Origin of the sequence: Allobosea sp. AAP35, from assembly GCF_001295925.1 — a bacterium.
GTDB lineage: Bacteria > Pseudomonadota > Alphaproteobacteria > Rhizobiales > Beijerinckiaceae > Allobosea.
In genome coordinates this window covers 54,380-109,412 of record NZ_LJHQ01000003.1, presented here as the reverse complement: position 1 = coordinate 109,412, position 55,033 = coordinate 54,380, and the positions used below count along the sequence as shown (strand labels likewise).

56 protein-coding genes and 1 tRNA gene (2 of these 57 cut by a window edge) are annotated in these 55,033 nt (G+C 66.7%); 25 read left to right on the top strand and 32 right to left on the bottom strand.

Annotated elements, in window-relative coordinates; genetic code table 11:
• A protein-coding gene (locus IP69_RS01550; RefSeq protein ID WP_054141050.1) for a cytochrome P450 crosses the window boundary here: on the top strand, positions 1-435 show its 3' end. It extends 936 nt beyond the left edge of the window; the window shows 435 of its 1,371 coding nt (coding positions 937-1,371); the start codon falls outside the window, past its left edge; the stop codon is at positions 433-435.
• A gap of 6 nt (positions 436-441) precedes the next feature.
• Here IP69_RS01550 and IP69_RS01545 read toward each other — a convergent pair whose 3' ends face one another.
• Both IP69_RS01545 and IP69_RS01540 read right to left on the bottom strand, forming a co-directional pair.
• The gene (locus tag IP69_RS01545; protein WP_054141049.1) at positions 442-930 is read right to left on the bottom strand and encodes a hypothetical protein; all 489 of its coding nucleotides are present in this window, start codon (positions 928-930) and stop codon (positions 442-444) included.
• 184 nt (positions 931-1,114) lie between these two features.
• Entirely contained in the window at positions 1,115-3,028 is a 1,914-nt protein-coding gene (locus IP69_RS01540; RefSeq protein WP_054141048.1) for an ABC transporter ATP-binding protein/permease, read from the bottom strand.
• Positions 3,029-3,190: 162 nt separating this feature from the next.
• Between IP69_RS01540 and IP69_RS01535 the strand changes: the two genes are divergently transcribed.
• The gene (locus IP69_RS01535; protein WP_054141047.1) at positions 3,191-3,538 is read left to right on the top strand and encodes a hypothetical protein; all 348 of its coding nucleotides are present in this window, start codon (positions 3,191-3,193) and stop codon (positions 3,536-3,538) included.
• A 159-nt stretch (positions 3,539-3,697) separates the two neighbouring features.
• Here IP69_RS01535 and cimA read toward each other — a convergent pair whose 3' ends face one another.
• The 5 genes from cimA to cysS form a co-directional block, all read right to left on the bottom strand.
• Positions 3,698-5,296 carry a citramalate synthase gene (cimA, locus tag IP69_RS01530; protein ID WP_054141046.1) on the bottom strand — a complete coding sequence of 533 codons (1,599 nt, stop codon included), beginning with the start codon at positions 5,294-5,296 and terminating at the stop codon, positions 3,698-3,700.
• A 103-nt stretch (positions 5,297-5,399) separates the two neighbouring features.
• Positions 5,400-6,023 carry a hypothetical protein gene (locus IP69_RS01525; RefSeq protein WP_054141045.1) on the bottom strand — a complete coding sequence of 208 codons (624 nt, stop codon included), beginning with the start codon at positions 6,021-6,023 and terminating at the stop codon, positions 5,400-5,402.
• The gene (locus IP69_RS01520) at positions 6,020-6,415 is read right to left on the bottom strand and encodes a HEPN domain-containing protein (RefSeq protein WP_054141044.1); all 396 of its coding nucleotides are present in this window, start codon (positions 6,413-6,415) and stop codon (positions 6,020-6,022) included. Before IP69_RS01520 ends, IP69_RS01525 begins: the two co-directional genes overlap by 4 nt.
• Positions 6,412-6,795, bottom strand: a complete 384-nt coding sequence (locus tag IP69_RS01515) for a nucleotidyltransferase domain-containing protein (protein ID WP_054141043.1) — start codon at positions 6,793-6,795, stop codon at positions 6,412-6,414. Before IP69_RS01515 ends, IP69_RS01520 begins: the two co-directional genes overlap by 4 nt.
• Positions 6,792-8,342 (bottom strand): cysteine--tRNA ligase, encoded by a 1,551-nt coding sequence (gene cysS / locus IP69_RS01510; RefSeq protein ID WP_054141042.1) that lies wholly within the window; start codon positions 8,340-8,342, stop codon positions 6,792-6,794. Before cysS ends, IP69_RS01515 begins: the two co-directional genes overlap by 4 nt.
• Positions 8,343-8,661: 319 nt before the next feature.
• Here cysS and IP69_RS01505 point away from each other — a divergent pair, with 319 nt between their 5' ends.
• Entirely contained in the window at positions 8,662-8,997 is a 336-nt protein-coding gene (locus tag IP69_RS01505; protein WP_054141041.1) for a hypothetical protein, read from the top strand.
• Between the two features lie 36 nt (positions 8,998-9,033).
• Here IP69_RS01505 and IP69_RS01500 read toward each other — a convergent pair whose 3' ends face one another.
• From IP69_RS01500 to IP69_RS01490, 3 genes are all read right to left on the bottom strand, one after another.
• Positions 9,034-9,546, bottom strand: a complete 513-nt coding sequence (locus IP69_RS01500; protein WP_054141040.1) for a CreA family protein — start codon at positions 9,544-9,546, stop codon at positions 9,034-9,036.
• A 79-nt stretch (positions 9,547-9,625) separates the two neighbouring features.
• A complete protein-coding gene (locus tag IP69_RS01495) occupies positions 9,626-10,159 on the bottom strand; it encodes a hypothetical protein (RefSeq protein WP_054141039.1) in 534 nt (177 codons plus the stop codon).
• Between the two features lie 109 nt (positions 10,160-10,268).
• Positions 10,269-11,066, bottom strand: a complete 798-nt coding sequence (locus IP69_RS01490) for a fumarylacetoacetate hydrolase family protein (RefSeq protein WP_054141038.1) — start codon at positions 11,064-11,066, stop codon at positions 10,269-10,271.
• 64 nt (positions 11,067-11,130) lie between these two features.
• Here IP69_RS01490 and IP69_RS01485 point away from each other — a divergent pair, with 64 nt between their 5' ends.
• Positions 11,131-12,216: a TRAP transporter substrate-binding protein gene (locus IP69_RS01485; protein ID WP_054141037.1), complete on the top strand. Its 1,086-nt coding sequence runs from the start codon at positions 11,131-11,133 to the stop codon at positions 12,214-12,216.
• 34 nt (positions 12,217-12,250) lie between these two features.
• A complete protein-coding gene (locus IP69_RS01480) occupies positions 12,251-12,745 on the top strand; it encodes a MarR family winged helix-turn-helix transcriptional regulator (RefSeq protein ID WP_054141036.1) in 495 nt (164 codons plus the stop codon).
• Positions 12,746-12,948: 203 nt separating this feature from the next.
• Here IP69_RS01480 and IP69_RS01475 read toward each other — a convergent pair whose 3' ends face one another.
• Positions 12,949-13,899: a phosphoribosylaminoimidazolesuccinocarboxamide synthase gene (locus IP69_RS01475; RefSeq protein WP_054141035.1), complete on the bottom strand. Its 951-nt coding sequence runs from the start codon at positions 13,897-13,899 to the stop codon at positions 12,949-12,951.
• Positions 13,900-14,204: 305 nt separating this feature from the next.
• Here IP69_RS01475 and IP69_RS01470 point away from each other — a divergent pair, with 305 nt between their 5' ends.
• On the top strand, positions 14,205-15,398 hold the full coding sequence (locus IP69_RS01470) for a DUF2865 domain-containing protein (RefSeq protein ID WP_054141034.1): 1,194 nt from the start codon (positions 14,205-14,207) through the stop codon (positions 15,396-15,398).
• A gap of 70 nt (positions 15,399-15,468) precedes the next feature.
• Here IP69_RS01470 and gltX read toward each other — a convergent pair whose 3' ends face one another.
• Together gltX and IP69_RS01460 are read right to left on the bottom strand one after the other, a co-directional pair.
• Positions 15,469-16,809: a glutamate--tRNA ligase gene (gene gltX / locus IP69_RS01465; RefSeq protein WP_054141397.1), complete on the bottom strand. Its 1,341-nt coding sequence runs from the start codon at positions 16,807-16,809 to the stop codon at positions 15,469-15,471.
• A gap of 56 nt (positions 16,810-16,865) precedes the next feature.
• Positions 16,866-18,536, bottom strand: a complete 1,671-nt coding sequence (locus tag IP69_RS01460) for a nitrilase-related carbon-nitrogen hydrolase (RefSeq protein ID WP_054141033.1) — start codon at positions 18,534-18,536, stop codon at positions 16,866-16,868.
• A 114-nt stretch (positions 18,537-18,650) separates the two neighbouring features.
• Here IP69_RS01460 and IP69_RS01455 point away from each other — a divergent pair, with 114 nt between their 5' ends.
• Positions 18,651-19,541, top strand: a complete 891-nt coding sequence (locus tag IP69_RS01455; RefSeq protein WP_156323226.1) for an outer membrane beta-barrel protein — start codon at positions 18,651-18,653, stop codon at positions 19,539-19,541.
• 80 nt (positions 19,542-19,621) lie between these two features.
• Here the strand turns inward: IP69_RS01455 and IP69_RS01450 are convergent, their stop codons facing one another.
• From IP69_RS01450 to IP69_RS01430, 5 genes are all read right to left on the bottom strand, one after another.
• Positions 19,622-21,007 carry a 3-deoxy-7-phosphoheptulonate synthase class II gene (locus tag IP69_RS01450; RefSeq protein WP_054141031.1) on the bottom strand — a complete coding sequence of 462 codons (1,386 nt, stop codon included), beginning with the start codon at positions 21,005-21,007 and terminating at the stop codon, positions 19,622-19,624.
• 286 nt (positions 21,008-21,293) lie between these two features.
• The gene (locus IP69_RS01445; RefSeq protein ID WP_054141030.1) at positions 21,294-21,701 is read right to left on the bottom strand and encodes a type II toxin-antitoxin system VapC family toxin; all 408 of its coding nucleotides are present in this window, start codon (positions 21,699-21,701) and stop codon (positions 21,294-21,296) included.
• Positions 21,698-21,946, bottom strand: coding sequence for a type II toxin-antitoxin system VapB family antitoxin (locus IP69_RS01440; RefSeq protein WP_054141029.1), 249 nt, complete (start codon positions 21,944-21,946; stop codon positions 21,698-21,700). Before IP69_RS01440 ends, IP69_RS01445 begins: the two co-directional genes overlap by 4 nt.
• Positions 21,947-22,033: 87 nt before the next feature.
• A complete protein-coding gene (gene gor / locus IP69_RS01435) occupies positions 22,034-23,401 on the bottom strand; it encodes a glutathione-disulfide reductase (protein WP_054141028.1) in 1,368 nt (455 codons plus the stop codon).
• A gap of 9 nt (positions 23,402-23,410) precedes the next feature.
• A complete protein-coding gene (locus tag IP69_RS01430) occupies positions 23,411-24,700 on the bottom strand; it encodes an O-antigen ligase family protein (protein WP_082358775.1) in 1,290 nt (429 codons plus the stop codon).
• Between the two features lie 327 nt (positions 24,701-25,027).
• Here IP69_RS01430 and IP69_RS01425 point away from each other — a divergent pair, with 327 nt between their 5' ends.
• The 3 genes from IP69_RS01425 to IP69_RS01415 all read left to right on the top strand — a co-directional run bounded on the left by IP69_RS01425 (position 25,028) and on the right by IP69_RS01415 (position 27,993).
• Positions 25,028-25,897, top strand: coding sequence for a tripartite tricarboxylate transporter substrate binding protein (locus IP69_RS01425; RefSeq protein ID WP_248306687.1), 870 nt, complete (start codon positions 25,028-25,030; stop codon positions 25,895-25,897).
• A gap of 104 nt (positions 25,898-26,001) precedes the next feature.
• On the top strand, positions 26,002-26,481 hold the full coding sequence (locus tag IP69_RS01420) for a tripartite tricarboxylate transporter TctB family protein (protein WP_054141025.1): 480 nt from the start codon (positions 26,002-26,004) through the stop codon (positions 26,479-26,481).
• Between the two features lie 12 nt (positions 26,482-26,493).
• Complete coding sequence (locus IP69_RS01415) at positions 26,494-27,993, top strand: tripartite tricarboxylate transporter permease (protein ID WP_054141024.1); 1,500 nt, start codon at positions 26,494-26,496, stop codon at positions 27,991-27,993.
• A 66-nt stretch (positions 27,994-28,059) separates the two neighbouring features.
• On the opposite strand, the gene IP69_RS01410 is transcribed toward IP69_RS01415, so the two are convergent.
• Positions 28,060-29,103, bottom strand: coding sequence for an aldehyde reductase (locus IP69_RS01410; protein ID WP_054141023.1), 1,044 nt, complete (start codon positions 29,101-29,103; stop codon positions 28,060-28,062).
• Positions 29,104-29,275: 172 nt separating this feature from the next.
• Between IP69_RS01410 and IP69_RS01405 the strand changes: the two genes are divergently transcribed.
• A complete protein-coding gene (locus IP69_RS01405; RefSeq protein ID WP_054141022.1) occupies positions 29,276-30,703 on the top strand; it encodes an APC family permease in 1,428 nt (475 codons plus the stop codon).
• Positions 30,704-30,837: 134 nt separating this feature from the next.
• Here the strand turns inward: IP69_RS01405 and IP69_RS01400 are convergent, their stop codons facing one another.
• The 3 genes from IP69_RS01400 to IP69_RS01390 all read right to left on the bottom strand — a co-directional run bounded on the left by IP69_RS01400 (position 30,838) and on the right by IP69_RS01390 (position 32,768).
• Positions 30,838-31,365 carry a DUF2059 domain-containing protein gene (locus IP69_RS01400; RefSeq protein ID WP_197279611.1) on the bottom strand — a complete coding sequence of 176 codons (528 nt, stop codon included), beginning with the start codon at positions 31,363-31,365 and terminating at the stop codon, positions 30,838-30,840.
• 249 nt (positions 31,366-31,614) lie between these two features.
• Entirely contained in the window at positions 31,615-32,316 is a 702-nt protein-coding gene (gene rpiA, locus IP69_RS01395; RefSeq protein WP_054141020.1) for a ribose-5-phosphate isomerase RpiA, read from the bottom strand.
• Between the two features lie 101 nt (positions 32,317-32,417).
• Positions 32,418-32,768 carry a hypothetical protein gene (locus IP69_RS01390; RefSeq protein ID WP_082358877.1) on the bottom strand — a complete coding sequence of 117 codons (351 nt, stop codon included), beginning with the start codon at positions 32,766-32,768 and terminating at the stop codon, positions 32,418-32,420.
• A gap of 190 nt (positions 32,769-32,958) precedes the next feature.
• Here IP69_RS01390 and gph point away from each other — a divergent pair, with 190 nt between their 5' ends.
• The 8 genes from gph to IP69_RS01350 all read left to right on the top strand — a co-directional run bounded on the left by gph (position 32,959) and on the right by IP69_RS01350 (position 39,425).
• Positions 32,959-33,672 carry a phosphoglycolate phosphatase gene (gph, locus tag IP69_RS01385; RefSeq protein ID WP_054141018.1) on the top strand — a complete coding sequence of 238 codons (714 nt, stop codon included), beginning with the start codon at positions 32,959-32,961 and terminating at the stop codon, positions 33,670-33,672.
• A 37-nt stretch (positions 33,673-33,709) separates the two neighbouring features.
• Positions 33,710-33,784 (top strand) — tRNA-Val (locus tag IP69_RS01380).
• Positions 33,785-34,003: 219 nt separating this feature from the next.
• The gene (locus tag IP69_RS01375; protein ID WP_082358769.1) at positions 34,004-34,666 is read left to right on the top strand and encodes a DUF1684 domain-containing protein; all 663 of its coding nucleotides are present in this window, start codon (positions 34,004-34,006) and stop codon (positions 34,664-34,666) included.
• A gap of 104 nt (positions 34,667-34,770) precedes the next feature.
• Positions 34,771-35,655 carry a glycine betaine ABC transporter substrate-binding protein gene (locus IP69_RS01370; protein ID WP_054141017.1) on the top strand — a complete coding sequence of 295 codons (885 nt, stop codon included), beginning with the start codon at positions 34,771-34,773 and terminating at the stop codon, positions 35,653-35,655.
• Positions 35,652-37,217: an aromatic amino acid ammonia-lyase gene (locus IP69_RS01365; protein ID WP_082358766.1), complete on the top strand. Its 1,566-nt coding sequence runs from the start codon at positions 35,652-35,654 to the stop codon at positions 37,215-37,217. The genes IP69_RS01370 and IP69_RS01365 overlap by 4 nt, the downstream gene beginning before the upstream one ends.
• Positions 37,214-37,843: an ABC transporter permease gene (locus IP69_RS01360; protein WP_054141015.1), complete on the top strand. Its 630-nt coding sequence runs from the start codon at positions 37,214-37,216 to the stop codon at positions 37,841-37,843. The genes IP69_RS01365 and IP69_RS01360 overlap by 4 nt, the downstream gene beginning before the upstream one ends.
• Positions 37,843-38,478 (top strand): ABC transporter permease, encoded by a 636-nt coding sequence (locus tag IP69_RS01355; RefSeq protein ID WP_054141014.1) that lies wholly within the window; start codon positions 37,843-37,845, stop codon positions 38,476-38,478. The genes IP69_RS01360 and IP69_RS01355 overlap by 1 nt, the downstream gene beginning before the upstream one ends.
• Positions 38,475-39,425, top strand: coding sequence for an ABC transporter ATP-binding protein (locus IP69_RS01350; RefSeq protein WP_054141013.1), 951 nt, complete (start codon positions 38,475-38,477; stop codon positions 39,423-39,425). Before IP69_RS01355 ends, IP69_RS01350 begins: the two co-directional genes overlap by 4 nt.
• A gap of 94 nt (positions 39,426-39,519) precedes the next feature.
• Here the strand turns inward: IP69_RS01350 and IP69_RS01345 are convergent, their stop codons facing one another.
• Complete coding sequence (locus IP69_RS01345; RefSeq protein WP_156323225.1) at positions 39,520-40,323, bottom strand: PhnD/SsuA/transferrin family substrate-binding protein; 804 nt, start codon at positions 40,321-40,323, stop codon at positions 39,520-39,522.
• A complete protein-coding gene (locus IP69_RS01340) occupies positions 40,320-41,330 on the bottom strand; it encodes an ornithine cyclodeaminase family protein (RefSeq protein WP_054141011.1) in 1,011 nt (336 codons plus the stop codon). The genes IP69_RS01345 and IP69_RS01340 overlap by 4 nt, the downstream gene beginning before the upstream one ends.
• Positions 41,331-41,635: 305 nt before the next feature.
• Here IP69_RS01340 and IP69_RS01335 point away from each other — a divergent pair, with 305 nt between their 5' ends.
• The 3 genes from IP69_RS01335 (at position 41,636) to hpxZ (ending at position 44,007) form a co-directional block, all read left to right on the top strand.
• Positions 41,636-42,214 carry a L,D-transpeptidase gene (locus tag IP69_RS01335; protein ID WP_054141010.1) on the top strand — a complete coding sequence of 193 codons (579 nt, stop codon included), beginning with the start codon at positions 41,636-41,638 and terminating at the stop codon, positions 42,212-42,214.
• Positions 42,215-42,427: 213 nt separating this feature from the next.
• On the top strand, positions 42,428-43,606 hold the full coding sequence (locus IP69_RS01330) for an amidase (protein ID WP_054141009.1): 1,179 nt from the start codon (positions 42,428-42,430) through the stop codon (positions 43,604-43,606).
• Entirely contained in the window at positions 43,603-44,007 is a 405-nt protein-coding gene (gene hpxZ / locus IP69_RS01325; protein ID WP_054141008.1) for an oxalurate catabolism protein HpxZ, read from the top strand. The genes IP69_RS01330 and hpxZ overlap by 4 nt, the downstream gene beginning before the upstream one ends.
• 103 nt (positions 44,008-44,110) lie before the next feature.
• Here the strand turns inward: hpxZ and IP69_RS01320 are convergent, their stop codons facing one another.
• The 8 genes from IP69_RS01320 to IP69_RS01285 form a co-directional block, all read right to left on the bottom strand.
• Complete coding sequence (locus IP69_RS01320; RefSeq protein ID WP_054141007.1) at positions 44,111-45,163, bottom strand: ABC transporter ATP-binding protein; 1,053 nt, start codon at positions 45,161-45,163, stop codon at positions 44,111-44,113.
• Positions 45,160-47,283 (bottom strand): iron ABC transporter permease, encoded by a 2,124-nt coding sequence (locus IP69_RS01315; protein ID WP_054141006.1) that lies wholly within the window; start codon positions 47,281-47,283, stop codon positions 45,160-45,162. The genes IP69_RS01320 and IP69_RS01315 overlap by 4 nt, the downstream gene beginning before the upstream one ends.
• Positions 47,284-47,315: 32 nt before the next feature.
• Positions 47,316-48,350 carry an ABC transporter substrate-binding protein gene (locus tag IP69_RS01310; RefSeq protein ID WP_054141005.1) on the bottom strand — a complete coding sequence of 345 codons (1,035 nt, stop codon included), beginning with the start codon at positions 48,348-48,350 and terminating at the stop codon, positions 47,316-47,318.
• 64 nt (positions 48,351-48,414) lie between these two features.
• Positions 48,415-49,233 carry a phosphonate ABC transporter, permease protein PhnE gene (phnE, locus tag IP69_RS01305; RefSeq protein WP_054141004.1) on the bottom strand — a complete coding sequence of 273 codons (819 nt, stop codon included), beginning with the start codon at positions 49,231-49,233 and terminating at the stop codon, positions 48,415-48,417.
• Complete coding sequence (gene phnE / locus IP69_RS01300) at positions 49,233-50,030, bottom strand: phosphonate ABC transporter, permease protein PhnE (protein ID WP_054141003.1); 798 nt, start codon at positions 50,028-50,030, stop codon at positions 49,233-49,235. Before phnE (IP69_RS01300) ends, phnE (IP69_RS01305) begins: the two co-directional genes overlap by 1 nt.
• On the bottom strand, positions 50,027-50,866 hold the full coding sequence (gene phnC, locus IP69_RS01295; protein ID WP_054141002.1) for a phosphonate ABC transporter ATP-binding protein: 840 nt from the start codon (positions 50,864-50,866) through the stop codon (positions 50,027-50,029). Before phnC ends, phnE (IP69_RS01300) begins: the two co-directional genes overlap by 4 nt.
• 64 nt (positions 50,867-50,930) lie before the next feature.
• Positions 50,931-51,896, bottom strand: a complete 966-nt coding sequence (gene phnD / locus IP69_RS01290; protein ID WP_054141001.1) for a phosphate/phosphite/phosphonate ABC transporter substrate-binding protein — start codon at positions 51,894-51,896, stop codon at positions 50,931-50,933.
• 85 nt (positions 51,897-51,981) lie between these two features.
• Entirely contained in the window at positions 51,982-52,350 is a 369-nt protein-coding gene (locus IP69_RS01285) for a DUF971 domain-containing protein (RefSeq protein WP_054141000.1), read from the bottom strand.
• A gap of 133 nt (positions 52,351-52,483) precedes the next feature.
• Between IP69_RS01285 and moaA the strand changes: the two genes are divergently transcribed.
• The 3 genes from moaA to IP69_RS01270 all read left to right on the top strand — a co-directional run.
• Positions 52,484-53,512 (top strand): GTP 3',8-cyclase MoaA, encoded by a 1,029-nt coding sequence (gene moaA, locus IP69_RS01280; protein WP_248306662.1) that lies wholly within the window; start codon positions 52,484-52,486, stop codon positions 53,510-53,512.
• Positions 53,513-53,635: 123 nt separating this feature from the next.
• A complete protein-coding gene (locus tag IP69_RS01275; RefSeq protein ID WP_054140998.1) occupies positions 53,636-54,217 on the top strand; it encodes a hypothetical protein in 582 nt (193 codons plus the stop codon).
• Positions 54,207-55,033, top strand: the 5' portion of a protein-coding gene (locus IP69_RS01270) for a hypothetical protein (protein ID WP_054140997.1). The gene runs 634 nt beyond the window's last position; 827 of the gene's 1,461 nt are visible here — the first part of the coding sequence; it begins with the start codon at positions 54,207-54,209; the stop codon falls past the right edge of the window. Before IP69_RS01275 ends, IP69_RS01270 begins: the two co-directional genes overlap by 11 nt.

The window sequence follows — 55,033 nt, the reverse complement described above, 5'->3', positions numbered from 1 at the left end:
GCCCTGCCTCTGACGAAGGCCGTGTTTCAGGAGGCCATGCGGCTGTACCCGCCTGCCCCCGTGATCACGCGCCAGGTCGAGGCGCCGTTCACGCTGGGCGGCGTTTCGCTGAAGGAGGGCATGGTGCTCTATGTGCCGATCCAGGCGGTGCATCGGCATGAGCGGCTCTGGGACCGGCCGGACATGTTCGACCCCGCGCGGTTCCTGGGGGACGCCGGTCGCGGACGGCATCGCTATGCCTATCTGCCCTTTGGCGCAGGCCCGCGCATCTGCATCGGCAGCGCGTTCGCGACAATGGAGGCGGTTGCGATCCTCGCCGTGCTGCTGCCGGCGCTGCGACTCGACCCGGTCTCTGGAAAGGCGCCCGAGCCGACGCTCAAGATCACGCTGCGGCCGAAGCACCCGCTACGGATGACGGCGAAGGCGCGTGCGTAAGCGGCGTCAGGCCAGCGCGCGATAGGTCGTGAAGCGGCGCGCCGCGAGCCAGGTCAGTGCCACGAAGACCACGAGCAAGAGCCCTTCGGCGATCGCGAAGGGCGGCTCGGACCCGGTCGGCGCCATGGCGTGCAAGGCGGGGACCTTTTGGAAGAGCTGTGCCACCAGCACGAAGAGCAGCAGATAAAAGCTCAGCATCGCGGTGATGGCGTAGAGACGGCGCCAGGCGCCGTCGAGCCGGCGGGCATAGAGCGCGTAGCCGGCCACCGTGACGATGACGAGCGCAATCCCGCCGATGATATGGGACGGCAGCACGCCATTGAAGGGAAAGCCGAAACCGGTCGCGCTGGTGGCGAAAGCGGTCGAGAGGAAGACGCCGGTCCAGCCGGAGCGGATGTGACCGTTCAACAGCCCAGCCGCGACGGGAAACCCCGCTACGATGGCAACCAGGCTGAGCCAAGTGTGAAAGCCTACGAATGTGGTCGGATCGAACATGGAAAGCCCCCCGGCTCGCGAATGTGGAGCTGGCGGCTCCTGCCGTCAGGATGCAGAAACCGCGCCGCAGTTGCGAGCGGATTTAAAGTGGACGCCGGCTGCGCTCGCAATGACGGGAAGCACAGTGCGACCCCTCATCCGGCGCTGCGCGCCACCTTCTCCCGCAAGGGGAGAAGGAAGAGCCCTACGGCGCCAGCGTCACGCGCACGCTCGGCTCTTCTTCGGCACTGGCGCGCTGGAGCGTCGCCTTGGCCTCGTCGACCTGGCGCTGGCGGTTCCAGAGCGCGGCATAAATGCCGTCGGCAGCGAGGAGTTCGCCATGGTTGCCGCGCTCGGCGATCAGCCCCTTTTCGAGCACGATGATCTCGTCGGCATTGATCACGGTGGAGAGCCGATGGGCGATGACCAGCGTGGTGCGGCCGCGGCTGACCAGATCCAGCGCGTCCTGGATCTCCTTCTCGGTGAAGGAATCGAGCGCCGAGGTCGCCTCGTCCAGGACCAGCACGGGCGGGCCTTTCAGGATCGTGCGGGCGATGGCGACGCGCTGCTTCTCGCCGCCCGAGAGCTTCAGGCCGCGTTCGCCGACCGAGGTGGCGTAGCCGTCGGGCAGGGATTTGATGAAGCGGTCGATCTGGGCAAGCCGCGCGGCCTCCTCGATCTCGGCCTCCGTGGCGTCGGGGCGGCCATATTCGATGTTGTAGCGGATCGTGTCGTTGAACAGCACCGTGTCCTGCGGGACCATGCCGATCGCGGCGCGCAAGGACACCTGCTGGACATCGGCGATGGGCTGGCCGTCGATCAGGATGCGCCCCTTCTGCGGCTCGTAGAAGCGGAAGAGCAGGCGCGAGATCGTCGATTTTCCGGCGCCAGACGGGCCGACGATGGCGATCGTCTTGCCGGCCGGCACGGTGAAGGAGATGCCCTTCAGGATCGGCCGCTCGGGGATATAGGCGAAATGCACGTCCTCGAAGGTGACTTCGCCCGCTGGCACGACCAGGGGCTTCGCGCCCGGCTTGTCCTGGATCTCGGGATCCTTGCCGATCAGAGAGAACATCTGCTCGATGTCGAGCGTCGCCTGCTTGATCTCGCGATAGACGGTGCCCATGAAATTCAGCGGCTGATAGAGCTGGATCAGCATGGCGTTGATCAGCACGAAATCGCCGACCGTCAGCGTGCCCGCACGGAAGCCCTGCACCGCCATCACCATCGAGATCGTCAGGCCCGTGGCGAAGATCGCGGCCTGGCCGAAATTCAGCCAGGCGAGCGAGGTGTAGGCCTTGATCGAATTGCGCTCATAACGCGCCATCGAGATGTTGTATCGGGCGGTCTCGCGGGCCTCGGCGCCGAAATACTTCACCGTCTCGTAGTTCAGCAGCGAGTCGATCGCCTTCGAATTGGCGTCGGTGTCGGATTCGTTCATCTGGGTGCGGATAGCGATGCGCCACTCCGTCGCCTTGATGGTGTAGGCCATGTAGGTGGTGACCATCACCACCAGCACGACGACATAGACCCAGTTGAAGATCGTCAGCAGCACGGCGGTGATCAAAATCAGCTCGATCACCACCGGCACGAGCTGGTTCAGGCCGAGACGGACCATCTCCTCGATGCCGTTGCGGCCGCGCTCCAGCACGCGCGTCAGGCCGCCGGTCTTGCGCTCGAGATGGAAGCGCAGCGAGAGATGGTGCAGGTGCCCGAAGGTCTGCAGCGCCAGCGTGCGCACCGCATGCATGAAGACGGGCGCAAACAGCGCATCGCGCGCCTGAATGAAGGCTGCCGAGCCGACGCGGGCGAGACCGTAGAGCACAGTCAGGGCAAGCGGCGCCCCGACCAGCCAGGGCAGCCAGTTCTCCAGGCTCGACGGCGTGTTGGCGAGTGCGTCCGTCGCCCATTTGAAGGCGAAGGGCACGCCCATCAGCACGACACGGCCCAACACCAGCAGGATGAAGGCCAGCACGACGCGGCGGCGCAGATCGGCTCGATCGGCCGGCCAGAGATAGGGCCAGAGCGCGCGGAAGGTTTCCACGAAGCCCGAGCCCGGCTGGAGCACGGCGGAGCGCGCGAAGGTCTGCGCCGGTGGCGGCGCGGCAGGCGGTGACATCTTGGGACGATTCCAGGTTGGGAGGTCGATATAGGCGCATTCGCCGGGGAATGCATGAGGTGGAGAACAACATTCTCCCAGCCCCGCAGCCGCCTTGCTTCCGTCCCAAGCCGGGTGTCAGATCGCTTAGCGCTGCAAGCGCGTCATCGGGGACAAAAAGTCATGACGATCGACCGACTTGTTCTGGCGAGCCTGCTCGCTTTGCCCGCCGGCCTGCTGGCGGCGACCCTGCCCGCCACCGCCCAGAGCGCCAAGCCGCCGGCCCAGATCACCGTGACGAATATGCGTTCGGTGCCGCTGACGCTGTTCGAGATCGCCACCGGCGGCGACCAGCCCCGCCTCGTCGGCAAGATCGCCAAGCCGCTGGCACCGGGCAAAAGCATCGCGGTGAAGCTGAACAAGCCCGCCGGCTGCAGCTATTTCGTGCTGGCGCGGTTCGACGACGCTGTCGAGAGCGACGCCGAGGACATGAATCTCTGCAGGGACAAGGTCATTCGTTTGACGGAGTGAGGAGCGCTGCCACCACCCTCCCCGTCATCCCGGACAAGCGGTTGAAAGCCGCGCCGATCCGGGATCCATTCCGGAGCCTCTCCGGTTTAGGCTCCGGAATGGATCCCGGGTCTCCGCTTCGCTGCGCCCGGGATGACGGCGCGTATAGGATAGCCGGGTCTACCCCGTCGCGCCGGCCCGCATCAACTTGTAGGTGATCGAGTCGACAAGCGCCTGAAACGACGCGTCGATGATGTTGGCGCTCACCCCCACCGTGGTCCAGCGCTCGCCGGTCTCGTCCGCCGACTCGATCAGGACGCGGGTGACGGCGTCCGTGCCGCCCTGGAAGATGCGGACCTTGTAGTCGACGAGGCGAAGCCCTGAGATCAGCGACTGATAGCGGCCCAGATCCTTGCGCAGCGCGACGTCGAGCGCGTTGACCGGGCCGGCCGCGCCCTCGGCAGCCGAGATCAGGACATCGTCGCCGACCTTCACCTTCACGATCGCCTCGGAGAAGGTGACGAGATCGCCGATCGCGTTGTAACGGCGCTCGACATTGACCTTGAAACGCTCGACCTCGAAATAGGCCGGGACCTCGCCCATGATGCGCCGGGCGAGCAGATAAAACGAGGCGTCGGCGCCCTCGAAAGCGTAGCCCTGCGCCTCCTTCTCCTTGACCTCCTCCAGCACGCGGCCGAGCCGGGGGTCGTCGCGGCCGAGCGTGACGCCGATGCGCTCCAGTTCGGAAACGAGGTTGGACTTGCCGCCCTGGTCCGAGATCAGCACCTTGCGCCGGTTGCCGACGGCCTCCGGCGGGACATGCTCATAGGTGCGCGGGTCCTTCAGCACGGCCGAGGCATGGATGCCGGCCTTGGTGGCGAAGGCCGAGGCGCCCACAAAAGGGGCGTGGCGGTTGGGCGCGCGGTTGAGCATCTCGTCGAGCGCGCGCGAGACATGGGCGAGCTCGCCGAGCTGCTTCTCGTCGACGCCGATGGCGAAGCGCTCGCGATAGCGCGGCTTCAGCTTCAGCGTGCCGATCAGCGTCACCAGATTGGCGTTGCCGCAGCGCTCGCCCAGCCCGTTCAGCGTGCCCTGGATCTGGCGCGCGCCGGCCTCGATCGCGGCCAGCGAATTGGCGACGGCGCAGCCGCAATCGTCATGGGCGTGGATGCCGAGATGGTCGCCCGGAACGATTTTCGTCACCGCGGTGACGATGGCACCGATCTCGTCGGGCAGCGTGCCGCCATTGGTGTCGCAGAGCACGACCCATCGGGCGCCGGCCTCATAAGCTGTGCGGGCGCAGGCGAGCGCGTAATCGGCATTGGCCTTGTAGCCGTCGAAGAAATGCTCGCAATCGAGCATGACCTCGCGGCCGGCGGCCTTGGCGGCTTCCACGCTTTCGCGGATGCCGGCGAGGTTGTCTTCAAGCGAAATCTCGAGCGCGACATGGACATGGTAGTCCCAGGCCTTGGCGACGAAGACGATGGCATCCGCCTTTGCCTGCAGCAGCGCATTGAGCCCGGGGTCGTTGGCGGCCGAGCGCCCGGCCCGCTTGGTCATGCCGAAAGCGGCGAATTTGGCGTGTTTCGTCGGCTTTTCCGCGAAAAAGGCGGTGTCGAGCGGGTTGGCGCCGGGGTAACCGCCCTCGACATAGTCGATGCCGAGCCGGTCGAGCAGGCCCGCGACCGCGCGCTTGTCGTCGAGCGAGAAATCGACGCCGGTGGTCTGCGCGCCGTCGCGCAAAGTCGTGTCGAAGAGATGGATGCGCTGGCCGGTCACGGCTTGCGCCGCAGCTTGAAGCTGAGCACGCGCGGCACGACCATGGCGAGCATGACGAGCTTGATGGCGACGGAGAGCGAACCGGCGGGGCGGATTTTCGGGGTCATGGGTTTTCTTTTTCTTGCAGGGGGATGGGTAGCCGCCGCAAATCGACGGGCGTTTGCGGATCAATATCGCCGATCATGGCGGGTTTCAGATCGTAGAGTGCGGTGACCGCCTCCAGCGCGGCCGGCGCATCGAGATTGATCCCCCAGGACGCGACCGTTCGCACAAAGGCGCGCGTCGTCATCAGGGTGACGGGATAGTCGACCTCCAGGAAGAGGTTGGGCACCTTGCGGTCCTCATAGAGCACGACCGCCGAGGAGAGGCTGTCGGGCCGCCAGAGATCGACGAATTCGCGCAAGGCCAGTTCGCCGGAGTTGCGCAGGCCGGATTTGAGCCGCGCATCCTCGTCGGGCGTGCGGACGCGGGCCTTCAGCGCCGCGATGCCCTCGCCGATGATCGTCTGGACGCGCAGCAAAGCGTCGCCCTCGGCCGCGATCCAGGCCGCGATCTCGGCGGCGTAGGGCTTGCTCGCATCGCCGACGAGTTCGTCCTCGACGCGATCGACCAGCACGATGCGCCGGTTGAGGCGGGCCAGCATGGGCAACAGCCCCGCCGCCGCCAGCCGCAGGAGCGGGCCGGCATCGGCGATGACGATGGGCTCGCGGGAGGCGGGGGACATCATGGCGACATCCCTCCACCATCGCGTTCGATGAGATCAGCGCATGCCGTAACGAAATCGGTGGCCTGAACGACAGCCAACTCTGCCTCGGCGCGCTCCTGGACGCCGTCTCCATAGTCCGCGAACAGTCGCAGCTGCTCCTCGCGGCCGATCAATCGGCCAATGGCCAGCGGCATCAATCCCGGCTTCACGATCTTGAGATTGAACAGGCGAATGAGGCCGGCATGCGTCTTGACCTCGCGGGTATCCAGATGTGCGATCGTCTCCAGAACCGCCCGCGCTGCATCGTAGCAGGCATAGTAGGCACGATTCACCGCGCCATCGAAGTCTGCCGCCTGCAGGAGCAGGCCGGCCGACCGCAAGGACTGCCGCGCCTTTTCGAGATGCGGTCTCATAGCGCGCCTTCAAGCGGCTTGGCATCCCGCCGTGCCGCGGCAAGCAGGCCGGCAAAGCGGCCACGTGCCTCCTGCGCGCTCCACTCATCCTCAGTGAAAGGCCAAGGCTGGATCATCAGCCCTGCCTCAGTCAACGCGTCGAAGCCAAGATCGACCAGCCGCATCTTCTCGTCGAGCGCCGAGCCCTCGAAGCGGTGCAGGATCACGGCAACATCCGCGTCGCTGCCGGCATGGTGGTCGCCGCGAGCACGGCTGCCGAACAGATACAAGCCAACCAGGCGGTCCCCATAGGCTGCCGCTACGAGGCGCGCATAGGCGTTGAGAGCCTCGGCCACAGCCGCGAGGCTCGGAGGCGACAGCAGGTCGGCAACGACGCTCATCGCTTCACCTCCCAGGTCGTGGTCGGCTCGCCGGTGACGGGGTCCTTGCCGTCCTTGAGGGCGATGCCCATAGCGGCGAGTTCGTCGCGGATGCGGTCGGATTCGGCGAAGTTTTTTGCGCGGCGGGCTTCGAGGCGGGCGTTGATCAGGTCTTTGATCTCTTCATCGCTCACCTGTGTTTCAGACACACTGGCTTGCTCATTTGCCCACTCGTTCTCATTGAACTTCCAAAGATCAATGCCAACCAAATTCAGCATAGCAAGCAGCGAACGCTGCCCAACACCTTCTTTAATCGAAGCCTCAATGACGGCTAACGCCTTTGAGAAATTCAGGTCATCGGCAAGCGCTTCAACGAAGCCCGATGGCAGCGAAGGCCCAGTGTCTTCATCCGAAGCAAATTCTACGGAAGCAACCCAAGATCTCAGTTTATTTCGCGCCTCCTCCAGCGCCTTCACCGTCCAGTCGATCGGCTGGCGGTAATGCGTCTTCAGCATCGCCAGGCGCAGCACCTGACCCGGCCAACGCCGTTCGCCAAACGTCTCCGTCTCCAGCAGCTCATTGATCGTGACGAAGTTGCCGAGGCTCTTCGACATCTTCTCGCCTTCGACCTGCAGGAAGCCGTTATGCATCCAGTAGTTGGCCATGCGCGGCGCCCCCGCAGCACCGCCGAAGGCGCAGCAGCTTTGCGCGATCTCGTTTTCGTGGTGGGGAAAAACCAGGTCGATGCCGCCACCATGGATGTCGAAAACGTTCCTGGCGGGGTCGTCGCAGGCAAGCCCGCCGCCGAAGGGCTCGAGCAGCTTGGCCATCGACATGGCCGAGCATTCGATGTGCCAGCCCGGGCGGCCGGGACGGGTGATGCCCTCGGGCGCGCCGTCGGCCCAGAGCCAGCCGGGATCGACGCCGTCGCGGCTCGGCTTCCAGAGCACGAAATCCATCGGGTCGCGCTTGTAGGGGGCGACGTCGACCCGGGCGCCGGCGATCATCTCGTCGAGCGGGCGCCGCGCGAGTGCACCGTATTTGGGCGCGGTACGCAGATGCGCCACGGCGGGCACATGGAACAGCACATGCTCTTCCGCCACATAGGCGACGCCGCGCGCGATCAGGCGGTGAATGATCGCCTGCATCTGCCCGATATGGTCGGTGGCGCGGGGCTCCTCGTCGGGCGGCAGGCAGCCGAGCGCGGCGATGTCGGCGTGGAACTGCGCGGTCGTGGCTTGCGTGACCTTCGCGATCGCCTCGTTCAGCGGCAGGCCGGGAAAATCGCGGGCGGCGCGGGCATTGATCTTGTCGTCGACGTCGGTGAGGTTGCGGGCATAGGTCACCCGTGTCTCACCCTTCCCGCCATCCCACACGCCCTGCTTCGCGAGATGCTTGAGCAGCCGGTAGAGCACATCAAAGACGATGACCGGGCGGGCATTGCCGATATGAGCGTAGTCGTAGACCGTCGGGCCGCAGACATACATGCGGACATTTTCGGGATCGACGGGGACGAAGTCCTCCTTCGTCCGCGTCAGCGTGTTGTAGAGCCTCAGGGTCGGCGACATCGGAGCGGGGTATCCTGGTCAACGGTGAAAACGAACGAAGGCGGGCCTGGCCGCTGGCCGGGGCGCTGTTGCGTCTTTACCGTTTCAGGATGAGGACGTGAGCAGCCGGCCAGCGAAAGCTAGCGGCAAATCATGCAAATTGGGTTGAGGGCTCGCGTCATCGTGCGAACTTTGCCGGCGACCGGCGCTTACGTCAAGAGGCGCCGTTTTTCTGCCGCAGTGCAGCATCAAAAGGCCGCTGATTCATTCTAATTTAACCGATTGGAACCATTCTCTCGGATCGAGGGTTGTGCGCCCATCGAACACGAGGAAGCCACCAATGCGCCGCGCCGTTGCCCTGATCGGCCTGTTCGGGATCGTCGGAGCGGGCCTGTCCCTCTCGGTCCTGCCGACGACCCGCACGAACGCCGCTCCCAGCGACCAGCGTACCTTCCTGATCCCGGCCGGAGACGGCTACGGCGTTGCCGATTGCATCTCCAGCAAATCGGAATGCGGCAAGATCGTTGCCGATGCCTGGTGCGAGGCCCAGGGCTATGCCAAGGCGAGTTCTTTCGGCCTGGCCTCGCGCGAGGATTTCACCGGCTCGCTGTCGAAGGCGAAGGTCACGCCGTCTGCTGTCCCCGAGCAGCCGCTGGTCATCACCTGCGGGGGGTGAGGTCTGCTCAACTGAAGGTCGCTGAGGTCATCGACCTCACTTGATCCAGTCGGCGCACTTCGCCGGTTCGCCAACCCCGCCCCAGGGCATGATCGGCACGGTCGAGGTCGAGTTCTGCGGCGAACCCTCGATCAGCTTGTCGGAATACGCCATGTAGATCAGCACGTTGCGCTTGACGTCGCAGCCGCGCACGATCTGCATCTTCTTCCAGATCAGCGAGCGGCGCTCGCGGAACACGACATCGCCCTGGTCGGTCTTGTCCTTGAACCTGATCTGGCCGATCTGGCGGCAGGCGAGCGAAATCTCCGAGACCTCCTCGGCGACGCCGAACATGCCGGCGACGCCGCCCTTCTCGGGGACGGTGTAATGGCAGGCAACGCCCTCGACGACGGGATCATCGACACCGTAGACCGCGAGCTTGTGGTCCGGCGTCAGCATCTTCCAGACAGTCGATTTCTTGAAGATCAGATCTTCCTGCGCCGAAGCCGGGGCCGGAAAGGCCGCAAGGCCGAGCAGAACAGCTGAAACGGTGGCAGCAAGGGCTTTCATGGTCTCGTCTCTCCTGCGGCCGCGCGCCGCCGGACCGGATATGGTTGTCGCAGCCCCGTCCTGCCAGAGCAGCGAAGCTTCAAGCTGCCAGCGGCTTGAACACCAGATAGGCCGCCATGATCGCCCCGACCGTACCAGCCAGGAACAGCACCAGCTTGAGCTGCGTCACGCGGCTGGCGAAGGCGACATCGCGGGCCTCGACCTTGGGATAGTTGTCGAGCAGCCGGGCGACGGCCAGGTTCTCGGCGACATCGGCCAGGCCGCCCAGCAGCCAGCCGCCGCCGCACAAGGCCGCCAGCCACAGCGGCTGGCCGCGCATCGTCAGGCCAGCGATCAGGATCGCGCCGACGATGGCATAGGTGAAGGCGCAGGCGACGTCGGCCGGCAGCACCCGGTTGCGGTAGCGGGCACGATGTTTCTCGCCATACATGGCGAAGAGCTTCTCGACATCGGCGACGTTAAAGCCGTTCCAGTCATTCTCCAGCATGCGCGGCACGCCCTGCCGGCTCGACCAGATGCCGACAGCCCAAAATAGCACCATCACCAGAACCGGCCCCCAGACGAAGAAGGCGAGCGGCACGCTGGCGGTGTAGAACGGCACGGGATCGATCATGGCGGCGTTGAACTCTGGCGACAGGCTTCAGCGGTTTCAGCCACAGGGTAGCCGCCGCGTCGGCGGGCGCCAAGCACTTAGCGCCGCCAAGACCGAAGTCTTGCCCGGTTCAGCCGGCGGGCAGAAGCTCCTGCTCGATCGCGCCGAAGATGGAATGACCGGCCCGGTCCTTCATTTCGATCCGGATCGTGTCGCCAAAGCGCAGCGGCTGAGCCGGCGGCATCGGCACGCCCGCCATGACGATCGTTCCAGCGCCGAGCGTTTGCCCCCGCGCCGCTTTCGCGACCAGGCCGGCGAGATCGGCCGCGGCGCTCTCGCCATGCTGCGGCGGCTGCTGGTTGATCTGGCGCAGCAGCGGCAGGTCGATGCGGCCGTCCCGCCAGGCGGCATCGATCTCGTCTGGCGTCACCGCCACGGGCGAAAAGCTCAGGGCCTGCTCCGGGCCTCCCTGTTCCTGCTGCCGCACCGTGCAGGAAAGCATGACGAGGTGGATCCGGGCCAAGGCCTGCGCCGGGCTCGCACCGGCGGGCAGATCGCCCATGATGGCGGCCAGGCCGGCCTGCGCGACGAGGCCCGCGCTTTCGTCCAGAGCGCGGATGGGCTCGCGGGGACCCAGCGTGCCGTCCGAGCGCATCGGCACCGGCACGCTCGTATCCGACACGACCAGCCGGCTATAGGCGCGTGGCAGCGGCGCCGCGCAGTCATGCTCGTGAAAGCGGAAGGAGGGGACCGATCCGTGATCGAGACTGACCGCCAGATCGGCCAGGCGTGGCGCAAGACGATCCCAATCGTCGAGGGCGGCCTGCAGCGTCGGCACGATCGGAAAGGCGTCGGTGGCGCGGGTGAGATCCTGCGAGACGACGACGAGGCGGCCATCCCGGCCGTGCTGAAGCGAAGCGAGTTTCATGTCTTTTCATTCCTCGCGCGACGGGCCAATAAGGGCTCAACAAGAGCCCCGGGAGGAGCACCTTATGAAACGTCGCGACTTTTTGAAAACAGGCGCGCTTGCTGCCGCAGCGACGCCGGTGGCGATGCCCGCGCTCGCCCAGTCCCAGCCCGAGGTGAAGTGGCGGCTCACCTCGAGTTTTCCGAAGTCGCTCGACACGATCTTCGGCACGGCGCAGCACTTCGCCAAGCTCGTCAGCGACGCCACCGACGGCAAGTTCCAGATCCAGGTCTTCGCGCCCGGCGAGATCGTGCCCGGCCTGCAGGCGCTCGACGCGGTGTCCTCGGGCACGGTCGAATGCGCGCATTCGCCGACCTATTTCTACATCGGCAAGGACCCGACGCTGGGCCTGGGCACCGGCATTCCGTTTGGCCTGAACGCCCGTCAGCAGCATAGCTGGTGGTATTTTGGCGGTGGCGAGCAGATCGTCAACGGCGTGCTCGACCGCTTCAACGCCTATTCAATTCCCTGCGGCAATTCCGGCTGCCAGATGGGCGGCTTCTTCCGCAACGAACTCAAGAGCGTCGAGGATCTCAAGGGGCTGAAGTTCCGCATCGGCGGGATGGGCGGGGCGGTGCTGGCCAAGCTCGGCGTGGTGCCGACGCAGATCGCGCCTGGCGATGTCTATCCGGCCCTCGAGCGCGGCACGATCGACGCCGCCGAGTTCGTCGGCCCCTATGACGACGAGAAGCTCGGCTTCATCCGCGTCGCGAAATACTACTACTATCCCGGCTGGTGGGAGGGCGGCGCGATGCTGCACCTGATCATCGGGAAGGAGGCCTGGGCCAAACTGCCCAAGCACTACCAGGCGATCGTCCAACAGGCTTGCGAGGCGGCCAACAACTGGATGCTGGGCAAATACGACTTCGTGAACCCGGGCGGCCTGCGCCGGCTCGTGGGCCAGGGCGCGCAGCTGCGGCCCTTCCCGCTGCCGGTGATGGAAGCGGCGCTGAAGGCGGCGGAGGAGTATTACGCCGAGACCGCGGCGAAGAGCCCGGACTTCAAGAAGGGCTATGAGTCGATGGTCGCCTTCCGGGGCGAGAACCTGCTGTGGTGGCAAGTGGCAGAGTTGTCCTTCGATTCCTTCATGAACCGGCTGAAGGCGCGCTGAGCGACCCCGCGACGGCCGGAGGTGGCAGACCGAGATGACGACGAAACCGTCCGCCTCCCCGCCGGAGACCCCGCTGCGGCTGGAGCAGTTCCTGCCCTATCGCCTCAACGTCGTCGCCTTCCATTCGGCGCGCGCGCTGGGGCGGATCTATGACGCGCATTTCGGCATCGGAATCCCCGAGTGGCGGGTGGTGGCGCAGCTCGGCGAATTCGGCAAGCTGACCTCGCGTGACATCGGCGAGCTCGCGCAGATGCACAAGACCAAGGTCTCGCGCGCGGTCTCGGTGCTTCAAGAGCGCGGGCTGGTTTCGCGAGCCGAGAACCGGCAGGATCGGCGCGAATCCTTCGTGGCGCTGACTTCGGCCGGCGAGCGGATCTACGCCCAGATCGTGCCGCTGGCGCTGGCCTTCCAGGCCCGCTGGACGGAAGGGATCGCGGCGGAAGAGCTCAAGGTGTTCGAGCGGGTGCTCTCGACCCTGACCGAGCGCAGCCGCCATCTCGCGGGCGGCTATCGCGACGACGAGGGCTGAGGGCGCTCGTTCTTTACCCCTCTTACCCCTCACGCCGTCATTCCGGGCGCGGCGAAGCGGAGGCCCGGAATCCATCGTAAGGCCCGACAGTGCTCTATGATGGGTTTCGGATCAGCGCCGCTGACGCGGCTTTTCCGGAATGACGGTGAGAGAACCAGCGAAGGCAGGTGCAGGACGTCGCCCTGCTCAACGACGGCTCGCGATCAAAAGAACCGCGCCAGGTTGCTGCGGATACGGTCCAGCGGCGGCTGGCCGGCGGGCGGGGGCACGAAGCTGCGGCCGGTGATCATCTCATAGGCCTGGATATAGACTGCGGAGGTCTGCGCGATCAGCTCTTGCGGGATTTCCGGCAGTTCCTGCGTGTAGGGGTCGCAGCGCGCGACCACCCAGTTGCGGACGAAGTCCTTGTCGAAGGATTCGGGCTTCTCGCCCGCCGTGAAGCGCGCGCCATAGCTGTCGGCCATCCAGTAGCGGCTCGAATCGGGGGTGTGGATCTCGTCGGCCAGCACGATCGTGCCGTGATTGTCGGTGCCGAACTCGTATTTCGTATCGGCCAGGATCAGCCCGTGTTCTGCTGCCAACGCCTGGCCGCGCGCAAACAGCGCCAGCGCATAGCGGCTGACGGTGTCCCATTGCTCGCGGGTCAGAAGTCCGTCGGCGACGATATGGGCGGCCGAGAGCGGCGCGTCGTGGCCGCCGTCGAAGGCCTTGCTTGTCGGGGTGATGATCGGCTCGGGCAGCTTCTGGTTGTCGCGCAGCCCGTCTGGCAGGCGCACCCCATACATCTCGCGCAGGCCCTGCTTGTACATCGTCAGGATCGAGGTGCCGGTGGTGCCGGCGAGATAGCCGCGCACCACGATCTCGACGGGCAGGATGTCGAGCCGCGTGCCGATCACAACGTTGGGATCGGGGTATTCCAGAACATGGTTGGGGCAGATGTCGGCGGTCTCGTCAAACCAGTACCGGGCCGTCTGTGTCAGGACCTGGCCCTTGTAGGGAATCGCCGCGATCGCCCGGTCGAAGGCGCTGAGACGGTCGGTCGAGATCAGGATGCGGCGACCGTCGGGCAGGTCGTAATTCTCCCGGACCTTGCCGCGGTAGTGGTTCGGCAATTCGGGAATGAAGGCGTCTTCGAGCGGCAGGATTTCGGTCATGTCGGCATCGCCCGGTGGCAACCGCCGCGCTGCATGCGTCGGCGGGGTTTGAGCGTTCTAGACAGTCCACGGTCGCTCGCCAACCGCTTCCGGCACTGGGTGACTTCAACCATGATCCGGCGATTGCCCGGCGGCGGCGAATATGGCATGCGACCCGTGCGACGCCCGGGGGGGGCGGCGAGGCGCTGCTCCATAGTTCCGTCGCGTTTGGCGGGTTTGTTGCGCCAGATGACGAGCCCCCGGCCGAAGGCTAAGGATCGTCAGGGCCATCGAGACCGACAGCAGGTGACGTCATCCAAGCCGCCATGACACAGAAAGACCGCTGGCCCCGATTTGTCAGGCTTCAACGCTATGCCCGCCTGGGCGCCACGCTGCTGGCGATGGCGACACTCAGCGAAGCCGCGATGGCCCAGTCGCCATCCTGCGCGGCTTGGCGCTCCGAACTCGCCAGCCTTCAGGGCCAGCGCGGTGGCGATCCACGTGCGGCGCAGATCGCCCGGCGCGTCGCCTCCCAGCTCGGGCAGGCGACCAGCCAGTACCGCGCCATGGGCTGCGAGCGCGGCTTTTCCATCTTCGGCGATGGGCCACCGGCGCAATGCGGCGGCTTGCGTGCCCAGATCGGCCAGTTGCAGGCGCAGTATGGCAACTTGATGCAGCAGGCTGAGGGCGGCGCGCTCGAGCAGCGTCGGGCCCAGCTTGCAGCCGCGATCAACAACAATTGCAGGGCGCCGGAGCAGCGCGGCTTCTTCGAGACGATCTTCGGCCTCGAGCCGCGCCGCGGCGAAATCGATTCGACCATGCCAGAGCTCGACCCCGAGCAGCCGATCGAGCCGGAAAAGCCTCGTCTGGGCGGGCCGCAGACCGTCTGCGTGCGAACCTGCGACGGCTTCTTCTTCCCGCTCGCCAATAATCCCGGCGGTCGCGACAATGCCGACGAGATGTGTCAGGCGCTCTGCCCGGGCGTCGAGACGCTCGCCTATGGCATGAGCAATGGCGGCGAGATCCAGAATGCGGTGGCGCGCGCCACCGGCCAGCCCTATGCGTCCCTGCCCAATGCCGGGAAGTACCAGCGGTCCTTCGATGCCTCCTGCACCTGCCGGGCTCAGGGCCAGAGCTGGGCTCAGGCGCTCAAGGAAGCCGAGTACCTGCTCGACAAGCGCAAGGGCGACGTCATCGTCACCGAGCAGCGGGCGGCCGAACTCTCGCGCCCGAAGGAGGCCAAGCCCGATCCGCGCAGGCGCGGCGCGGCCCCGGCCCCGGTGGCTCAGCCAGCCGCGATCCCCGAGATCGCTGACGAGAAGCCGATGCCCTCCGAGAACTCGCCAACGTCAGGGACGGAGTCGGCCGGCGTGGGTCCGAGTTCGGTGGGCGAGCGCGTGCTCGACAAGGGCGACGGGTTGAAGCGGGAGAGCCAAAGCGTCACCGGCGAGCGGCGCACAGTGCGGATCGTGGCGCCGAATCTGGCACCAAACCTGGGGCCGGCCACAGCGCGTCCCTGACGACAGGTCGTTAAGGGCGTAAGACCTGTGAAGCAGGGACGACAGCCGGCCGAGGCTGTTATTGGTGATCTCAGGCGCTCTCGCCCTTGAGCCGCCGCAGTGCCTTCTCGCGGCCGATCAGCGGCAGCAGCGCCGCCAGTTCCGGGCCGTGCTCCTGGCCGGTCAGGGCCTGGCGCAGCGGCATGAACAGGGCCTTGCCCTTGGCGCCGGTCTCGGCCTGGACCGCGCCGGTCCAGCTCTTCCAGGTGGTCGCATCGAAAGGCTCGGGCGGGAGCAGTGAAGCTGCCGTCGCGGCGAAGCCGGCATCGGCGATTGCCGGCGCAATCGGCCCGCGCACGACATCGTCCCAAAGGCGCGCCTCGTCGAGCTTTCCGAGATTGCCGCGGATTGCCAGCCAGAAGGCCTCTCCGCCGGCGATGCCAAGTGCGCGGAGGCGTTCCGCGACCGCGTCATAGGGCAGTTGGTGCAGGGTGCGGGCGCTCAGCGTGTCGAGGTCGTGCTCGTCGAACTTTGCCGGCGCGCGCGAGATGTGGCCGAGATCGACCAGATTCGCCAGTTCCTCAAGGCTGGCGACCGGACGCACAGCGTCCGACGAGCCCGTCAGCACCGCGAGCGCGGCGACCGCGAGCGGCTCGACGCCCGCCTCGCGCAGGCCGCGCAGCGAGAGATGGCCGAGGCGCTTCGAGAGCCCCTCCCCGCTTGCCGTGGTCAGCAGGTTGTGATGGCCGAAGGCCGGCAGCGCCGCCCCCAGCGCCTCGAAGATCTGGATATGGACGGCGGTGTTGGTGACATGGTCCTCGCCGCGGATGATGTGCGTGACGCCGGTGGCGGCATCATCGACGACCGAAGGCAGATGGTAGAGATAGCTGCCATCCTCGCGGATCAGCACCTGGTCCGACAGCGAGGCGCAGTCGACATGGGCGTCGCCGCGGATCAGATCGTTCCAGGCGACGATGCGCGGCTCCAGCTTGAAGCGCCAATGGGGTTTGCGCCCCTCGGCTTCGAGCTTGGCCCTGTCCTCGGCGGTCAGGCTCAACGCGGCACGGTCGTAGATCGGCGGCAGGCCGCGCGCGAGCTGGCGCTTGCGGCGCCGGTCGAGCTCGTCGGCGGTCTCGTAGCAGGGATAGAGCCGGCCCGCCGCGCGCAGATCCTCCGCCGCCGCATCGTAAAGCGACAGCCGCTGCGACTGGCTGATCACCAGATCGGGCACGATGCCGAGCCAGCCGAGGTCTTCGGCGATGCCTTCAGCGAATTCGGGCCTGGAGCGGGCCAGATCGGTATCGTCATAGCGCAGCATGAAGCGGCCGGCATGGCGGCGGGCATAAAGCCCGTTCAGCAGCGCCGAGCGAGCATTGCCAATGTGGAGATAGCCCGTCGGCGACGGGGCGAAGCGCAGGAGCGGTGTCGTCATGGCCGCGCTTATGGCGCTTTTGCGCGGCAGCGACAATCGCGCCGATCCGCCCAGCGTCAGAAGTCGATGCTTTCGCCGCCGCCGCGTCCGATGCCTTTGACCAGACTAGCGTCGGGGATATGGGCCTGCTCGCCTGTATCGATGAAGGCGTGGCGGCTCCTCGCTGCCGCCGGCCGATCGCGTTCCGCACGATGCATCTGGCGCTGCAAAGCCAGCACCGTCTCGCGGTCATGCCCAGCGGCAACGAGATCGGCGACGCGCGCCCGGCCCTCGGTCAAGGCGCGCAGGATGGTGTCGCGTTGCGCATCGGGCGGCTGCGCCAACAGCGCCACGGGGATCACGCCGCCGTCGGGCCCTCGTGCCCCGGCCGGCCTCCAGCGTTTGCGCAGCGTAGCAAGCCGGAACACCTCGGTCTCGTAGAAATCGGCAATCGGATTGACGGCACCTCTTAGGCCCTCGCCCTGGGTCGCCGCCGACCTGCTGGCCGGCAGCAAAGGCAAGCGACCAAGGCCGGCAGCAAGCGCGCCCAGCACCGTTGCGCGTGCGCGGTTGCTCCGATCATCATCGGTGAAGGGCTGCGCGGGCGCCGCGAAAGGCGACAACGCGGTTGCGAGGGCCTCGACCAGTCCGCCGACCGGCACCGTCTCGCAGCTGATTCCGAGCGCAGCGGCGAAAGCGTTAGCGTCGGCCGTATTTCCATCCGGCGTCGCGGCCGAGGGCAGCGCCACGCCGGTGACGCGCTCCGGCCCCAGCGCATCCACTGCGATGACGGCGCCGAGCGCGGCATCGAGGCCACCTGTGAATTCGAGCACGACGCCGGCGGCGCCGCTTTTTTCGACATGGTCGCGCAGGCCGAGAACGCGGGCGGCATAATCGGCCTCGTCGCCGGTTTCGACGGTGGCGATCTCGCCTGGCAGGCAGCGCCAGCGACCCGCTTCGCGCTGCCACTGGATCGTGACAAGGGCCTCCCTGAATGCAGGGAGTTGATGGGTCAGGGTCCGATCGGCAGCCAGCGCGAGGGAGGCGCCATCGAAGACCTGCTCCCCTTCCCCGCCGATCCGGTTGAGACAGACCAGCGGCAGGCCTGACTCGACCACGCGCGCGACCGCGAGGTTCAGGCGCTCATCGGCTTTGCCGGACCGGAACGGCGAGCTTTGCGGCGAGAGCAGAATTTCGGCGCCCGTTTCGGCGAGGCATTCGACGACCTCCTCGCCGCTGATGTCCCCGCCGATCGGCAGCCCGAGCCGAACCCTATCGCGGAAGAGCACGGGCCCAGGCAAGGGGCCAGGCGCGAAGACGCGGGCCTGATCGGACCCGCCATCATCGGACAGCGCGACCTTGAAGCGCACGGCCTGAATGACGCCTCCATCGAGCAGGGCATAGGCGTCGTAGAGCACACCGCCCTCCAGCCAGGGCAGGCCGATCAGCAGCGCGGGCCCGCCATCGGCGGTTTCGCGGGCGAGGTCCTCACAGGTCTTGCGGCAGGCATCCTGGAAGGCGGGCGTGAGGGCCAGGTTCTCAGGCGGGGCGCCGGTCAGACTCAACTCGGGAAACATCACGAGGTCCGCGCCAGCCTCGCCCGCCTTGCGCCTGACCTCGCGGATGAGGTCGGCATTGGCGGCGACGGCGCCGACAATGGAATTCATTTGCGCAAGCGCGAGGCGGAAGGTGGTCGCGGTCATGGCGGGGCTGTAGCGCGGCGGGCGATGGGCGGCAATGTCGGGCATGGCGTCGCCACGCAGATCCGGAGCGGCGCTTAACTCCGCGTTAGGGTTAATCGCCCATAAATCGTTGACGAGCCGCTCTTGCACGACTGCCGGCCGCCGTTCGGAGAAGCGATCATGCGTACCCGCCAGATCACCAGACTGCGCAAAGACTTTGCCGTCGGAGCCTTGCTCGCCTGCGCCCTCACCGCCGCGACGGCCGTGCGAGCGGCCGACTACCCGGTGCTCCGCGGCTCCCAGATCGAGGATGCGCCGCAGGCGCCCGAATTCGACAGCAGGACGAACTGGTCGGGCTTTTATGTCGGTGGCGGCGCCGGCGTTTCCGAAACGAAGTTCAAGCCAGGAGACGGCCTGCAGAGCCTGGCGAACTATGCCTTCCGGAACACGCTCCTCGGCACCGAAGCCGATATGGGATCACAGATCGGCAACCTGCCTGCGAAGCGCGACAGCGGTTCGACCTTTTTCGGCTTCACCGGCTATAATTTCGCCTTCGGCGACGTGATCCTCGGCCTCGAAGCGGATTACACCCGCTCGAACCACCAGTATCTCGTCAGTGACTTCATTGGCCGGCAGTTCACCACATCCAATGGAACGATCAACAACTACACGCTGACGACGCGGCAGGGCGCCGAGTTGCTCGACTATGCGACTGCCCGCATCAGGATGGGCTGGGCCTATGGGCGGATCATGCCCTATGCCACGCTCGGCGGCGCCATGGGACGCTTCGACACGATCTCGACCATCGATGCGACCTGGCGCTTCACCCGCACCAACGCCGTCACCGGTGCCATCGAGAACAATGTCGTCGCGTCCGGTTACCCCCTGACGGTCGGCCAGGCCAAGCGCGATGTCTACGGCTTTGGTCTGGCAGCAGGCCTCGGCGTCGACATGGCCCTGACCGACAACCTGTTTTTGCGGGCCGAATATCAGATCATCCGCTTCGCCGATGTCGAGGGGACATCGACGACAATCAACACCGGCCGTGTCGCCGCGGGCCTGAAGTTCTGAGGCTTCGACGACGGCTCCCATGAAGAAAGCCGGGGCGATCGCCCCGGCTTTCTTCATTATCAGGCCATGCAGCGCGCGCGCTACTCCGCCGCCTCGACCTCCGGACGCACCCGGCCCGCGCGCTCGCGCTTGACGAGCTCGGCCACGAGGAACGCCAGCTCCAGCGCCTGCTCGGCATTGAGGCGCGGATCGCAGACCGTGTGATAGCGGTCGTTGAGATCCGCATCGGTCATGCCGCGCGCGCCGCCGGTGCATTCAGTGACGTTCTTGCCGGTCATCTCCAGATGCAGACCGCCGGCATGGGTCCCCTCCGCCTGGTGGACCGCAAAGAAGTTTTTCACCTCGGTCATGATCAGGTCGAAGGGGCGGGTCTTGTAGCCGCTGGCGGCCTTGACCGTGTTGCCGTGCATCGGATCGCAGGACCAGACGACGTTGCGCCCTTCCCGCTTGGTGGCGCGCACCAGGGCCGGCAGCGTGTCGAAGACCTTGTCAGCACCGAAGCGCGCGATCAGCGTCAGGCGGCCGGGCTGGTTCTGCGGATCCAAAACGTCGATCAGCTTCATCAGCCCGTCGACGGTCATGGACGGCCCGCATTTCAGGCCGATCGGGTTGCGGATGCCGCGGAAGAACTCGACATGGGCATGGTCAAGCTGGCGCGTGCGGTCGCCGATCCAGACCATGTGGCCGGAGGTGTCGTACCAGTCGCCGGTGGTGGAATCGACGCGCGTCATCGCCTGCTCGTAGCCGAGCAGCAGCGCCTCGTGGCTGGTGTAGAAATCCGTTATGCGCATCTCGGGATGCGTCTCGGGATCGATGCCGATGGCGCGCATGAAGTCCAGCGCCTCGGTGATGCGCTCGGCGACCTCGTTGTAGCGCGAGGAGGCCGGCGCATCCTTGACGAAGCCGAGCATCCAGCGATGGGCGTTGTCGAGATTGGCGTAGCCGCCGGTGGCGAAGGCGCGGATCAGGTTCAGCGTCGCGGCCGATTGGCGATAGGCCTCGATCTGGCGGCGCGGATCGGGAATGCGGGCTTCCGGCGTGAAGGCATTGTCGTTGACGATGTCGCCCTTGTAGCTCGGCAGCTCGACGCCATCGATCGTCTCGGTAGGGGCCGAGCGCGGCTTGGCGAACTGGCCGGCGATGCGCCCGACCTTCACCACCGGCGAGCCGCCGGCAAAGGTCAGCACCACCGCCATCTGCAGGAAGAGCCGGAAGAAATCGCGGATGTTGTCAGCCGAATGCTCGCCGAAGCTCTCGGCGCAATCGCCGCCCTGAAGCAGGAAGGCCTCGCCGCTTGCGACTTTCGCGAGCGCCTTCTTCAGCTTGCGCGCCTCACCCGCAAACACCAGCGGCGGAAAGCCGGCGAGCTGCTGCTCGACCGCCCTCAGGGCAGCCTGGTCGCAATACTCCGGGATCTGCTGGACAGGCTTGGCCCTCCAGCTCTCGGGCGTCCAACGCTCCGACATGGCTCCTGCTCCTAACTCAAAGTCGCGCCGGTTAACCTCTTTGAAGCGCGAAGGCGGGCCTATACACCCCTGGGCGCGCGATGGCCACCGTGACCTGTTTGGAGATCGATCTCTGCAGGCCCGCAAACATGGTTAGCAAAAGCTGAATCGTTTCAGGAGCATGCAGGCAACGGCTCCCAGATCGATTCCGGCTCCTCGCAAACCGCACGAAGGCGATGAGGCCGCGATTCAACCTGTTCGGAGCCTGCATCAACGGCGACGGCGGCGCGCCGGCCCTATTCGGCGGTTACGCCGGCTCGATGTCAGTCCGGCCGAAATCATTGCCCTTGAACAGCAGCGCAGCACCAAGATGCTTGGCCGTGGCGTAGGAAAAGCAGTCCCCGAGATTGAGGATGCCAGGACGTCCCGGTCCCATCCCGTAACGCTCGGCCGCCTCGACAGCGAGTGCTGTGACTGCGATGTCGGGAGCAATGGGGGCGATCGCGAGCGTCGAAATGATCTCGTCGACCAACTGCAGGCCGAGCTTTCGGTCGCAGTTTTTGAGCCTGCCAACCGCGCATGCAGCCTCCCAGATCGAGACCGTAGAGACGAAGCGCCGCGAGGACCGGTTTCGGCTAAGGCGTTCGGACAGGAGAGCGCCATCATGTTCGGGCATCAAGATCGAGACGAGCGCCGACGCATCGATAACGATCAACGTCGTTCATCCTCGCCGTTGATCTCGTCATAGAAGGCCCGATCGGCGGGAAGGCCGCTATCTGGCATGGCAGCTAGCTTGGCATGGATCGGCGCGAGCTTCTCCCATAGCGTCGGCTCGGCGGCCTCGCGCTCGGCCTTCTCGCGCAAGGCGTCGTGGACGATCTCGGTCAGGCCCTTGCCGTGCTTGGTTGCAAGCTTGCGGGCCAGCGCCTCGACCTCGTCGTTCTTGATGCTGATGCCCATCGGCACACCTCGTTCTAGAATGCGCTCCAGGCTTTCTAGAATAGGCTCGACGGCGCCTCGACGCAATCGTCCCGCTACCTCGGTCCGCTACTTTGCCCGCGCCGTCCGCATCGTCACCAGTTCTTCAGCCGCGCTCGGGTGCAGAGCGATGGTGCGGTCGAAATCGGCCTTGGTCGCGCCCATCGTCACGGCGATGGCCACCGCCTGGATGATCTCGCCCGCATCATGGCCGAGGATGTGGACGCCCAGCACCTTGTCGGTCTGCGCATCCACGACGAGCTTCATGTAGATGCGCTCAGACCGGCCCGAGATCGTCGCCTTCATCGGACGGAAGCCGGATTCGAAGATGCGAAGTTCGCGATCTCCCGCTGCCGCCTGAACCTCCGACAGGCCGATCGTGCCGATCTCCGGCGTGGTGAAGACCGCCGAGGCGATCAGGCCGTGGTCCATCTGCCAGGGCTTGCCACCGAAGGTCGAGTCGGCGAAGGCATGGCCCTCGCGGATGGCGACCGGGGTCAGGTTGACGCGGTTGGTGACATCGCCGACGGCATGAATCGAGGGCACGCTGCTGGCGGAATTGGCATCGACGATGACCTCGCCCAGCGAACCGAGCTCGACGCCGGCTTCCGCCAGGCCAAGGCCGACCGTATGGGGGCGGCGGCCGGTCGCGACCAGAACCACCTCGGCATCGATCGGATCGCCGCTGGCACAATGGGCACGGCGCGCGCCGTCGGGCAGAAGCTCGATACGCTCGACCGTGCAGCCCAGGCGGAACGTGATGCCCGCATGTTCGAGCGCGTCGCGCAGGCGGTTGCGGATGTCCTCGTCGAATCCGCGCAGAACATTGTCGCCGCGGTGAAGCACGGTGACATCGACGCCCAGGCGCACGAACAGGCTGGCAAATTCGAGCGCAATATAGCCGCCGCCAACGATCAGCATCCGCTTGGGCAAGCTCGGGAGATGGAAGATCTCGTTCGAAGAGATTCCGAGCTCCCCGCCCGGGATCGGCGGATCGAAAGCGGGCCAGCCCCCTGTCGCCACCAGGATGTGGCGGGCGCGGACCGTCTCGCCGCTTTTTGCCAGACGCACGGTGTGGCCGTCGACCACGGTCGCACGCTCCTCGCGGATCGTGACGCCGGCAGCGTCGAGCCCCTTGCGATAAAGGCCCGATAGCCGCGTCACCTCGTTGGCCACCGCATCGCGCAGGGTCGGCCAGTCGAAGCTCGGCTTTTGCACGGTCCAGCCGAAGCCGGCCGCATCCTCGACATCCTCGGCGAAGCGGCTGGCATAGACGAAGAGCTTCTTGGGCACGCAGCCGCGGATCACACAGGTGCCGCCGATGCGGTCCTCCTCCGCAATCATGACACGCGCGCCATGACCGGCCGCGATTCGGGCGGCGCGGGTGCCGCCGGAGCCAGCCCCGATGACGAACAGATCGACGTCGAACTCAGCCATGATGCCCTCTCATATGTCCCGTGTGAGCGCGGTCGGCGAGCCGGCTGTTTGCGGCAGCGTCGCCGCGAGCCAGAGGGTAGCGACGGTCAGCGCCGCGATCCACCAGCCTTGCCAGGCGCCATGCGCCACCGACGCGATGCCGAAAGCCGATGCAAACAGCGCCAGCCGCGGCGCCAGATCCCGCGCGCCCAGTCGCCTCAGCCGATACAGCAATGCCAGACCTGCAAAGGTCAGCAGCGCCGCACCGATCGCGCCGGTCTCGGCCCAGGCCTGCAGCGGCGCATTATGCGGGTGGCCGACGGCAAGCAGTTTGCGATGCGGCTCCGACACGGCGAGCGCGACCGGGTGCCGGTCGAGCGTCGGCGAGGTGCCGAAGCCGGCGCCGAGCAGCGGGCGGGCCATTGCCGCCTCGCCGAAGCTGAGCCAGATATCGACGCGGTCGCGCGAATGCGAATTCGCCAGGCGCTCGTGCAGCGACGGCGGCAGGGCTGCGTCACCGAGCCGACCCATCGCGGGGGCGAAAGCCATCGTCGCGGCAAAACCCGCCATGACGGCCCAGAGCGTCAATCGCGGCAGCACCCGCGCCGCCATCCAGACGAGTGCCATCAGGATGAAGCCGAGGCCGGCGGCACCGCTCTCCGAGCCGAAACTGGCGATGCCGGCGGCGAGAACCACGAGCGCCGCGAGCAGGCCGTCGCGTCGGCGCGTGCCGGCACCGGCCCGCAGCGTGGCCAGAGCTGCCGACGACAGCATGAGGCAGGTCAGGATCGGCCGGTTGAAGATGAAGCTCTGCTGCCGGCCGATGTCGAGCATGATGCGCAATGCAAGATCCGTCGCCAACTCCACCAGCATGAAAGACACAGCGGCGATGATGCTGAGCGCGAGGGCGCGGCCTAGCGAGATGCCGGGCCGGAACAGGCGGCTGACGGCGATGACGGCGCCGCAGGCCAGCGGCAAGGCGAGTTCGCCCCAGGCCGCGAGGCCCGCAACAGGGCGGTGGCTCCCGGCCAGCGTCACCAGCGACCACAGCAGGAAGCCGCAGAGCGCAAGCCCGATCGGATCGCGGCAGAGAGCCAGTATTCGATGCGCCGGGGCGCGCCAGCCCTCGGACAAGAGGCAGGCGGCGGCAAAAGCCACCGCGGCCAGAGCGAGCATCAGGGGAGCAGAGCGGTTGGCGATCCACATGGACAGCGGCAGGGCCACGAGCAGGGCGTGGCCCACCATCGCCCATCGCGCCGACCAGAGCGCAGGCGCGGAACCGGCCCGCAACGGCTGGCGGGAAAAGGTGGGGTTGCTCATGGGGCTGCGCTTACGCGATCGCGCTTCGGACGACTAGGGGTGAGATGCCGCTGCGGCGGCAAGGCGTTGGGCCCGACCAGCATTTTTGCAGCCTGCTTGCACCGGACCGGAACAGTCATATTGTCGTGTCTTGCGATTATTCGATCGACCGCAATTGACGCCCGACGCGGCAAAGTGCCACTGGCGACGTCGTCCCAAAACTGCGCGGGCAAATCCGCGTGCGGAGGAAACACCATGCTCACATCCGTTTTGAAACGCGGCGCCATTGCGGCAGTCGCCCTGGCCGGTCTCTCAACCGCCGCCTTCGCCCAGCTCGAGCTCAAAATCATGGCCCCGGCCTCGCCAGGCGGCGGCTGGGACGGCACGGCGCGCTCGATGCAGCAGGCGCTGACCGCGTCGGGCATCGCCAAGAGCGTGCAGGTGACCAATGTCACCGGCGCCGGCGGCACGATCGGCCTCGCCCAGCTGATCAACGCCAAGGGCGACGGCTCGCAGCTGATGGTCAACGGCTTTGTCATGGTCGGCGCGATCCTGCTCAACAAATCGCCGGTCAACCTGTCGCAGACGACGCCGATCGCAAGGCTGACCGCCGAGGCGCTGGTCATCGTGGTGCCGACGGATTCGCCGATCAAGACCGCCAAGGATCTGGCCGAGCGCGTCAAGGCCGATCCGGCCAAGGTGACCTGGGCCGGTGGCTCGGCGGGCGGCGCCGACCACATCCTGGCCGCCCTCTTTGCCGAGGCTGCCGGCGGCGACCCGAAGAAGATCAACTATATTCCGTTCTCGGGCGGTGGCGAGGCGCTGGCCGCCATGCTCGGCGGGCGCGTCACGGCCGGCATCTCCGGCTATGGCGAGTTCGAGGGCCAGATCAAGGCTGGCAAGCTGCGCGTGGTGGGCGTCTCGTCGGCCGCCCGTCTGGCCAACGCTCCTGATGCCCCGACCCTCAAGGAAGGCGGCGTCAATCTGGAGCTGATGAACTGGCGCTCGGTCGTCGCCCCTCCCGGCCTTTCCGCCGAGCAGACCAAGACGCTGTCGGAGGCGATCGGCAAGCTGGTCAAGTCCAAGGAATGGGCCGAGATCCTCAAGGCTCGCGGCTGGGACGACGCCTATCTCGGCGGCGCCGATTTCGAAACCTTCCTGAAGGCCGAGCAGATCCGCGTCGCCAAAGTGATGACGGATGTCGGCCTGGTGAAGTAAGGCCTTCACACCGCCCTAAACGAGGAAGGGGGCCGGGCCATCGGCCCCCTTCGCGCCTGTGGCAAACCTTTCCAGCTGACACATCGCCCGACGACGGAACGGCCATGACGAACGAAAAACTGGCGCGCGGCGCCGACCGGCCCGCCCTGATCGTCGGATTACTCCTGCTCGCGCTCGCAGGCGTCGTCTATTACGACGCCTCGCAGCAGACGATCACCTCGAATTACGGCATCGGGCCGACGGCCATGCCCTATGTCGCCTGCGTCGGGCTGGTGGTGCTGGGGCTGGCGCACTTCTTCGTCGCCTTTCGCAACGGCCTGCCCAAGCCCGAGGAGGCCGATCGTGGCGCCCTGCTCTGGATCATCGGCGGCCTCGTCGGGCTGATTGCCTGCATCGGGCTGGGCGGTGGCTTCACCATCGCCGTCACGATCCTGTTTTCGTTCACGGCGCGCGGCTTCGGCCGGCGCGCGCTCGCGACCGACGCCGCCATCGGCTTCGTCCTCGGCCTGACCATCTTCCTCGTCTTCGCCAAGCTCCTGACCCTGCTGCTGCCGGCCGGGCCTCTCGAACGCCTGTTCCTCTGAGGACCGCCGGCCATGGAAACCACGCTTTCGCTCCTCAACGGCTTCAGCGTCGCGCTCGAGCCGTCCAAGCTGATGTTCTGCCTGATCGGCGTGTTTCTCGGCACCGCGGTGGGCGTGCTGCCGGGCATCGGCCCGGCGCTGACGGTGGCGCTCTTGCTGCCGGTCACCTTCAAGCTCGACCCCGCCGGCTCGCTGATCATGTTCGCCGGCATCTATTATGGCGGCATGTATGGCGGCTCGACGACCGCCATCCTGCTCAATGCGCCGGGCGAAAGCGCCTCGCTGGCGACCGCGCTCGAAGGCTCGAAGATGGCAAAGGCGGGCCGCGGCGGCCCGGCACTGGCCACTGCCGCGATCGGCTCCTTCGTCGCCGGCTTGATCGCCACGATCGGGCTCGCCTTCCTGGCGCCCTGGCTCGTCGAGGTCGCGATCAAATTCGGGCCATGGGACTATTTCGCGCTGATGATCGTCGCCTTCGTCACGGTCTCGGCAACCTTCGGCGATTCGCCGCTGCGCGGGCTGACCAGCCTGTTCCTGGGCATCACGCTCGGGCTCGTCGGCATCGACCGGCTGACCGGCCAGGCGCGGCTGACGTTCGGGGTGCCCGAACTGCTCAACGGCATCGAGGTGACGACGCTGGCGGTCGGGCTGTTTGCGGTTGGCGAGGCGCTCTACGTCGCCTCCAAGCGCTTCCGCGATCCCGAGGAGATCATCGCGATCAAGGGCTCGCTATGGATGAGCAAAGAGGATTGGAAGCGCTCCTGGGCGCCCTGGCTGCGCGGCACCGCCTATGGCTTCCCGATCGGTGCGCTGCCTGCCGGCGGCGCCGAGGTGCCGACCTTCCTCAGCTACTCGACCGAGAAGAAGCTCTGCAAATACCCCGAAGAGTTCGGCAAGGGCGCGATCGAGGGCGTCGCGGGGCCGGAAGCGGCCAACAACGCCTCGGCGGCCGGCACGCTGGTGCCTTTGCTGACGCTCGGCCTGCCGACCTCGGCGACCGCGGCGATCATGCTGGCGGGCTTCCAGCAATACGGGCTCAACCCCGGCCCGCTGCTGTTTGCCGAAAAACCCGATCTGGTCTGGGGCCTGATCGCCTCGCTGTTCATCGCCAACGTCATGCTGGTGATCCTGAACCTGCCGTTGATCGGGCTATGGGTGAAGCTGCTCGCCGTGCCGCAGCCCTGGCTCTATGCCGGCATCCTGGTCTTCGCGACGATGGGCACGCTCGCGGTCAACGCCTCCCCGGTCGAACTCGGCCTGCTCTTCCTGTTCGGCTATCTCGGCTATCTGATGCGGCGCTACGACTATCCGGTCGCGCCGATGGTGGTCGGGCTGATCCTGGGCCCGATGGCGGAGGCGCAATTGCGTCGCGCGCTGCAGATCAGCCTCGGCGACCCGATGATCCTGCTCGAAAACCCGATTTCCGCGACGCTGCTGGGCGTGGCCTTCATCGCGCTGGTTGCGCCCTTCGTGATGAAGGGGCTGAACCAGTTCAAGGCGAGCGAGGATTGAGGAGACGACCATTCGCGGTCGCTCACCCGTCAGAGAGGCGTGACGGGAACCCGAACCGTGGCCGCGTCAGCCGCTTCGCCCGACCAGCCCCAGTCGGATCAGGCTGTCGCCGGTCGCGGCCAGCGCGTCGACGGCCGGGCGCGGCTCCCAGCCCAGCATGGCGCGCGCCTTGGCGCTGCTGGCGGTCTTGCTGCGGCCGAGTTCCGGTGTCGCGGCTTGCCGCGCGGCTGCGCTGAAGACGGCAACGAGGCGCACCAGCCAATCCGGCAGCACGCGGGTCGAGACCTTGCCGGCAGCCGGACCGAGCCGATCGCGCAACACCTGGGCGATCTCCTGCATTGTCATGAAATCGCCAGCCGTGGCGATGAAGCGCTCATTGGCGGCGGCCGGGTCCGTCATCGCCCGCAGATGCAGATCGGCGACGTCGCGCACATCGACCACGCCGAACATCAGCCGAGGCAAAGCGGGGAGCCTGCCTTCGAGCATCGCCTTGATGAGCAGGATCGAGGCGGACATGTCGGGCCCCAACAGCGGGCCGAAGATGCCGACGGGGTTGATCACCGCAAGCTCCAGTCCCCTGCCCTCGCCATCGATAAAGTCCCAGGCGGCGCGCTCGGCCAGGGTCTTGGATTGCGGATAGGCGGCAAGCCCAGGGGCCGACGCATCCGTCCAGTCGCCCTCGGAAAAGGGCCGCTCGAGGATGCGCCCATAGCCGATGGCCGCAAAGGACGAGGTCAGGACGACGCGCCCGACGCCGGCTGCGTGGGCTGCGCGCAGGACCCGCAGCGTGCCCTCGCGCGCCGGACCGATCAGCTCGTCTTCGTGCTTCGGCGCCGCCGATGACAGGGGCGAGGCGACGTGCAGAACCAGGCCGCAGCCGGCCACGGCCCCGGCCCAGCCTGCGTCCGCCGTCAGATCGGCCGTGCAGACCTGCAAGCGTCCTTCCGGGTTTGCTCCGGCGACGGCGAGTTCGGCGCGCAAGGCGGCCTCGCGCTCCGGTGAACGCAAGGTTGTGCGGACCTCATGCCCCGCCTCCAGCAAGGCGAGGATGCAGTGGCCGGCGAGGAAGCCGGAGCCCCCGGTCACGAGCACGGGCGTCGTCTTGTTCATTGCGGAAGCATCCGTTCACGAATGTCGCTGGAGCTAAACCCCGAGCCACTCTGACGCTCGCGGCACTGATGTCACGCGGGCCCTGGAGAATGAACCTCGCCGCGGGTGAACAATTGCGGCACGACTGTGTTCGTAGCATGCCGCCTTCAGCCTGCGGCCGGAGCCTGACATCATGAGTGCTACCCCCGTCTCCCCTGCCCCCGCCGCGCAGACGGGGACACAGCCCGCCCTGAAGCGCGTGATGGGCCCCTGGCTGCTCCTGTTGTTCATCGTCGGCGACATTCTCGGCACCGGCATCTATGCGCTGACAGGCCAGGTCGCCAAGCAGGTCGGCGGCGCCGTCTGGCTGCCTTTCCTGGTCGCCTTCGTCGTCGCGATGATCACCGCCTTCAGCTATCTCGAACTGGTCACCAAATATCCGCGGGCGGCGGGTGCGGCGCTGTATACGCACAAAGCTTTCGGCGTCCATTTCATCACTTTCATCGTCGCCTTCGCAGTGATGTGCTCGGGCATCACCTCGGCTTCGACCGCCTCGCGCGCCTTTGCCGCCAATCTGTCGGATGCGCTGGGGCTGGCCCTCTCTGGCACGGTCTGGATCACGGTCGTCGGGCTTGGCTTCATGGCCCTGATCGCGGCTGTCAATCTGCGCGGCGTCGGCGAGAGCGTGAAGGCCAATGTCGTCCTGACCTGCGTCGAACTCACCGGGCTTCTGATCATCATCATCATCGGTGCGATGGCGATCATGGCCGGCCAGGGCGACGTTTCGCGCGTTCTCGACTTCAAGACGACGGGCGATGGCGGCGTTTTCTGGCCGGTGATCGCAGCGACGACGCTCGCCTTCTTCGCGATGGTGGGCTTCGAGGACTCGGTCAACATGGCCGAGGAGAGCAAGGACCCGAGCCGCATCTTCCCCAAGGTGCTGCTGTCGGGCCTCGTCATCACCGGCGTGATCTATGTCCTGGTTTCGATCTCTGCGATCACGCTCGTGTCGCCGGAGGACCTTAGCGAGGGCGAGACGCCGCTCCTGAAGGTCGTGCAGGCCGGCGCGCCGAACTTCCCGCTCTGGATCTTCGGTTTCATCACGATGTTCGCGGTCGCCAACAGCGCGCTGATCAACATGCTGATGGCCAGTCGCCTGGTCTATGGCATGAGCCGCGAGCATGTGCTGCCACCGGTTCTTGGCAAGGTCCATGCGACCCGGCACACGCCCTATATCGCGATCGGCTTCACCACGCTGCTCGCCTTCGGGCTGATCACGTTCGTCGGCGAAGTGCCCGCGCTCGGCGGCACGACCGCGCTTCTGCTGCTTTGCGTGTTCACCGTGGTCAACATCACCGTGTTGATGCTGCGCAAGGACACCGTCGAGCACGCGCATTTCCGCACGCCGACCGGTCTGCCTGTGCTCGGTGCGCTGACCTGCGCCTTTTTCGCCGGACCGTGGACCGGGCGCGACATGGTCCAGTACGAGATCGCCGGCATATTGATCGGGATCGGCGTGCTGTTGTGGTTCATCACGATCCTGGCCAACCGCGCCGCCGGCGTTCACGCCGAACCGCCGGTCCCGAGCGAGGAGCATGTCCGGATCGGATCCAAGAATTAGCGCGGTTCAGGATGGGCTGCGCGCTGGCCAGCCGGAGGCCGTTCTAGCGACCGAACGCCGCCGCCTCCTGCTAAACACAAACGCCGCCGGCCCGAGGCCAGCGGCGCAAAACTGTCGGGCCACTGGGGGCCTGATCACATCTGGTGGCCGCGCTTGCGCATTTCCTCGCTGAAGCGGTCGAACAGAAAATTGCTGGTCTGGAGGCTCCAGGGCTGCAGCAGCGCGAAGATCTCGTCGATGGCACGCGGACGCATGGCATTGTAGCGCTGCCCGACCGGCGACTTGAAGAAGGCAGCGACCTCCTTGAGATCGGCCTCGCTCATGCGCCTGGCGAAGATGTAAGCGGCCGAGGCGATGATCTCCTGGCGCTTCTTCTCGGCCTCGGGCCGGAGCGCGGCGATGATCTCGTCCATATCCTTGCGAACCTCGGGCCGCGTCGTGGCCACCGTCTGGGTCACACGCTCGCGAAACTCCAGATAGATCGCCTCGAAGGACTCAGCCAGGCCCGACAGGATCACCACGTCGCGGCCGGCTTCGAGGTAGGATTGCGGAATGTCGGGCTGGGCGGGCTGGGCGGGCTGCGGAGCCGTCTGTGACTGCGCCGGCATGGCGCAGAGCAAAGCCAGACTGACGGCCGCGCCGGCGAAATGGTAACGGATCATGCTGAGCCCCTTCATCATGCGCCGGTTCGCGCATCTCATCGGTATGTGACGACCGGCATTGCCCGTGCCGGGCCCGCCGCGTCCTCGTTCAGGCCATGGCCAACGGTGACGCCCAAAGCCAAACCGGTGCAATCGGCACCTCTTTCGTCTCCATAGAGCATCACGTCGCAATGTGGAAAGCAGATTTAAACCGTGGCGATGTCGCGGGCCGTGCACCGCACCCGGCGCCGATGGATCGAGACGAGCCAGCTATTCGAGTGTTCCCAGGATGGTGAGACCACCGCCGCCGGCCAGAATGGCGGCCGTTGCGAGGCCGAGGAACAGGCCATGCTCGACCACGCCGGGGATGGCCGCCAACGCGGCCGAAAGCGCCTCAGGCCGGGTGATCGTGCCGAGATGCGCGTCGAAAATGTAATGTCCGCCGTCGGTGACGAGCACGCTGCCGTCGGGCTTGCGGCGCAGGACGATCTCGCCGCCGGCACCCACCGCCGTGATCGCCGCAATGACGGCGCGGCGGGTGGCTTCGAGCCCGAAAGGCACGACCTCGATGGGCAGCGGAAACTGCCCCAGCTGCGTCACGAGCTTGCTGTCGTCGGCGATCACGACCATGCGGCTGGATGCCGCCGCGACGATCTTCTCCCGCAACAGCGCAGCGCCCCCGCCCTTGATCAGGCGCAGCTGCGAATCGACTTCGTCGGCGCCGTCGATGGTGAGGTCGAGTTCGGGCGTCTCGTCGAGTGTCGACATCGGAATGGCGAGCGCGCGCGCCTGCGCCTCCGTGACCTGCGAGGTCGAAACGCAGATGACGTCGAGCCCGGCCGCCACGCGCGCGCCGAGCAGATCGACGAAATGCTTGGCCGTCGAGCCGGTGCCGAGCCCCAGCCGCATGCCGGGCGTCACCAGTTCGAGGGCGCGCGCGGCCGCACGTTTTTTGAGTTCGTCGGAATTCATGCGCAAAGCCCCCTCGGCGGGCAGGACGGATCGATTGGAAGAACGGATTGTCGGGATCGTTCAGGGCAGCGCCGGCAACGGCTGCCGCCGTGGTCAGCGAGCTATTTGGCCTGGGGCGTGCAGACGGTCTTGTCGTCGAAGACGTAGCAGATGCTCATTTCGCCGGTGCGGATGTTCACCCGGAAGATGCCGCCCTCGCGCTCGTGCCGCGACGGCATCAGCGTATAGTCGCTGGGTGCCTGGGCGCCCGCACCCTCGCCCGGCGGGAAGCAGACCGTGACGCCGACCCCGCCCTCCTTGAGCTGGAACTGGCAGGCGGCGACCTCGCCGGTGGCCTTGTCGATGCGGTAGACGCGGTTGAGATCCGTCTGCGGCGCCGGTGCGAACTCGAAAGGCGCCGCCTGCACCGCGCCGGACAGCGCCAGCCAAAGGCCGAAAATCAAAGCAACCAGACGTCCAAGAGATTGCGGCACGATACTCTTCCCTATGCGCGAATCGGCGGCACGATAGCATCATTGCCGGAGGCGACGATGTCTCTCGCCGGTCCGTGAGGTGACAGACGCCGCAACATCGCCGGCGGTCGCTTGCCAAGCCCGCGGCGAACTGCCTTTAAGCAGGCGCCCCGCCACAGGAACGCCCCTCATGAGCCTGCGCCCCATCGTCGTCTTCGATCTCGACGGCACGCTTGCCGAGACAGCGCCCGACATCATGCGCGTGCTCAACGTCATTCTCGAACGGGAGGGGCTGCTGGCCCTGCCGCTGGAGCGCGCGCGCGAACTGGTCGGGGCCGGCGCGAGGGCGCTGATCGCGCGTGGCTTCATGGTCTCGGGCCGACCACTCGATGACGAGACCCTGGAGCGGTTGTTCGAGGATTTCCTGCTGATCTATGCCGAAGACGTCGCCTCCAGCAGCCATCTCTTCGACGGCGTGCAAGACGCGCTGGATACGCTGACCGCCGAGGGCTATCTGCTGGCCGTCTGCACCAACAAGCCGATCCTGCACACGCGGCTGATCCTCGACCATTTCAAGATTTCGCAGCGCTTCGCGGCGGTGGCCGGGCGCGACAGCTTCCCCTACCACAAGCCCGACCCGCGGCATCTGACGCTGACGATCGAGGCGGCTGGGGGCGATCCGGCGCGGGCCGTGATGATCGGCGATTCGCGCACCGATATCGCGACCGCCAAGGCCGCCGGCATCCCGACGATCTGCGTGCCCTTCGGCTATACCGACGTGCCGATTGAGACGCTCGATCCCGATGCCGTGATCCAGCATTTCGACGCGCTGCCCGCGGCGGTGCGCAAGGTGATGGGCGCCATGCCTTCCCGGATCGAGGCCGAGGCCATCGCCCATTCTTGACGGCGCGCCGCGCGCCGACTAGGAGAAGCGCCGGTGCGGGCGACTAGCTCAGCGGTAGAGCACTCCCTTCACACGGGAGTGGTCACAGGTTCGATCCCTGTGTCGCCCACCATCTTCCTGCCATTTGTCGACGAAATCTGCCCGATGGGCCGCCAAGCCCTTGCGCGCACGCTGGCGCTGCTGGGCCACTGAGCTCGGCAGGCGTCCTCCCTCCCCTGACAGACCCTGTCGAAAGGCTGGTTCAATCTGCAGCCCTGCAACCCGGCCGGCTTCCGCGCGTTGATCCGCGATCGCCGCATCGGCGTAAGGCAGTGGTTTGCGAGGTGGGCCCATGGACAGGATCATCGAGACGGCCGGCCGCCACCGGGCCGACGGCGTGCTGGAGCGGTTCTCCAGCCTGCATGACTGGCGACGCCAGGTCGCCGATCTCTATGCCGCGGTCAGGGCGATGCCCGAAGGCGAAGGTTGGGCGCATTGGCGCAGTGTCCGCGACCGGCTGTTTCGCGAGCATACGCAATCGCCGCTGTCCGTAGCGCGCCGGGCGCAGTTTCGCGGCATCGACTGCTTCGCCTACGATCCCGGGCTGCGGTTTTCGGTTGCGCTCGATCCCGCCACCGACCGCGAGATGATCGAGCTGGAGGCCGGCAAGGATGGCAGCGTCACGCTCGTGCCCTTCGCGCTGACGCGCGGGCTCGAAGCGGCGTTGGGCAAGGAGCTGACGCTCTACTGGATCGACGGCTATGGCGGCGGCGTCTTCCTGCCCTTCGGTGACGCGACCAATGGCCAGGAGAGCTTCGCCGGCGGCCGCTACCTGCTCGACACGATCAAGAGCGCCGATCTCGGCTGCGATGGTGACGGCCGGCTGATCCTGGACTTCAACTTCGCCTATTACCCGTCCTGTGCCTATTCGGAAGCCTGGGTCTGCCCGCTCTCGCCGATCGAGAACCGCCTCCCCGTTCCCGTCCGGGGCGGCGAGCGGAACGCCCTGCCCTGAGCCGCCGGGCGCTGGGCGCATCACGCGCCTTTGTCTCGCCCGATCCTTGCATCGCCCGCCCCGCTTGCTAGCCTGCCTCACCCGACCTGAAGGAAACCAGAGCCATGCGCATCCTCACGACCCTCGTTGCGGCTGCCGCCATGCTGGCGGGCGGTCTGTCGGGCGCTTTCGCCCAGACGATCAAGATCGGCTCGAAGAACTTCACCGAGCAGTTCGTCGTCGCGGAACTCTATGGCGCGGCGCTCGAAGCCGCCGGCTTCAAGGTCGAGCGCAAGATCAATCTCGGCGGCACGCTGGTTGCGCATGAAGCGCTGAAGAGCGGCGCGATCGATCTCTATCCGGAATATACCGGCACCGGCCTCAACGCCGTGATGAAGGCGCAAGGGGTGACCGAGACCGACCCCGAGAAGGTGCGCGGCATGGTCAAGGCCTTCTATGAGAAGGAGTTCAACCTGACCTGGCTTAAGCCGTCGGGCATCAATAACGGCTATGCGATCGTGGTCCGTCCGGAGACGGCCAAGGAGTTCAACCTCAAGACGCTGAGCGATCTCGGCAAGGCCTCCTCCAAGCTGCGGCTCGGCGCCGGCACCGAATTCGTCGACCGGCGCGACGGCATCAAGGGTCTCAAGGAGGTTTATGGTGCCGAATTCGCCGAGTTCAAGCAGTTTGCCGCGCTGCGCCTGCGCTATGACGCGCTGAACCAGAAGCAGATCGAGGTCGCCAACGGCTTCTCGACCGACTGGCAGATCGCGGCCGACAAGTTCGTCGCGCTCGACGACGACAAGTCGCTGTTCCCGCCCTATTTCCTCGCTCCCGTCGTGCGCCCCGAGATCGCCGCCAACGCCAAGATCGTCGACATCCTGGAAAAGGTCGGCGCCGCCCTCGACAACCCGACGATGCAGGAGCTCAACCGCCAGGTCGAAGTCGACAAGAAGGAGCCGCGCACGGTGGCGGCCGCCTTCCTCAAGGCCAAGGGGCTGGTGAACTGAGCGCTGGTCCTGCGCCCGGCGCCGATGGGGGCGCAGGCACCTCTGTCGTTCTCGGCGAGGCATCTGTTGGCCTTGAGGCGATTCTCGCGATCGCCGTCGACGGCACGCAAGTCGTGCTCGCCGACTGCGTCGCAACCCGTCTGGAAGCCGCGCGCGCGGTGGTTCTGCGCACGCTAGAACGGGGGGACAGGGTCTACGGCCTGACCACCGGGCTCGGTGCGGCCGTCGATACAAGCCTCGACGCGGACGCCATCCCCGCCTTCCAGGCCCGCGCCATCCGTGCCCGTGCCGTCGGAGTCGGCGAGCCGCTCTCGACGGTCGAGGTACGGGCGATGCTGGCGGCGCGCCTCGTCGCGATCTGCCATGGCGCCTCAGGGCTCACGCCTGCGCTGGCGCAGACGATCGCGGCCATGCTCAATGCTGGCGTTCACCCAATCGTGCGTCGGATCGGCTCGCTCGGCGAGGCCGATCTCAGCCCGCTCGCGCAGGCCTTCCTGCCGCTGATCGGCGAGGGCGAGGCCGAATTCCGTGGTGTGATCCTGCCCGGCGGCGAGGCGCTGGCGGCGGCCGGGATCGCGCTGCCGCTGCTTGGCCCCAAGGACGGGCTGGCCCTTCTCAACGCCAATGCCCAGAGTGTCGGGCTGGCGGCGCTGGCGGTCGATGCGATGGGCAAGGCGCTCGACGCGGGAATCACGGCCGGGGCTCTCTCGCTCGAAGCGTTTCGGGCCAATCTCTCGCCGCTCGACCCCGATCTTTCCGCGTTGCGCGGTATGCCCGGCCATGGCGTCGGTGTGGACCGGCTGCGCCAGCTTCTCGATGGTAGCGACCTGTGGAAGCCAGATGCGGGCCGCCGGCTGCAGGATCCGATCTCCTTTCGCTGCCTCGCGCCGGTGGCGGGCCACGCCACGCGCGCTGTCGCGGCGGCCAGGCAGACTGTTGACGCAGAACTCGCGAGCGCTCCCGACAGCCCGGCCGTGATGGTCGCGCGCGATCTCCTGCTGTCGGGCGTCAATTTCGACACGACCGAACTGGCATTGACCTTCGAGGCCGCCGTTCTTGCGCTTTCCCATCTGGCGGCGACCTCGGCGGCCCGCATCGTCAAGCTGATGAATGCCGGCATGAGCGATCTGCCGCGCTTCCTGACGCGCCATGGCGGCTCGCATTCCGGTTTCGCGACGACGCAAAAGACCGCAGCCGCGCTGGAGGCAGAGATTCGCCATCTCGCCTTGCCGCTCGGCGCCATGACCCTGCACGTGGCCGACGGTGTCGAGGATTATGCGCCGATGACGCCGGCCATCGTGGAGAAGACGCATGCCATCGCCAAGCGCCTGACGCGGCTGGCCGCGATCGAGCTCGTCGTGGCAGCGGAAGCCGTCGATCTGCGCGGGGCGATCAGGCTCGGACGCGGCACGGCCGCCGCGCATCGCTTCGTGCGTGGCCATGTCACGCGGCTCGACGACGACCGGCCGATGGGGCGCGAATACGAGGCGCTTGCGCTGGCGATCGAGGCCGGCGAGCTGATGCTTGCGGACATGGCGACCGGCGAAGGCCCGGCGCCATGAGCTGGACGATCGACAACTACGATCGGCTGCTGATCGCGCTGTGGGAGCATATCCAGCTCGTCGGTGTCGGGCTTGCCATCGCGCTCGCCATCGGCCTGCCGCTCGGTGTGCTCTCGGCGCGGCGGCCGGGCTTTGCGCTCGTCGTGCTGCTGGTCTCGGGGGCACTTTATACGGTGCCGGCGCTGGCGATCTTCGCGCTGCTGATCCCCTATCTGGGCTTAGGCTTCTGGCCGGCGATCGTCGCGCTCGTCGCCTATGCGCTCTTGATCATCATCCGCAATGTCGCGACCGGCCTGCAGGAGATCTCGCCCGACGTGCTCGATGCCGCCGACGGCATGGGCTATAGCAAATGGCGCCGGCTGTTTGCCATCGAGCTGCCGCTGGCGCTGCCTGTCATCATCGCCGGAATCCGCATCACGGTCGTCACGCAGGTTTCGGTGGCGACGGTGGCGGCCTTCATCAATGCGGGCGGGCTCGGCGACATCATCTTCCAGGGCATCACCCAGGATTTCGGCGAGAAGGTCGTGGTCGGCGCGGTGGTGACCTCGGCGCTGGCGATCCTCTGTGACGAGAGCCTGCGCCGGGTCGAGCTGCATCTGCGCGCCAACCAGGCGGAGAGCGCCTGATGGTCGAGTGGATCGCCGCCAACCCGTCCATCTTCACCGGAGCGCTGCAGAATCATCTCTGGCTGACGGGCGTCGCGCTTGCCGCCGTGCTGCTGATCGCGCTGCCGCTCGGCCTGCTGCTGACGCGACATCGCGGCTTCGCCAACGCCGCCATCGCCATCGTCAACATCCTGCGGACGATTCCCTCGCTGGCTTTGCTCGTCATCATGCTGCCGCTTCTGGGCACCGGCTTCCTGCCCTCGGTGGTGGCGCTGACGTTGTACGGGCTGCCGGCGCTGCTGCTGAATACCTATACCGGCCTCACCGAGGTCGATGCCGACATCGTCGAGGCGGCGCGCGGACAGGGCTTGGCCGACCGGCAGGTGATGACGCAAATCGAGATCCCGCTGGCGCTGCCGGTGATCTTCGCGGGTATCCGCACGGCGGCTGTGCAGATCGTCTCGGCGGCGACGCTCGCGGCCTTCATCGGCGGCGGGGGGCTCGGCGAATTGATCACCGCCGGCATGGCGAATTTCAACTTTCCGCAGCTGATCGCCGGCGCGGCCGCGGTGGCAGGACTGGCTTTATGCGTCGAGGTCACGTTCGCCCTGATCGAGCGGCTGATGACCCGGCAATTGCGATTGGGAGCCTCATGACGATCCGGCTGGAGAAGGTCACCAAGCTGTTTCCCGGCGTGTCCAGGCCCGCGGTGGATGCGCTCGACCTGACGATCGAAACCGGCCAGGTCTGCGTGCTGATCGGGCCGTCGGGCTGCGGCAAGACCACGACGATGCGGATGGTCAACCGGCTGATCGAGCCGACATCGGGCCGCATTTTCGTCGGCGACGAGGACGTGACAAAGGCCGATCCGGTCGAGCTGCGCCGCCATATCGGCTATGTCATCCAGCAGATCGGCCTGTTCCCGCATATGACGATCGCGCAGAACGTCGCGACCGTGCCCAAGCTGCTCGGCTGGGAGGCATCGCGCATCAAGGCGCGTGTCGCCGAGATGCTGGAGCTCGTCGGGCTCGATCCGGCGCAGTTCCTGTCGCGCTATCCGCGCCATCTCTCGGGCGGGCAGCGCCAGCGCGTCGGCGTCGCCCGCGCGCTCGCCGCCGATCCGCCGGTGATGCTGATGGATGAGCCCTTCGGCGCCGTCGATCCGATCGTGCGCGGGCGGCTGCAGGAGGAGTTCCTCGCCATCCTGAAGCGGCTGAAGAAGACCGTGATCCTGGTAACCCACGACATCGACGAGGCGATCCGCATGGGCGATGTCGTCGCGATCCTGAAGGATGGGCGGCTGGTGCAATACGACACGCCCGACAGGCTTCTGGCAGCGCCGGCCAACGAGTTCGTCGCCGATTTCGTCGGCGCCGACCGGGCGCTGCGCCGGCTGTCGCTGGTGCGGGCGGTGGATGCGGTGGAACCGGGTGGCGATGGCGCCTTCACGCTGCCGGGGACGCTGTCGGTGCGCGAGGTGCTCTCGGCGCTGCTCGCCGAAGGCCGCGACGCCGCGACGATCGCTGGCGAGGACGGCACCGCGTTGGGGCAGATCACGCTGGCGGGCATCCGGGCGCGCAGTGCGGGCGCTGCGCTGCCGTGACCGTCACTGCGAGCGCAGCGAAGCAATCCATAGCGATGCGCTCGACGGCTTCTGGATTGCTTCGCTGCGCTCGCAATGACGGTGACGTTGCGCCTCACCCCGGCTGGAGATAGCCGGCGCGGTCGGCGGTTGCCGCCTCCTCGATCAGCATGCGATAGGTCTCCGCTTCGACGGCCGCGAAGCCCGAAAGGCGCAGGCGGGCGAGGATCGCGCGTCCGTCATCGTCCCGATGCGCGGTCAGCAGAGCCGCGCGCATCCGCGCGATGACCGTATCGTCGATCCCGCGCGAGGCCACCAGCAGCGGCATCGGACGCGGCGCCGTCGTGGCGACGATGCGCAATCTTCCTGCAGTTGCGGGCTCGGCCTCCAGCAGCAGGTCGTAAAAGTAAGAATCGAGCGGGCCGATGTCGATTTCGTCGGCCAGCAGAGCCTCGATGACCCGGCGTGGCGTCAGCAGCGGCCCTAAACTCTGCGCGTAAAGCGGCCCCCTCGCCTGCCATCGCGGCAGCAGATGGGTGCGCAGCGCGTTGAAGCCCGATTGCGAATGCGCGACCGTCCAGCCGAGTCTGCGGCTGAAGCTCTCCTCCAGCGTGGCGATGTTGCTCTCGGCCCGCACGACCAGATGCGTCGCGTAGAGCGGCCGGCCGTCGCCGGAGGCCGGGACGGGAACTGCGACCGGCTGCACGGGGAAGCCGCCTCGCACAAAAGGGTAGCCGCAGATGAAGGCGAGCCCGAGGTCCTCGCGCCGCCAAAGCTCTTCGAGCGGAGCCGGCGCGGCATGGGCGATCACGTCGAGCGGGATGCCGGAGATCGCAGCGATCCGGGCGAAGAGCGCCGTCCAGTTCGCCGCCGTCGCCGCATCGACGGCATACATTCGGGCGTTGGCAATGAGCCTCACGCGTAGCGCAGCCGCTGGCCGAGCCCCATCGTCTTGGCTTTCTCCAGCATGAAATGGCCGAGCGCGATATCCGACAGCGAGAGACCGCGATGCCAGAACAAGATCGTCTCGTCCTCGCGCTCGCGACCGGGTTTGAGGCCCGCGACGATCTCGCCCATCTCGGCATGCAGCGTCTCTTCCGAGAGCTTACCGGCCTCGACATGGGCGCGCAGGCTGCCGAAGGGGCCGCCCTTGCACTGTCCCCAATCATCGACGACGAGCTTGCTCATGATGTCGGTGAGCGAAAGCTCAACCGCGCTCATCGTGCCGTAAGGCACCACGAAGGCGCCCGGCTTAATCCAGCAGGTCTTCAGCATCGGCTCGGGCGCGTTCAACCGTGACGCCTCGACGACAATGTCGGCCCCTTCGACGCAGCTCTGCCAATCTTCCGTCACGACGACGCGCTTGCCGAGATCAGCCGAAAGCCGCGCCCCGAAGGCGTCGCGGCTTTCCGGCCTTCGCGAATGGACGCGGATCTCGTCGAAATCGAACAGGGAATGGAGCAGGCGGACATTCCAATAGGCGGTGCCGCGCGCGCCGATATGGCCGAGCACTTTTGAGCCCTTGCGGGCGAGATATTTCGCGCCGATCGCGGTGATCGCGCCGGTGCGCATATCGGTGAGATGGCTGCCGTCGACGATCGCGGTCGGCACGCCGGTCATCGGATCCATCAGCAGCAGCAGGCCCATTTCGGAGGGCAGGCCGAGTTTGTAGTTGTCGACGAAGTCTCCGATCACCTTGACGCCGGCCCGGTTGATGGGATCGCGAAAGGCGCCGCGCAGCACGTTGAAATGGCCGTTGGCACCGGCCTTCGGCATCAGATGCACGCGCGGCTCGATCTCGGTCGCCTTTTGACCCTGGGCGGCAAGACCGGCCTCGACGGCGGCGATGATTTCCGCATCGGTCAGCTTCAGCGCCTCGACATCGAGCGCGTTCAGGAAATCGATGTGCAGAGGGGGATGCGGCACGTCTTCAACCTCGTCTGGGCGCGGAATGGTAAGCACAGGCGAGCATACACGCCCACGAGGAAGAGCCATCCCCCGTCCACGGGAGAGGACGCATACGCACGCCGCGCATCGCATCGCGGCAAAGACCTTCGCAGCCGATGTGGCCGGCGCGCAACGACGCCTCGCAAAGCCCGCCTGCTCGCACCGATGTGATGACCGCTCGATTGCGCCTGTGGCGATCCTCTGACAGGAAATTGAGGAGATGTTGACCTTTTAACGTCAGCTTTCTGTTCCGCGCCCCCTTTTCGCCGCCGCCCGAGGTCCCGATGAACCGCATTTTCCGTATGGCCCTGCTGAGTGGGCTTGGCCTGCTTGCCGTCGCGACATCCGCCCGCGCCGAGATCGACCCGCTGACCCGCCAGCCGCTGTTCACCTATGAGGATCCGGCGAAGGCGCAGGCCACCGCGATCCCGCGCGAAATCGTCTCCTATGACGGCAAACAGCGTCCGGGAACGATCGTGATCAACACCAGCGAGCGCCGCCTGTATCTCGTCATGCCCGACGGCAAGGCGATGCGATACGGCGTCGGCGTCGGCCGCCCGGGCTTCGACTGGGCCGGCTCGCAGACGATCACCCGCAAGCAGGAATGGCCGACCTGGACCCCGCCCGCCCAGATGCTGAAGCGCCGGCCGGACCTGCCGCGCTTCATGCCTGGCGGCCCGGAAAACCCGATGGGTGCCCGCGCGCTCTATCTCGGCTCGACGCTCTACCGCATCCACGGCTCCAACGAGCCGGAGACGATCGGCCAGGCCGTCTCGTCGGGCTGCATCCGCATGCTCAACGAAGACGTCATGGACCTCTATGAGCGCGTGAAGGTCGGCACCCGGGTCGTCGTCGCCCGCTGAGCCACCCTCGACTGCGCCAACAGATCAGGGCCGTCCTTCGGGGCGGCCCTTTTTTGTCTTGCGCGTTTGTCTTGAGCCTTTGTCTTGAGCCTTTGTCTTGCGCCCGCTGCAGGGGCCCGGCGCCGGGGTGCATGGCGACAGGCGCCGCCGTGGCTGGCATCCTGCTTGCGGGGCAAGCTGCTCAAAGCGGGTGGCCGTGAACAGGTTTCGGGAATGACCATGGATGATGTCGTCAACGCCTTCGTGCCGGGCGCGCGGGTTCACATACCGGGTCGCGCCGGCGGGCCGCTCGCGGGGCTGAGCTTCGCCGCCAAGGACCTGTTCGACGTCGCGGGCCTGCCCACCGGCGGCGGCAATCACGACTGGGCGACGTTCAATCCCATTCCCGAGCGCCATGGCTGGGCGGTGCAGACCCTGCTCGATGCGGGGGCCGATCTCGTCGGCAAGACCATCACCGACGAAGTCTCGCTCGGCATCCTCGGCGAAAACGCTTTCGATGGCACGCCGATCAACACGGCCGCGCCCGATCGCGTGCCGGGCGGCTCGTCCTCAGGCTCGGCGGCGGCTGTCGCGGCGGGGCTGTGCGACACCGCGCTGGGCACCGATACCGGCGGCTCGGTGCGTGTGCCGGCGAGTTTCTGCGGGCTCTACGGCATCCGCCCGACGCATGGGCGCGTCGATGTCACCGGCATGCTGCCGCAGGCGCCGAGTTCCGACACCACGGGGTGGTTCGCGCGCGATGCGGAGACCTTCGCGAGGGTGTCGAGCGTGCTGCTGGGCGAGGCGCCGGGCGCGCTGCCGACACGGCTTCTGGTTGCGACGGATGCCTTCGGCTTCGCCGATCCCGAGGTCGCCGAGGCGCTCCAGCCCCTCGTCGCACGCCTGAGCCGGATCGTCGGCGAGGTGCGCGAGGAGATCATGGCGCCGCAGGGGCTTTCGGTCTGGGCCCGGGCGCAGCGGACGCTGCAGCCGGTCGAGGCCTGGACCACCTTCCGCCGCTGGGTTGAGGAGACCAATCCGCGCATGGCCTTCAGCGTCGCGGCGGGCCTGCTGCACGGTGCGCGGATGCCCGAGGCGGACCGCCACTGGGCCGAACTCATGCGCCAGGAGGCCCGCGCCCGGCTGCGCCATCTGCTGCCCCCGGGCACGATCCTGTGCCTGCCGACGACGCCCTTCCCCGCCCCGCTGCGCGGTCTGTCGCAGCCGGTCCTGCAGCCGATGAAGGACCGGATCACCTGCCTGTGCGCGCAGGGCGGGTTGACCGGCTCGCCGCAGGTCAGCCTGCCCGGCGCGACCGTGAACGGCGCGACCGTCGGGCTCTCGATCATCGGCGGACGCGGCACGGATGCCGCGCTGATCGCCGTCGCACAAGCCATGGAGAACGCCGCGTGAGCGATTTCACCCCCAATTTGCCCGAGGTCGTCGCCGAGGTGTCGGCCCTGTTCGAAGCCTATGAACAGGCACTGATCGACAAGAATGTCGACGTGCTCGATGCGACCTTCTGGAACAGCCCGCACACGATCCGCTATGCGCTGCACGAGAACGGCTATGGCTTTTCCGAAATCCACGCCCATCGCGTCGCCCGCCCGCCGGGCCCGGGCATCAAGGAGAAGCGGATCAGGCTGGAGATCCTGACGCTGGGCCGCGACATCGCCACCGTGAACCTGGAGTTCAAGGTGCGCGGGCGCGATCTCGTCGGCCGCCAGAGCCAGAGCTGGGTGCGCTTCCCCGATCTCGGCTGGAAGGTGATTTCGGCGCATGTCTCGACGATGGACGGCCTGCGGCTCTACTAAGGGCCAGTCGCAGCCTTAAACTAACCGTCCGCGACGCGGCTTCATCCGCCAGACCGCATTGAGGCCTTTCGGTCGTCCAAGCACTGCCTGAACGGCGGCCGATCTATGGAAGATGCGCGAGGATCATGATCCGGTCGTCGCGAAACGAGAGGGAGACCGCGTCGCCGGCGGCGAAGACGTCGGTCGCCGACATCGCGTTGATCGGGCCCCAAACGGTTTCGATCTCGAATTCGCGCCAGTCGCCGACATAGGTGGCACGCGTGACCTTGCCCGCCAGGCCATATCCGCCGTCCGTTCCCATTTCGACGGCGTAGGGGCGGATGGCGAGCGTCGCCGGGCGCTCGGTCAACCCCTCGCGCTCGCCGAGCGCGATCGTCGCGCCATTGCGGCTGAACGTCCAGCCGGCCTCGCCGCGCGACAGCTCGCCCTCGAACAGATTGGCCTCGCCCATGAAATCGGCCACGAAGGCGTCCGCAGGCTGCTCGTAGATCGCACGCGGCGGCCCCATCTGCGCGATTCTACCCCGGTTCATCACGATCACCGTGTCCGACACGGCCAGAGCCTCGCTCTGGTCATGGGTCACATAGACCACGGTCAGGGCCAGATCTTGCTGCAGCGCGCGGATGTCGTCGCGGACCTTGCGCCTGAGGCGGGCGTCGAGATTGGAGAGGGGCTCGTCGAACAGCAGGATGGTCGGCTCCAGCACGAGCGCGCGCGCCACCGCGACGCGCTGCTGCTGGCCGCCCGAGAGCGCCGAAGGAAGCCGCTCCTCCAGGCCCGACAGGCCGACCAGCTCGAGCTTGGCACGCGCCAGCCGGTCCGCCTCGCCCCGCGCTTTGCCCGAGGCGAGCAGGCCATAGGCGACGTTGCGCAGCACGCTCATATGCGGAAACAGCGCGTAGGACTGGAACACCATGCTGACGTCGCGTTCGGCGGCTGAGAGCCGCGTCACATCCTCGCCGCCGATCAGGATGCGGCCGGCGCTCGGCAGTTCGAGCCCGGCGATCATGCGCAGCGTCGTGGTCTTGCCGCAGCCCGACGGGCCGAGAATCGTGGTCAGCGTGCCGGCTTCGACGCTGAAGCTGATGTCGTCGACGGCGGTGACCGGACCGTAGCGGCGGCTGACGCCCGCGAATTCGAGTGCGCCGCCGCTCATGCCGGACCTCCTGATACCGCCTGCGGCTCGCCGAGGCGCCGGCCGAGATTCTGCTCGCCGACGACGAGTCGCACCGCCCAGATCACCATCAGCATGAAGGCGATCATCAAGGCGCAATAGGCGATGGCGAGGGAATACTCGCCGGCCTCGACGCGCCCGACGACGTAAGCCGTCGCGAGGTTGTAGCGCGCCGTCACCAGGAAGATGACGGCCGAGACCGCCGTCATCGCTTGGATGAAGCTGTAGATCAGCGTCGCCACGATCGCGGGCTTGATCAGCGGCAGGATGACCAGGACGAGCGTGCGGGCCGTGCTGGCGCGCAGCGTGGCCGAGGCCTCGTCGAGCGATTTGTCGATCTGGCTTAAAGCCGCCATGCCGGCGCGCACGCCCACCGGCATGTTACGGAAGACGAAGCAGGCGATGAGGATCGCGAGCGTGCCGGTGATCTCGACCGGGGCGACGTTGAAGGCGAGGATGTAGGAGATGCCGATCACCGTGCCGGGGATCGCGAAGGACAGCAGCGTCATGAATTCGAAGGCGCGACGGCCCCGGAACTCCTGGCGCGCCAGCACATAGGCCGTCAACAGCCCCACCATCGCCGTCAGGGGTGCCGAGATGCCGGCGACCCAGACGGTGACCCAAAACGAATTCCAGGCCGAGCCGAGCCAGACCAACCCTGCGTCTCCGGTCCCGACGGCAAAACCGGTCGCGAAATGCGCCAGCGTCGGCGTCAGGTCGAAGCGGCCGATATCGACGACGAAGCCGCCGATCAGGACGACGCCGTAGACGGCGATCGTCAGTGCGATCCAGGGCGCCGCGATCAGCCAGAGGCCGGCCGGCATCGCGGCGGGCAGGGGCGAAGGCAGGCCGGAATCGCCCTTGCCCGAGACGGTGACGAAGGAGGTCCCTGCCAACAGGCGCATCTGCAGCGCGAAGGCCGCCAGCGTAAAGGCGAGCAGGATGAGCGCCAGGATCGCGGCGCGGGCCGGCTCGTGCTGGGCACCGGCGATGGCGAAGAAGATCTTGGTCGACAACACCTCGAAGGAGCCGCCCAGCACCAGCGGATTGCCGAAATCCGACAGGCTCTCGACGAAGGCGAGCAGGAAGGTGTTGAGCAGCGCCGGCGCCAGCAGGGGCAGAGTCACGGTCATGAAGATGCGCAGGCGCGAGGCGCGCAGCGTCTGCGCGGCCTCTTCCAGCGTCGGACTGAGCGCCTTCAGCGCGCCCGACAGGATGATGAAGGATAAGGGTGCCTGGCTCAGCACCTGCGCGATCGTCACGCCGGGCAGGCCATAAATCCAGCGCGTGCGCGGCAGCCCGAACCAGTCGCTCAGCGTCGCCGTGACGATGCCGGTGCGCCCGAACAGCACGATCAGCGCCAGCCCGACGACGAAGGGCGGGGTGATGATCGGCAGGATCGCCAGCGCGTCGAAAAGCTTCGGCATCCGCACATTCGTTCGCGTCGCCAAGAGCGCGAAGGCGAGGCCGAAGACAGTCGATAGACCGGCAACGAGCAGGCCGAGCCCGAGCGAGTTCACCGCGACGCCGCAGGCCTGTCCGCCGCCGAGGCATCCCAGGCTCCAGATGTCGGGTGCGCTGAGCCGATCGAGCAACTCCCCCGCCGAAACGAAACCGGATGGGCCGGCGAAGGCCTCGACCAGCATCCGCGAGACCGGCCAGAACACGAACAGGATGACGAGCGCGCCGATCACGGCGACGCAGGTGGCAACGAAGCGGTCGTTGCGGAAGGCTCCGAGCCGCGCCGAGGCTCCCGCCGCGAGAGCCACCAGCGCGACGGCGGCAATGGCGAGGCCGGCGCCGAGATTGAGGGGCGCCGGCGAGGGCAGCAGGCCAAGGCCCGAGAGCGCAAGCGGCCGGAAGCCGGCGACCCCGATCAAAAGCAGCGCGAGAGCAGCCAGCCCGAGTTCCACCCACGAGATGGCGCGCCTGGACGGCGGAACGGCTGCAATCACCAGCACCGCGAGCGTAACCAACACCACGCCATGCCCGGAGGCAGCGAGCGCCAGCCCCGAGCGGGCATCGCCGTTGAGCGCCGGCAGCAGGGCGAGGCCGAGCAACCCCGCCATGCTCCAGAACAGCGAGAAGCGGTCGAGCTTCATGGTCGCGCGGCCGCCCCTCTCAAGCCGTAGGTTCAGTTCTTCGGCGCGGTCTTGACCTCGGCGTCCCACTTCTTCAGCAGGCGGGTGCGCTCGACCGACGAGCCGTATTTGGCGAAGTCGTAATCGATCAGCTTGGTCTCTGCGAGGTTGGGGGCGGCCGGCGGCACCTTGGCGGATTTGTTGGACGGCACCTGATAGGCCTTCGCCTTCTCGCCGATCTCCTGCGCTTCGGGCGTGAGAGCCCAATCATACCAGATCTTGGCGTTGGCCAGGTTCTTGGCGCCCTTGATCAGCGACATCGAGCCGATCTCGTAGCCGGTGCCTTCGCAGGGCGAAACCACCTTGAGCGGTGCACCAGCGACCGCCTGGGAGACGGCGTCGTGCTGGAAGACGATGCCGACCATCGATTCGCCCGTCGCCGCCGCGCGTGCCGGCGCGGCGCCCGATTTGGTGTACTGGTTGATGTTCTTGTGCAGGGCCTTGAGATAGTCGAAGGCCTTGTCCTCGCCCATCAGCTGAACCATCGTCGCCAGCATGGTGTAGGAGGTGCCCGACGAATTCGGATCGGCGACCTGAACCTCGTCCTTGAACTCCGCCTTGATCAGATCGGCCCAGCATTTCGGCTCGGCGATCTTCTTCTCAGCCAGCATCTTGGTGTTGACGCCATAGCCGAGCGCGCCGGCATAGATGCCGACAGTGCGGAATTTCGACTGTTCGGCCTGCTTCACAGCCCAAGGCAGCAACTGCGCCAGCATCGGCGAGCGGTATTCCTCGGTGAGGTTCTCTTCCGCTGCCTGCAGATGCGGGTCGCCCGTGCCACCCCACCAGACGTCGCCGCGCGGATTGGCGGCCTCTGCCTTGATCTGGGCATAGGTCTCGCCGGAGGATTTGCGGGTCATCGAGACCTTGATGCCGGTCTTGGCTTCAAAGGCCTGGACCATCGGACGGCACCATTCCTCCTGGACGGTGCAATAGACCACCAGTTCGCCCTGCTGGGCCTGGGCGGAGGGCATGGCATGGGCGCTGAGCGCACCGGCGATGGCAAGACCGATCAGATGTTTGTTCATGGCGTTACTCCCCTGGGTTGAAGCGCCCGATCCTGGACGCCCATGATGACGCGGTGCCAACGATTCAGATGATCGCGTGGCGAATCTTCGCCGAGACCCATTCGCTGACGACGACGGTCGCGAGGATGACCAGCAGAAGCAGCGTCACCTGCGGCCAGGCCAGCGTGTTCATCGAGCTTTCGAGATTGACGCCGATGCCGCCGGCTCCGACGAGCCCTAGCACCGTCGCCTCGCGGATGTTGATGTCCCAGCGGAAGACTGTGATGCCGGCAAAGGCCGGGGTGATCTGCGGCCAGATGCCCCAGGCCAGAACCTGCTGGGGCGAGGCGCCGGTGGCGCGGATCGCCTCGACCGGCTCGACATTGATCTCCTCGATCGCCTCGTAGAGCAGCTTGGCGATGAAGCCGATCGAGCGCAGCGCGATCGCCAGGATGCCGGCGAGCACGCCCGGACCCAGGATCGTGACCAGCACGAGCGCCCAGATGATCGCGTTGATCGAGCGGGACGAGACGATGACGAGCAGCGCGATCGGCCGGATGAAGGTCGCGCTCGGCGTGGTGTTGCGCGCGGTGAGGAAGGCGATCGGCACGGCGAGCACGATCGCCAGAAGCGTGCCCAAAGTCGCCATGTTGATGGTGTCCCAGAGCGGCTTCCAGACGGCGCTCATATAAGACCAGCGCGGCGGCCACATGCGCGAGCCGATATCGGCGGCCTGGCGCGGGGCATCGAGCACAAAGGCCCAGATCGTGTCCTGCGTCATCACCTGCCAGGTGAAGACGAAGAGCAGGAGCAGGGCGAACCAGCCGGCGAAATGCAGCCATTCGGCCCGGCTGGTGCGGCGCTGCCAGAGTTTGGTGCCGTCCTGAGCGATGGAGACCGGCATCACTGCACCTTCGCGCGGATGAAGCCGGATGCGTATTCGCAGGCCAGCACGATGCCGATGATGATCAGCAGGATCGCGGCGGCGCTGTCGAATTCGTAGCGGTCCATCGCCGTGTTGAGCGTCGCGCCGATGCCGCCGGCGCCGACGATGCCGACGACGGCCGATTCCCGGAAGTTGATGTCGACCCGGTACATCGACAGGCCGATCAGACGTGGCGCGACCTGAGGCAGGACGGCGAAGATCAAAACCTGCCACCAGCCTGCGCCGGTGGCGCGGATGGCCTCCAGCGGGGCGGGGTCGATATCCTCGATATCCTCCGCCAACAGCTTGGCCAGAAAACCGATGGTCGCGAATGCCAGCGTCAGGAAGCCCGCGAAGGGCCCAAAGCCGAACAGCACCACGAGGAAGATCGCGATGATGACCTCCTGCAGGCTGCGCGCCACTGCGATGAAGGCGCGGCAGAAGGCATAGACCGGGAGCGGCGCGATGTTGCGGGCCGCCCCGATGCCGAAGGGCACGGACAGGATGATGCCGATGATGGTCGAGGTCACGGTCATCGTCAGGCTCTCGAGCAGCCCGGCCTTGATGTCGCCCCAGCGCGAGGTGAAATCGGGCTGGAGGAACCCGGCAAACAGCCGGCCGGCGCGCGCGGCGCCTTCCGACATGCGGGCCCAGTTCAGCTCGACCGTGCCGAAGGCGACCACGAGATAGAGGGCGACACCGGCATAGATGGCGTAGCGCAGGGTGGGATTGGCGATGAGGGGCGGCGGCGTCCAGCGCCGCGAGACCGCGCTCATGCGGTCACCAGCGGCGTATCGCGGACGAGAACCGCCGGCGCGCCGGCGGCGGCGGCTTGCTCGTCCTCTTCCTCGGCCTTGCGGATCGTGGCGGTCCAGTCCTCGGCGCCGTAGATCTCGGTCAGCACCTCCGGGGTCAGCCCATCGGGCGGCCCGTCGAAGACAACCTTGCCCTTGCGCAAGCCGACGATGCGCTGGACGAACATCTGCGCGAGCGCGACGTCGTGAATGTTGACGATCGCGGCGAGATTGCGCTCGGCGCAGAGCTCGACGATCAGCCGCATGATCTGGCGCGAGGTCTTGGGGTCGAGGCTCGCGGTGGGCTCGTCGACCAGCAGCAGATCGGGCTCCTGCACCAGCGCGCGGGCGATACCGACGCGCTGGCGCTGGCCGCCCGAGAGCGCATCGGCGCGCTTGTCGACATGGTCGGTCAGGCCGACGCGCTCCAGCACCGCGAAGGCGCGATCGATATCGGCCTGCGGGAAGCGGCGAAAGAACGAACGCCAGAAGCCGACATAGCCGAGCCGGCCCGACAGCACGTTTTCCATCACCGACAGCCGATCGACCAAGGCGTATTCCTGAAAGATCATGCCCATGCGGCGGCGCGCCTGCCCCAGGGCGCCGCGGGAGAGGCGCGACAGATCGAGATCGCCGAGCTTGATCGTGCCCTCGCTGGGCTCGACCAAACGGTTGACGCAGCGGATCAGCGAGGATTTGCCGGCGCCAGAGGGTCCGATCAGGCCGACGACCTGCCCGGCCGGGACCGACAGGGTGACCGCCTCCAACGCCAGATCGCCGGTGGCGTAGCGCTTGGTCAGGTTCTCGATGACGAGCATGTGGGCCTCCAAAACGATGCCGGCCGCGCGAGGGCGCGGCCGGTGGTCTGAGAACAGGCCCGGCTTACTTGCAGGCGTAGCTGACGTTCAGCGCCTTATCGATATTGCGCACGACTTCCCAATGCTCCTTGAAGGTGATCGGGATGAACTTCTCCTGCGGCGGCTCGGCCGAGGCGAACTCCTTCTGGAGGGCGGTGCCGTCCCAGTTGAAGCTGAAGAACGCCTCTTTGATCTTGGCGGCGAGTTCGGGCTTCAGATTGTGCGCGTAGCCATAGCCCGTGGTCGGGAAGGTCTGCGACTTGTAGATCACCTTGGTCGCATCGGCCTTGATGACGTTGCGCGCGATCATGCGGGACTTGACCGAATTGGCGATGGCCGCGGCCGGATAGTCCTTGTTGGCGACGCCGATGATCGAATTGTCGTGCTTGCCGGAGAAGACGGGCTCGTAATCCTTCTTGGCTTCCATCTTGAACTCCTGCGCGAGCAGGGCGGACGGCGCCTTGAAGCCGGAGTTCGAGGTCTCGGAGGTGAAGGCGAGCTTCTTGCCCTTGATGTCCTCGATCTTCTCGATGCCGGAGCCGGGATAGGTGATGATCTCCATCTCGTAGCCGAACTCGTTCTTCTTCGAGGCCATCATGGTGAAGGGAACGAAGCCGGAGCAGGCGACGGCGATCGGGTTCGAGCCGGTGTTGAAGCCGGCGACATGCAGGCGGCCGGCGCGCATGGCCTCAAGCTGTGCGGCATTGCTCTGCACGGGGAAGAACTGCACCCGCTTGCCGGTGACCTTTTCCATGTGCTTGAGGAATTCATCCCAAACCTTGGCGTAGACGGCGGGATCTTCGACCGGGGTATAGGCGAAGATCAGGGTCGCGGGATCAACAAGGTCGGCAGCAGCCGTGGGCGCGTCGGCAACCATGTCGCCGTCGGCATCCTTGTAGCGGGCGTCGAGCGCGGAGGCGGCGCCGACGGAAAGGGTGAGCGAAAGCGCGGTCGCGCCGGCGAGGGTGGCCAGTGTCTTCAAGAGGCTCATGGTCAACTCCCGTGGGGTGGATCGAGTGTGACGGTCTGTCGGCTCCCGATGACAGTTGGATGACAAAGCCAACATCAAGTGCCGGTCAACGCCGCCCGCCTCGTTCCCGCGACAGGCCCTGCGCCTCGAGCGCATCGAGATAGGCCTGCAGCTTGGCCACGCCGGTCTCGCCGAGTTCGCGCAGATAGTCCCAGCCGAAGATGCCGGTGTCGTGCATGTCGTCGAAGGTCAACTTCACGGCATAGTGACCAACCGGCTCGACCTTCAGGATTTCGACCTCGCGCTTGCCGGGGATGGTCTTTTTCTGCGTCGGCCCATGCCCCTGAACCTCGGCCGAGGGGCTCTCGACGCGCAGGAGTTCGGCAGCGATCGCAAAGGAGGCCCCGTCCTCGAAGGCGACATGCAGGGTCCGGCGGTCCTTCGACAGGCGCAGTTCGGTGGGCCAGGCTGACATGGTTGCGTGGGCTCGCTTGCTGATGCGGCCTTAGCCGCGCTTGACCTTGGCCATGCCAATGCCAATGTCTGCCCTCTATACAGGACAACGCGGTCGCAGCCACTCCGGGCCGGCGGCACAGGATATGCCAGACGTGCTGATCGAGACCCAGAACCCGCTGACCCGCCCGGCCCTGGTCGATCCGTTCGGCCGCGACATCTCCTATCTGCGGATCTCGGTGACGGATCGCTGCGATTTCCGCTGCGTCTATTGCATGTCCGAGGACATGACCTTTCTGCCCAAGCGCGATCTTTTGACGCTGGAGGAGATCGACCGCGTGGCGTCTGCTTTCGTTGCGCGCGGCACGCGGAAGCTCCGCCTCACCGGCGGTGAGCCTTTGGTGCGCCGCGACGTGATGAGCCTGTTCCGCTCGCTCTCGCGCCACCTCGCGTCTGGCGCGCTGGAAGAGCTGACGCTGACCACCAACGGTTCGCTGCTCGACCGCTATGCCCAGGAACTGGCCGATTACGGCGTGCGGCGGATCAATGTCTCGCTCGACACGCTCGACCCCGACAAGTTCCGCAAGATCACGCGCTGGGGCGATCTCGGCAAGGTGCTGGGCGGCATCGAGGCGGCGCGCAAGGCCGGCATGCGGGTCAAGATCAACGCGGTGGCGCTCAAGGGCGTCAACGAGGACGAGATCGAGAGCCTGATGACCTGGTCGCATGGGCTGGGCATGGATCTGACCCTGATCGAGGTGATGCCGCTGGGCGAGATCGAGCCGGGCCGGATCGACCAGTTCCTGCCGCTCTCGGTGGTGAGGGCTCGGCTGATGGACAGGTACAACCTCGTCGAGGACCCCTACCGGACCGGCGGGCCAGCGCGCTATGTTCGGGTCCAGGAGACCGGCGGGCTCGTCGGTTTCATCACGCCGATGACGCATAATTTCTGCGAGAGCTGCAACCGGGTGCGGCTGACCTGCACGGGTACGCTCTATATGTGCCTGGGCCAGGAGGATGCCGCTGACCTGCGCGCTCCGATCCGGGCGTCGAGCGACGATGCAGCCCTGCACCGCGCCATGGACGAGGCGATTTCGCGCAAGCCCAAGGGCCATGACTTTGTCATCGACCGGCGGCGTAATGCCCCGGCCGTCGGGCGCCATATGAGCGTCACCGGCGGCTGATTGCCGTTGGCCCGGCCGCTGCATGGCGCATTGGGGACGGTTCGCGGACCCTGCCGTCCTTCGGCTTGACGGCCCCCTGCAAAGGCTTAACGGTTGGTTGATGGTGTTTGTCGCGGGCGTTCGATGATCAGAAGCGTCTTTCTTCGGCTGAACGCGATCGCATCCAGTGCCTGGCGTGTCCTGCTCGAAACCCAGATCGCCAGGCTTGCGATCTTCGCCGTCAAACTCTGGCCGCGCTCCCGCCTGCTCTCGCTGCTGCTGGCCCTTCTCGCGCTTGGCTGCGTCGCGCTGGCGGGCTGGTCGGCCCATCAGGTCTTCGGCATCCTGGTGCCGGCTTCCCCCATCAGCGCCTGGATCGCTGCGGCGCTGACGGCGCTGGTCGTTCTGGCGCTGTGCGCCTTCACCGCGATCGCCGGCATCGAGGCCCTGCTGCAACTGGCTTATGATTTTGGCCGTCATCGCGTCGGCGTGCTGCTGGCGCTCGCCACGATCCTCGCGGTGCTGGCGGCGGTCGAGGCCTTGCCCGGCGCGACCGAGCTTGCGACGGCCGACTGGCTGGCGCTGGGTCTGGCGGCCGTCCTGCTCATGATGGCCGGCTGGTTCCAGCGGACCTATCGCACACCGGCGCGACGCGGCTTCCGGGATTTCCATGTCGATGTCGTCGAGGCCCGGCAGGTGCTGGCGAGAGCCGCCCATGGCGTCTGATTCCAGCCGCGCCGGCGCCGCGATCCCGCCGATCACGGCCCATCACCTCGCGGAGGTGGTGCAGGCCGGGCATCATGGCGCCAGCGACGCGCTCGACAACAATCCGCCGCCGCATTCAACTTTACCCTCGCAGACCGAACTGACGCTTCTTGCCCGTGTCATGGAGCTGTTTGGCGCCATCCGCCAGGAGGCGGCGGCGGCCCTGAACGATCTCCATGCCGAGATCGCCAGCCGGCGCGAGCGCTTCACCCAGGAGCGCTATGAAGGGCGCGTCCGCTCGATCGAGGCCTCCATGCGCGCGCTGCTCAACCGGCATGGCGGCGAGCTGGAGCAGCGGGTCTATGACGCGCTCAAGGCCAAGCGCGAATATGCCTATTTCAACTACACCCACCGCCGCACCGCCGACCCCAAGATCGACAAATGGCAGTTCATCCTGCTGTTCCTGATCGTGCCGCTGGCGATCGAGAGCCTGCTCAACGGCAATTTCTTCGCGGAGGCCAGCGAGTTTGGCCTTGTCGGCGGTGCGGCGACGGCCGTGATCATCTCCGCGCTGAATATCGCACTTGGCTTCCTACTGGGCTTGTGGCCGGCGCGCTATTGCCAGCACGTACGGGCCTCGCATCTGTTCTGGGCCCTGCCCGTCTATGTCGCGCTGATCGTTCTGATCATCCTGTTCAACCTCTCGGTCGGACATTACCGCGAGATGCTGATCGCCTCGCCCGATGCGCGCTCGCTGCAGGTGCTGCCGCGCGTGCTCGCCAATCCCCTGGCCATCACCGAGCTGAAATCGGCGGCGCTCGTCCTGATCGGCTGCAT

Excerpts from the sequence above, each read along its gene's own strand:
- cysS (WP_054141042.1), bottom strand. The coding sequence starts at position 8,342 with ATGTCGCCGACCCTGAGGCTCTACAACACGCTGACGCGGACGAAGGAG.
- IP69_RS01315 (WP_054141006.1), bottom strand. The coding sequence starts at position 47,283 with ATGAAGCTCGACCGCTTCTCGCTGTTCTGGAGCATGGCGGGGTTGCTC.
- IP69_RS01525 (WP_054141045.1), bottom strand. The coding sequence starts at position 6,023 with ATGATGTCCCCCGCCTCCCGCGAGCCCATCGTCATCGCCGATGCCGGC.
- rpiA (WP_054141020.1), bottom strand. The coding sequence starts at position 32,316 with ATGAATTCCGACGAACTCAAAAAACGTGCGGCCGCGCGCGCCCTCGAA.
- IP69_RS01320 (WP_054141007.1), bottom strand. The coding sequence starts at position 45,163 with ATGAGCGGCGGCGCACTCGAATTCGCGGGCGTCAGCCGCCGCTACGGT.
- IP69_RS01545 (WP_054141049.1), bottom strand. The coding sequence starts at position 930 with ATGTTCGATCCGACCACATTCGTAGGCTTTCACACTTGGCTCAGCCTG.
- IP69_RS01505 (WP_054141041.1), top strand. The coding sequence starts at position 8,662 with ATGCGCCGCGCCGTTGCCCTGATCGGCCTGTTCGGGATCGTCGGAGCG.
- IP69_RS01515 (WP_054141043.1), bottom strand. The coding sequence starts at position 6,795 with ATGAGCGTCGTTGCCGACCTGCTGTCGCCTCCGAGCCTCGCGGCTGTG.
- IP69_RS01535 (WP_054141047.1), top strand. The coding sequence starts at position 3,191 with ATGACGATCGACCGACTTGTTCTGGCGAGCCTGCTCGCTTTGCCCGCC.
- IP69_RS01420 (WP_054141025.1), top strand. The coding sequence starts at position 26,002 with ATGACGAACGAAAAACTGGCGCGCGGCGCCGACCGGCCCGCCCTGATC.
- IP69_RS01310 (WP_054141005.1), bottom strand. The coding sequence starts at position 48,350 with ATGAACAAACATCTGATCGGTCTTGCCATCGCCGGTGCGCTCAGCGCC.
- IP69_RS01480 (WP_054141036.1), top strand. The coding sequence starts at position 12,251 with ATGACGACGAAACCGTCCGCCTCCCCGCCGGAGACCCCGCTGCGGCTG.
- gph (WP_054141018.1), top strand. The coding sequence starts at position 32,959 with ATGAGCCTGCGCCCCATCGTCGTCTTCGATCTCGACGGCACGCTTGCC.
- IP69_RS01285 (WP_054141000.1), bottom strand. The coding sequence starts at position 52,350 with ATGTCAGCCTGGCCCACCGAACTGCGCCTGTCGAAGGACCGCCGGACC.
- IP69_RS01400 (WP_197279611.1), bottom strand. The coding sequence starts at position 31,365 with ATGATCCGTTACCATTTCGCCGGCGCGGCCGTCAGTCTGGCTTTGCTC.
- IP69_RS01490 (WP_054141038.1), bottom strand. The coding sequence starts at position 11,066 with ATGAAACTCGCTTCGCTTCAGCACGGCCGGGATGGCCGCCTCGTCGTC.
- IP69_RS01475 (WP_054141035.1), bottom strand. The coding sequence starts at position 13,899 with ATGACCGAAATCCTGCCGCTCGAAGACGCCTTCATTCCCGAATTGCCG.
- IP69_RS01410 (WP_054141023.1), bottom strand. The coding sequence starts at position 29,103 with ATGAACAAGACGACGCCCGTGCTCGTGACCGGGGGCTCCGGCTTCCTC.
- IP69_RS01405 (WP_054141022.1), top strand. The coding sequence starts at position 29,276 with ATGAGTGCTACCCCCGTCTCCCCTGCCCCCGCCGCGCAGACGGGGACA.
- IP69_RS01460 (WP_054141033.1), bottom strand. The coding sequence starts at position 18,536 with ATGCCCGACATTGCCGCCCATCGCCCGCCGCGCTACAGCCCCGCCATG.
- IP69_RS01500 (WP_054141040.1), bottom strand. The coding sequence starts at position 9,546 with ATGAAAGCCCTTGCTGCCACCGTTTCAGCTGTTCTGCTCGGCCTTGCG.
- IP69_RS01360 (WP_054141015.1), top strand. The coding sequence starts at position 37,214 with ATGAGCTGGACGATCGACAACTACGATCGGCTGCTGATCGCGCTGTGG.
- IP69_RS01425 (WP_248306687.1), top strand. The coding sequence starts at position 25,028 with ATGGCCCCGGCCTCGCCAGGCGGCGGCTGGGACGGCACGGCGCGCTCG.
- IP69_RS01330 (WP_054141009.1), top strand. The coding sequence starts at position 42,428 with ATGACCATGGATGATGTCGTCAACGCCTTCGTGCCGGGCGCGCGGGTT.
- IP69_RS01375 (WP_082358769.1), top strand. The coding sequence starts at position 34,004 with ATGGACAGGATCATCGAGACGGCCGGCCGCCACCGGGCCGACGGCGTG.
- IP69_RS01495 (WP_054141039.1), bottom strand. The coding sequence starts at position 10,159 with ATGATCGATCCCGTGCCGTTCTACACCGCCAGCGTGCCGCTCGCCTTC.
- phnD (WP_054141001.1), bottom strand. The coding sequence starts at position 51,896 with ATGAGCCTCTTGAAGACACTGGCCACCCTCGCCGGCGCGACCGCGCTT.
- IP69_RS01415 (WP_054141024.1), top strand. The coding sequence starts at position 26,494 with ATGGAAACCACGCTTTCGCTCCTCAACGGCTTCAGCGTCGCGCTCGAG.
- IP69_RS01440 (WP_054141029.1), bottom strand. The coding sequence starts at position 21,946 with ATGGGCATCAGCATCAAGAACGACGAGGTCGAGGCGCTGGCCCGCAAG.
- IP69_RS01350 (WP_054141013.1), top strand. The coding sequence starts at position 38,475 with ATGACGATCCGGCTGGAGAAGGTCACCAAGCTGTTTCCCGGCGTGTCC.
- IP69_RS01370 (WP_054141017.1), top strand. The coding sequence starts at position 34,771 with ATGCGCATCCTCACGACCCTCGTTGCGGCTGCCGCCATGCTGGCGGGC.
- gltX (WP_054141397.1), bottom strand. The coding sequence starts at position 16,809 with ATGACGACACCGCTCCTGCGCTTCGCCCCGTCGCCGACGGGCTATCTC.
- IP69_RS01485 (WP_054141037.1), top strand. The coding sequence starts at position 11,131 with ATGAAACGTCGCGACTTTTTGAAAACAGGCGCGCTTGCTGCCGCAGCG.
- IP69_RS01455 (WP_156323226.1), top strand. The coding sequence starts at position 18,651 with ATGCGTACCCGCCAGATCACCAGACTGCGCAAAGACTTTGCCGTCGGA.
- IP69_RS01430 (WP_082358775.1), bottom strand. The coding sequence starts at position 24,700 with ATGAGCAACCCCACCTTTTCCCGCCAGCCGTTGCGGGCCGGTTCCGCG.
- IP69_RS01355 (WP_054141014.1), top strand. The coding sequence starts at position 37,843 with ATGGTCGAGTGGATCGCCGCCAACCCGTCCATCTTCACCGGAGCGCTG.
- phnE (WP_054141004.1), bottom strand. The coding sequence starts at position 49,233 with ATGCCGGTCTCCATCGCTCAGGACGGCACCAAACTCTGGCAGCGCCGC.
- IP69_RS01450 (WP_054141031.1), bottom strand. The coding sequence starts at position 21,007 with ATGTCGGAGCGTTGGACGCCCGAGAGCTGGAGGGCCAAGCCTGTCCAG.
- IP69_RS01275 (WP_054140998.1), top strand. The coding sequence starts at position 53,636 with ATGATCAGAAGCGTCTTTCTTCGGCTGAACGCGATCGCATCCAGTGCC.
- phnE (WP_054141003.1), bottom strand. The coding sequence starts at position 50,030 with ATGAGCGCGGTCTCGCGGCGCTGGACGCCGCCGCCCCTCATCGCCAAT.
- phnC (WP_054141002.1), bottom strand. The coding sequence starts at position 50,866 with ATGCTCGTCATCGAGAACCTGACCAAGCGCTACGCCACCGGCGATCTG.
- IP69_RS01470 (WP_054141034.1), top strand. The coding sequence starts at position 14,205 with ATGACACAGAAAGACCGCTGGCCCCGATTTGTCAGGCTTCAACGCTAT.
- IP69_RS01335 (WP_054141010.1), top strand. The coding sequence starts at position 41,636 with ATGAACCGCATTTTCCGTATGGCCCTGCTGAGTGGGCTTGGCCTGCTT.
- IP69_RS01520 (WP_054141044.1), bottom strand. The coding sequence starts at position 6,415 with ATGAGACCGCATCTCGAAAAGGCGCGGCAGTCCTTGCGGTCGGCCGGC.
- gor (WP_054141028.1), bottom strand. The coding sequence starts at position 23,401 with ATGGCTGAGTTCGACGTCGATCTGTTCGTCATCGGGGCTGGCTCCGGC.
- IP69_RS01540 (WP_054141048.1), bottom strand. The coding sequence starts at position 3,028 with ATGTCACCGCCTGCCGCGCCGCCACCGGCGCAGACCTTCGCGCGCTCC.